At 67.1% G+C, this 50,671-nt stretch carries 55 protein-coding genes (1 of these 55 running past the window's edge); 30 read left to right on the top strand and 25 right to left on the bottom strand.

From position 1 onward, the window contains the following. The 3 genes from RXV88_RS10645 to RXV88_RS10655 form a co-directional block, all read right to left on the bottom strand. Positions 1-755, bottom strand: the 5' end (the start) of a protein-coding gene (locus RXV88_RS10645) for a gamma-glutamyltransferase family protein (protein WP_316292670.1). The gene continues 826 nt to the left of window position 1, outside the view; 755 of the gene's 1,581 nt are visible here — the first part of the coding sequence; the start codon lies at positions 753-755; its stop codon lies off the left edge, out of view. A 244-nt stretch (positions 756-999) separates the two neighbouring features. Beyond that, complete coding sequence (locus RXV88_RS10650) at positions 1,000-1,461, bottom strand: ATP-binding protein (protein WP_316292672.1); 462 nt, start codon at positions 1,459-1,461, stop codon at positions 1,000-1,002. Positions 1,462-1,481: 20 nt separating this feature from the next. Further along, positions 1,482-1,820 carry an STAS domain-containing protein gene (locus RXV88_RS10655; RefSeq protein ID WP_316292674.1) on the bottom strand — a complete coding sequence of 113 codons (339 nt, stop codon included), beginning with the start codon at positions 1,818-1,820 and terminating at the stop codon, positions 1,482-1,484. Between the two features lie 114 nt (positions 1,821-1,934). Here RXV88_RS10655 and RXV88_RS10660 point away from each other — a divergent pair, with 114 nt between their 5' ends. From RXV88_RS10660 to RXV88_RS10705, 10 genes are all read left to right on the top strand, one after another. Continuing rightward, entirely contained in the window at positions 1,935-3,107 is a 1,173-nt protein-coding gene (locus tag RXV88_RS10660) for an acetyl-CoA C-acyltransferase (RefSeq protein WP_316292676.1), read from the top strand. Between the two features lie 75 nt (positions 3,108-3,182). Next, positions 3,183-3,641: a GAF domain-containing protein gene (locus RXV88_RS10665; protein ID WP_316292678.1), complete on the top strand. Its 459-nt coding sequence runs from the start codon at positions 3,183-3,185 to the stop codon at positions 3,639-3,641. A gap of 95 nt (positions 3,642-3,736) precedes the next feature. After that, a complete protein-coding gene (locus RXV88_RS10670) occupies positions 3,737-4,309 on the top strand; it encodes a helix-turn-helix domain-containing protein (RefSeq protein ID WP_316292680.1) in 573 nt (190 codons plus the stop codon). Then, a complete protein-coding gene (locus tag RXV88_RS10675) occupies positions 4,309-4,935 on the top strand; it encodes a LysE family translocator (protein WP_316292682.1) in 627 nt (208 codons plus the stop codon). The genes RXV88_RS10670 and RXV88_RS10675 overlap by 1 nt, the downstream gene beginning before the upstream one ends. Further along, complete coding sequence (locus RXV88_RS10680) at positions 4,932-5,300, top strand: GFA family protein (RefSeq protein ID WP_316292684.1); 369 nt, start codon at positions 4,932-4,934, stop codon at positions 5,298-5,300. Before RXV88_RS10675 ends, RXV88_RS10680 begins: the two co-directional genes overlap by 4 nt. Then, positions 5,297-5,917: a LysE family translocator gene (locus RXV88_RS10685; RefSeq protein WP_316292685.1), complete on the top strand. Its 621-nt coding sequence runs from the start codon at positions 5,297-5,299 to the stop codon at positions 5,915-5,917. The genes RXV88_RS10680 and RXV88_RS10685 overlap by 4 nt, the downstream gene beginning before the upstream one ends. Positions 5,918-5,928: 11 nt before the next feature. Continuing rightward, positions 5,929-8,379, top strand: coding sequence for an FAD-dependent oxidoreductase (locus tag RXV88_RS10690; protein ID WP_316292686.1), 2,451 nt, complete (start codon positions 5,929-5,931; stop codon positions 8,377-8,379). Between the two features lie 88 nt (positions 8,380-8,467). Further along, complete coding sequence (locus tag RXV88_RS10695; protein WP_316292687.1) at positions 8,468-9,361, top strand: homocysteine S-methyltransferase family protein; 894 nt, start codon at positions 8,468-8,470, stop codon at positions 9,359-9,361. A gap of 118 nt (positions 9,362-9,479) precedes the next feature. Further along, positions 9,480-11,921: an FAD-dependent oxidoreductase gene (locus RXV88_RS10700; protein ID WP_316292688.1), complete on the top strand. Its 2,442-nt coding sequence runs from the start codon at positions 9,480-9,482 to the stop codon at positions 11,919-11,921. Positions 11,922-11,996: 75 nt separating this feature from the next. Further along, positions 11,997-12,641, top strand: coding sequence for an RluA family pseudouridine synthase (locus tag RXV88_RS10705; RefSeq protein ID WP_316292690.1), 645 nt, complete (start codon positions 11,997-11,999; stop codon positions 12,639-12,641). A gap of 90 nt (positions 12,642-12,731) precedes the next feature. On the opposite strand, the gene RXV88_RS10710 is transcribed toward RXV88_RS10705, so the two are convergent. Further along, positions 12,732-14,171 (bottom strand): aldehyde dehydrogenase family protein, encoded by a 1,440-nt coding sequence (locus RXV88_RS10710; RefSeq protein WP_316292692.1) that lies wholly within the window; start codon positions 14,169-14,171, stop codon positions 12,732-12,734. A 162-nt stretch (positions 14,172-14,333) separates the two neighbouring features. Here RXV88_RS10710 and RXV88_RS10715 point away from each other — a divergent pair, with 162 nt between their 5' ends. From RXV88_RS10715 to RXV88_RS10725, 3 genes are all read left to right on the top strand, one after another. Beyond that, positions 14,334-14,987: a peroxiredoxin gene (locus RXV88_RS10715; RefSeq protein ID WP_316292695.1), complete on the top strand. Its 654-nt coding sequence runs from the start codon at positions 14,334-14,336 to the stop codon at positions 14,985-14,987. Between the two features lie 88 nt (positions 14,988-15,075). After that, positions 15,076-15,849 (top strand): SDR family oxidoreductase, encoded by a 774-nt coding sequence (locus tag RXV88_RS10720; RefSeq protein ID WP_316292698.1) that lies wholly within the window; start codon positions 15,076-15,078, stop codon positions 15,847-15,849. Between the two features lie 13 nt (positions 15,850-15,862). After that, entirely contained in the window at positions 15,863-16,789 is a 927-nt protein-coding gene (locus tag RXV88_RS10725; RefSeq protein WP_316292700.1) for a 3-keto-5-aminohexanoate cleavage protein, read from the top strand. A 79-nt stretch (positions 16,790-16,868) separates the two neighbouring features. Here the strand turns inward: RXV88_RS10725 and RXV88_RS10730 are convergent, their stop codons facing one another. Then, a complete protein-coding gene (locus RXV88_RS10730) occupies positions 16,869-17,666 on the bottom strand; it encodes a protein-disulfide reductase DsbD domain-containing protein (protein ID WP_316292702.1) in 798 nt (265 codons plus the stop codon). A gap of 117 nt (positions 17,667-17,783) precedes the next feature. On the opposite strand from RXV88_RS10730, the gene RXV88_RS10735 reads away from it, so the two are divergent. After that, a complete protein-coding gene (locus RXV88_RS10735; protein ID WP_316292703.1) occupies positions 17,784-18,368 on the top strand; it encodes a YqgE/AlgH family protein in 585 nt (194 codons plus the stop codon). A 1-nt stretch (position 18,369) separates the two neighbouring features. After that, positions 18,370-19,104 (top strand): NAD(P)H-dependent oxidoreductase, encoded by a 735-nt coding sequence (locus RXV88_RS10740; RefSeq protein WP_316292704.1) that lies wholly within the window; start codon positions 18,370-18,372, stop codon positions 19,102-19,104. Positions 19,105-19,107: 3 nt separating this feature from the next. On the opposite strand, the gene RXV88_RS10745 is transcribed toward RXV88_RS10740, so the two are convergent. Beyond that, complete coding sequence (locus tag RXV88_RS10745) at positions 19,108-19,917, bottom strand: ABC transporter permease (RefSeq protein ID WP_316292705.1); 810 nt, start codon at positions 19,915-19,917, stop codon at positions 19,108-19,110. A gap of 115 nt (positions 19,918-20,032) precedes the next feature. On the opposite strand from RXV88_RS10745, the gene RXV88_RS10750 reads away from it, so the two are divergent. After that, positions 20,033-20,608, top strand: a complete 576-nt coding sequence (locus RXV88_RS10750) for a GcrA family cell cycle regulator (RefSeq protein ID WP_316292707.1) — start codon at positions 20,033-20,035, stop codon at positions 20,606-20,608. A gap of 46 nt (positions 20,609-20,654) precedes the next feature. Here RXV88_RS10750 and RXV88_RS10755 read toward each other — a convergent pair whose 3' ends face one another. Together RXV88_RS10755 and RXV88_RS10760 are read right to left on the bottom strand one after the other, a co-directional pair. Further along, positions 20,655-21,281 (bottom strand): hypothetical protein, encoded by a 627-nt coding sequence (locus tag RXV88_RS10755; protein WP_316292709.1) that lies wholly within the window; start codon positions 21,279-21,281, stop codon positions 20,655-20,657. Next, complete coding sequence (locus RXV88_RS10760) at positions 21,227-22,654, bottom strand: hypothetical protein (protein ID WP_316292710.1); 1,428 nt, start codon at positions 22,652-22,654, stop codon at positions 21,227-21,229. The genes RXV88_RS10755 and RXV88_RS10760 overlap by 55 nt, the downstream gene beginning before the upstream one ends. 17 nt (positions 22,655-22,671) lie before the next feature. On the opposite strand from RXV88_RS10760, the gene rimO reads away from it, so the two are divergent. The 4 genes from rimO (at position 22,672) to RXV88_RS10780 (ending at position 27,178) form a co-directional block, all read left to right on the top strand. Next, positions 22,672-24,030 (top strand): 30S ribosomal protein S12 methylthiotransferase RimO, encoded by a 1,359-nt coding sequence (gene rimO / locus RXV88_RS10765; RefSeq protein WP_316292711.1) that lies wholly within the window; start codon positions 22,672-22,674, stop codon positions 24,028-24,030. Positions 24,031-24,092: 62 nt separating this feature from the next. Next, positions 24,093-25,091: a hypothetical protein gene (locus RXV88_RS10770; RefSeq protein WP_316292712.1), complete on the top strand. Its 999-nt coding sequence runs from the start codon at positions 24,093-24,095 to the stop codon at positions 25,089-25,091. A gap of 55 nt (positions 25,092-25,146) precedes the next feature. Then, positions 25,147-25,728 (top strand): thymidine kinase, encoded by a 582-nt coding sequence (locus RXV88_RS10775; protein WP_316292714.1) that lies wholly within the window; start codon positions 25,147-25,149, stop codon positions 25,726-25,728. A 91-nt stretch (positions 25,729-25,819) separates the two neighbouring features. Beyond that, positions 25,820-27,178, top strand: coding sequence for a YihY family inner membrane protein (locus RXV88_RS10780; protein ID WP_316292716.1), 1,359 nt, complete (start codon positions 25,820-25,822; stop codon positions 27,176-27,178). 10 nt (positions 27,179-27,188) lie between these two features. Here the strand turns inward: RXV88_RS10780 and RXV88_RS10785 are convergent, their stop codons facing one another. The 5 genes from RXV88_RS10785 to pobA form a co-directional block, all read right to left on the bottom strand. Then, positions 27,189-28,307 carry a beta-ketoacyl-ACP synthase III gene (locus RXV88_RS10785; protein WP_316292718.1) on the bottom strand — a complete coding sequence of 373 codons (1,119 nt, stop codon included), beginning with the start codon at positions 28,305-28,307 and terminating at the stop codon, positions 27,189-27,191. A 189-nt stretch (positions 28,308-28,496) separates the two neighbouring features. Then, a complete protein-coding gene (gene pcaG, locus RXV88_RS10790) occupies positions 28,497-29,096 on the bottom strand; it encodes a protocatechuate 3,4-dioxygenase subunit alpha (RefSeq protein ID WP_316292720.1) in 600 nt (199 codons plus the stop codon). Positions 29,097-29,099: 3 nt separating this feature from the next. Further along, entirely contained in the window at positions 29,100-29,828 is a 729-nt protein-coding gene (gene pcaH / locus RXV88_RS10795) for a protocatechuate 3,4-dioxygenase subunit beta (protein ID WP_316292722.1), read from the bottom strand. Further along, on the bottom strand, positions 29,821-30,204 hold the full coding sequence (gene pcaC, locus RXV88_RS10800) for a 4-carboxymuconolactone decarboxylase (protein ID WP_316292723.1): 384 nt from the start codon (positions 30,202-30,204) through the stop codon (positions 29,821-29,823). The genes pcaH and pcaC overlap by 8 nt, the downstream gene beginning before the upstream one ends. A 176-nt stretch (positions 30,205-30,380) precedes the next feature. After that, positions 30,381-31,550, bottom strand: coding sequence for a 4-hydroxybenzoate 3-monooxygenase (pobA, locus tag RXV88_RS10805; RefSeq protein WP_316292725.1), 1,170 nt, complete (start codon positions 31,548-31,550; stop codon positions 30,381-30,383). A gap of 87 nt (positions 31,551-31,637) precedes the next feature. Between pobA and RXV88_RS10810 the strand changes: the two genes are divergently transcribed. After that, a complete protein-coding gene (locus RXV88_RS10810; protein WP_316292726.1) occupies positions 31,638-32,480 on the top strand; it encodes a helix-turn-helix domain-containing protein in 843 nt (280 codons plus the stop codon). Positions 32,481-32,482: 2 nt separating this feature from the next. Here the strand turns inward: RXV88_RS10810 and RXV88_RS10815 are convergent, their stop codons facing one another. From RXV88_RS10815 to RXV88_RS10835, 5 genes are all read right to left on the bottom strand, one after another. Continuing rightward, positions 32,483-33,250, bottom strand: a complete 768-nt coding sequence (locus tag RXV88_RS10815) for an SDR family NAD(P)-dependent oxidoreductase (RefSeq protein ID WP_316292727.1) — start codon at positions 33,248-33,250, stop codon at positions 32,483-32,485. Between the two features lie 55 nt (positions 33,251-33,305). Then, a complete protein-coding gene (locus tag RXV88_RS10820; RefSeq protein ID WP_316292728.1) occupies positions 33,306-34,259 on the bottom strand; it encodes a D-glycerate dehydrogenase in 954 nt (317 codons plus the stop codon). Further along, the gene (locus tag RXV88_RS10825; RefSeq protein WP_316292729.1) at positions 34,256-34,594 is read right to left on the bottom strand and encodes a tRNA-binding protein; all 339 of its coding nucleotides are present in this window, start codon (positions 34,592-34,594) and stop codon (positions 34,256-34,258) included. Before RXV88_RS10825 ends, RXV88_RS10820 begins: the two co-directional genes overlap by 4 nt. Continuing rightward, positions 34,587-35,402 (bottom strand): pyrroline-5-carboxylate reductase, encoded by an 816-nt coding sequence (proC, locus tag RXV88_RS10830; protein ID WP_316292731.1) that lies wholly within the window; start codon positions 35,400-35,402, stop codon positions 34,587-34,589. The genes RXV88_RS10825 and proC overlap by 8 nt, the downstream gene beginning before the upstream one ends. 86 nt (positions 35,403-35,488) lie before the next feature. Then, on the bottom strand, positions 35,489-35,989 hold the full coding sequence (locus tag RXV88_RS10835; RefSeq protein ID WP_316292733.1) for a YbjN domain-containing protein: 501 nt from the start codon (positions 35,987-35,989) through the stop codon (positions 35,489-35,491). Positions 35,990-36,278: 289 nt separating this feature from the next. On the opposite strand from RXV88_RS10835, the gene RXV88_RS10840 reads away from it, so the two are divergent. Beyond that, positions 36,279-37,109: a 3-keto-5-aminohexanoate cleavage protein gene (locus tag RXV88_RS10840; protein ID WP_316292734.1), complete on the top strand. Its 831-nt coding sequence runs from the start codon at positions 36,279-36,281 to the stop codon at positions 37,107-37,109. A 166-nt stretch (positions 37,110-37,275) separates the two neighbouring features. Here the strand turns inward: RXV88_RS10840 and RXV88_RS10845 are convergent, their stop codons facing one another. Next, positions 37,276-38,286 carry a ribose-phosphate pyrophosphokinase gene (locus tag RXV88_RS10845; protein ID WP_316292736.1) on the bottom strand — a complete coding sequence of 337 codons (1,011 nt, stop codon included), beginning with the start codon at positions 38,284-38,286 and terminating at the stop codon, positions 37,276-37,278. A gap of 95 nt (positions 38,287-38,381) precedes the next feature. Between RXV88_RS10845 and RXV88_RS10850 the strand changes: the two genes are divergently transcribed. From RXV88_RS10850 to RXV88_RS10870, 5 genes are all read left to right on the top strand, one after another. Then, positions 38,382-38,981, top strand: a complete 600-nt coding sequence (locus RXV88_RS10850) for a 2-hydroxychromene-2-carboxylate isomerase (RefSeq protein WP_316292738.1) — start codon at positions 38,382-38,384, stop codon at positions 38,979-38,981. Further along, positions 38,982-39,809 (top strand): alpha/beta hydrolase, encoded by an 828-nt coding sequence (locus RXV88_RS10855; protein ID WP_316292740.1) that lies wholly within the window; start codon positions 38,982-38,984, stop codon positions 39,807-39,809. It abuts the gene before it with no gap. Between the two features lie 24 nt (positions 39,810-39,833). Further along, positions 39,834-40,493 carry a histidine phosphatase family protein gene (locus RXV88_RS10860; RefSeq protein WP_316292742.1) on the top strand — a complete coding sequence of 220 codons (660 nt, stop codon included), beginning with the start codon at positions 39,834-39,836 and terminating at the stop codon, positions 40,491-40,493. A 130-nt stretch (positions 40,494-40,623) separates the two neighbouring features. Further along, positions 40,624-41,685, top strand: a complete 1,062-nt coding sequence (locus tag RXV88_RS10865; protein ID WP_316292744.1) for a saccharopine dehydrogenase — start codon at positions 40,624-40,626, stop codon at positions 41,683-41,685. Next, the gene (locus tag RXV88_RS10870; protein ID WP_316292746.1) at positions 41,682-42,812 is read left to right on the top strand and encodes a saccharopine dehydrogenase family protein; all 1,131 of its coding nucleotides are present in this window, start codon (positions 41,682-41,684) and stop codon (positions 42,810-42,812) included. The genes RXV88_RS10865 and RXV88_RS10870 overlap by 4 nt, the downstream gene beginning before the upstream one ends. A gap of 144 nt (positions 42,813-42,956) precedes the next feature. Here RXV88_RS10870 and RXV88_RS10875 read toward each other — a convergent pair whose 3' ends face one another. Genes RXV88_RS10875 through RXV88_RS10885 form a run of 3 tightly spaced genes read right to left on the bottom strand, consistent with a single transcriptional unit; the run spans position 42,957 to position 45,288 of the window. Continuing rightward, positions 42,957-44,084, bottom strand: a complete 1,128-nt coding sequence (locus RXV88_RS10875) for a CaiB/BaiF CoA-transferase family protein (protein WP_316292747.1) — start codon at positions 44,082-44,084, stop codon at positions 42,957-42,959. Next, positions 44,084-44,743: a DsbA family protein gene (locus tag RXV88_RS10880; RefSeq protein ID WP_316292749.1), complete on the bottom strand. Its 660-nt coding sequence runs from the start codon at positions 44,741-44,743 to the stop codon at positions 44,084-44,086. The genes RXV88_RS10875 and RXV88_RS10880 overlap by 1 nt, the downstream gene beginning before the upstream one ends. 32 nt (positions 44,744-44,775) lie before the next feature. After that, positions 44,776-45,288: a DUF721 domain-containing protein gene (locus RXV88_RS10885; RefSeq protein ID WP_316292751.1), complete on the bottom strand. Its 513-nt coding sequence runs from the start codon at positions 45,286-45,288 to the stop codon at positions 44,776-44,778. 91 nt (positions 45,289-45,379) lie between these two features. Here RXV88_RS10885 and mutY point away from each other — a divergent pair, with 91 nt between their 5' ends. Both mutY and RXV88_RS10895 read left to right on the top strand, forming a co-directional pair. Further along, positions 45,380-46,426, top strand: coding sequence for an A/G-specific adenine glycosylase (gene mutY, locus RXV88_RS10890; RefSeq protein WP_316292753.1), 1,047 nt, complete (start codon positions 45,380-45,382; stop codon positions 46,424-46,426). A gap of 65 nt (positions 46,427-46,491) precedes the next feature. Beyond that, positions 46,492-47,619, top strand: a complete 1,128-nt coding sequence (locus RXV88_RS10895; protein ID WP_316292755.1) for an alkane 1-monooxygenase — start codon at positions 46,492-46,494, stop codon at positions 47,617-47,619. 85 nt (positions 47,620-47,704) lie between these two features. Here RXV88_RS10895 and RXV88_RS10900 read toward each other — a convergent pair whose 3' ends face one another. The 3 genes from RXV88_RS10900 to RXV88_RS10910 all read right to left on the bottom strand — a co-directional run bounded on the left by RXV88_RS10900 (position 47,705) and on the right by RXV88_RS10910 (position 49,950). Beyond that, entirely contained in the window at positions 47,705-48,148 is a 444-nt protein-coding gene (locus RXV88_RS10900) for a MaoC family dehydratase (protein WP_316292762.1), read from the bottom strand. A 210-nt stretch (positions 48,149-48,358) separates the two neighbouring features. Further along, complete coding sequence (locus RXV88_RS10905) at positions 48,359-49,231, bottom strand: TIGR01459 family HAD-type hydrolase (RefSeq protein ID WP_316292757.1); 873 nt, start codon at positions 49,229-49,231, stop codon at positions 48,359-48,361. A 68-nt stretch (positions 49,232-49,299) separates the two neighbouring features. Next, positions 49,300-49,950, bottom strand: a complete 651-nt coding sequence (locus RXV88_RS10910) for an NYN domain-containing protein (protein ID WP_316292758.1) — start codon at positions 49,948-49,950, stop codon at positions 49,300-49,302. A gap of 155 nt (positions 49,951-50,105) precedes the next feature. Here RXV88_RS10910 and RXV88_RS10915 point away from each other — a divergent pair, with 155 nt between their 5' ends. Then, positions 50,106-50,540 (top strand): c-type cytochrome, encoded by a 435-nt coding sequence (locus RXV88_RS10915; RefSeq protein WP_316292760.1) that lies wholly within the window; start codon positions 50,106-50,108, stop codon positions 50,538-50,540. Positions 50,541-50,671: the final 131 nt, after the last annotated feature.

A 50,671-nucleotide genomic window follows, 5' to 3' on the forward strand; every position in this document is an offset into this window, starting at 1 on the left:
AGCAGCTCGCGTCCTTTGTAGTGGCCGCCGATGGGATCGCCGATGGTGCAGGCGGTGCTGGCGAAATCATCCTCGGTGTGCACGCCGCCCATCGCGTTGAGCGTGGCCAGCATGTCGTCGGCCACCTCGCCCTTGTAGAACCCGTCGCGCCCCTGCGCGGCGACCCGGCGCAGCACCTCGGCATTGCCCGGCAGCGCGAAGATGTCGCCATATTGCGGGATGGCCCCGCCGGCATGAAGGTAATGCCGACGCCCGTGGCCCTGCAACAGCGGCTCGGCGCGCTGCCAGTCCCAGGCCACGCGCGCGCTGACAGGTATGCCCTCGTCCATATAGCGGATCGCCGGTTGCAGGCTGTCGGCCAGCCCCAGCTTGCCCCATCTCTCGGACATGGTGCAGAACGCGTCGATCGCGCCTGGGATGGTGACGGCCGGCGTATCGCGTTTCGGCACCGTCTCGTGCCCCGCCGCGCGCATGGCGGCGGCGGTTCCGGCGGCGGGCGCGCGGCCCGAACCGTTGACCGCGATCACGTCGTCGGTCCCCGCCGGGGACACCAGCGCAAAGAGATCGCCGCCGATCCCGGTCATCTGCGGCTCGGCCAGCCCGAGGATCACCGCCCCCGCAATCGCCGCGTCCATCGCGTTGCCGCCATCCTGCAGAATACCCACCGCGGCCTGGGCCGCCAGCGGATGCGACGTGGCACAAAGGCCGTTGGTCGCCATGACGGCGGACCGCCCGGGCATATGAAAATCGCGCATATCGTGTCTCCCCTCGCTCGGCCGCGAAGATATACGCAGGGCGGTCGAGGTCAATCGCACAGAGTCGGGCTTTCGGGGAGAGCTGGGAAGTACCTCGGCACCGCGCACTGGGTGGGGGCTGTTAAGACGCGATGCCGAGGGAAGCCATATGCAGCTACAGGATCATGTATGCGCGGGCATTCGGGCCGTATTTTGATCAGATCAAGGCAAGTGTACGGCATCGCGAAAAGCCTTCCTCCCGCCCTTATGCGGGGACGGCGGGGACCCACAGCTCCAGCCGGTTTTCGCCATCGGAGCGGTAATATTCCACCCGGGACGCCAGCGTCTGGATCAAAAGCCAGCCGAAGCCACCCTCCGGCAAGTTTTCGACCGGCGCGAAAAGATCGGCGGGCGCGACCTGCGGAATGGCCTCGTTGGGCAACGGGCCGCCACGGTCGCGCACAACGATATGCACCTCGGCCGCGCTTTCGGCCGCGCGCACGCACACCTCGCCAGGCGCGCGCCCGGCATAGGCGTGTTCCACGACATTGTTCAGCACTTCGGCCAGCAACAGCTGGAGATCGCCCTGGCATTCGGGGCAAAGCGCGGTCCGCCGCAACGCGGTCCGGATGTCCTGAAGCGCCGCGCGCACCCGCAGCGGGCGCGCTTCGAACCTCAGGCAGAAAAGCGCACTGGGTGCCGTCTCCTTTGCAGAGGTCCGCGTCACCCGTACCACCGCATCGCCGCCTAACCCGCCGCCGCGGCGCGCGCCGCGGGCAGGTCGTCATGAATGGCGAAGATCGTGTTCATGCGGGTCAGCCGAAACACCCTGTCCACCATGGGCTGCAGTCCGCAGAGCGCGATGTTCTGCCCGCCGTTCAGCTGCTTCATCGCGGCGACGATCGCGCCCAGCCCGCTGGAATCCACGAAATCGACCTTGCCGAGGTCGAGGATCACCCGCCCCGTTCCACCGCTCGTCAATTCGCGCATCCGGTCCTTGAACTGGATCGCCACCGCCGCATCGATTCGCGTCTCGTCGACCGAAATGACCAGCGTTTCGTCCTCCTGCACCGTCTCGAGCTTCATGATCGGCAGTCCTTTTCGTTCTGAATCGGCTAACAGGTTTTCCTGCTCACCGAGGCTAGACGGCAATCGTTACCATTCTGTATGCAGAATAAGACGAAACCGAGGGAGCGAGACATGCAGGACGTTGTGATCACCGGGGCCGCGCGGACGGCGATGGGCGGCTTTCAGGGCACGCTGGCGCCCGCCGACGCCCCCGCTCTTGGCGGGGCGGCCATCGCCGCCGCCCTGCGCCAGGCGGGAAATCCCGCGGTCGACGAACTTTTGATGGGCTGCGTCCTGCCCGCCGGTCAGGGCCAGGCTCCTGCCCGGCAGGCCGGCTTCGCTGCCGGTCTGGGCGAAGAGGTGCCCGCCACGACGCTCAACAAGATGTGCGGCTCGGGCATGAAAGCCGCGATGATGGCCTGGGACCGGCTGGCGCTGGGTCACGCCGACACCATCGTCGCGGGCGGCATGGAATCCATGACCAACGCGCCCTACCTCTTGCCCAAGATGCGCGGCGGCGCCCGGCTCGGGCATGGGCAGGTGATCGACCACATGTTCCTCGACGGGCTCGAAGACGCCTATGACAAGGGCCGCCTGATGGGCACCTTCGCCGAGGATTGCGCCGAGGCGTTCCAGTTCACGCGCGAGGCGCAGGATCACTACGCGCTGGCCTCGCTGTCGAACGCGCTGGATGCCGAACGCAGCGGGGCGTTTGAGCGCGAGATCGCACCGGTCAGGATCCACGCCCGCACCGGAGAAGAGGTCATCACCCGCGACGAACAGCCCGGCAACGCCCGCCCCGAAAAGATCCCGCATCTGAAACCGGCCTTCCGCAAGAACGGCACGGTGACTCCGGCCAACAGCTCCTCGATCTCCGACGGCGCCGCGGCGCTCACCCTGATGACCCGCGCCGCCGCCGACAGCGCCGGGGTCGCGCCGCGCGCCCGCATCGTCGGCCACGCCAGCCACGCCCAGGCTCCGGGCCTCTTCACCACCGCACCGATCCCGGCGGCGCAAAAGCTGCTCGACCGGATCGGCTGGCGCAAACAGGACGTCGACCTCTGGGAGGTCAACGAGGCCTTCGCCGTGGTCCCCATGGCCTTCATGCGCGAAATGGGCCTGCCCCGCGACATCGTCAACGTCAACGGCGGTGCCTGCGCTCTGGGCCACCCCATCGGCGCCTCCGGCGCGCGAATCATCGTCACGCTGCTGCACGCACTCGAAGCACGCGGCCTGAAACGCGGCGTCGCCGCCATCTGCATCGGCGGCGGCGAAGGCACAACCATCGCAATCGAACTTCCCTGATCCTTCACTGATCCTGAAATATCCCGGGGGTGTGGGGGCTGGCCCCCACTCCGCCGCCCAGCCAAAGAGCCCAAAATGCAGGTCGACTACCCCACCCTGGCCAAAACCATCGCCGCCCTGACCGACGGCGAAACCGACACCGTCGCCTTGATGGCCACCATCGCCTGCGAGGTACACCACTCCGACGACCGCTTCGACTGGACCGGCTTCTACCGCGTCGCAGGGCCAGACCTGCTCAAGATCGGCCCCTACCAGGGCGACCACGGCTGCCTGGTGATCCCGTTTTCGCGCGGCGTCTGCGGCGCCGCCGCGCGCAGCCGCGAAATCCAGCGGGTCGCCGATGTCGACGCCTTTCCCGGCCATATCGCCTGCGCCAGCTCCACCCGCTCCGAACTGGTGCTGCCGGTGGAAAACGGCGCGGGCCGGCTGCTCGGCGTCTTCGACATCGACAGCGACCGGCCGGACGCTTTCAACGAAACCGACGCCGAGGCTCTGGCACGGATCCTGTCAGAGGCATTCCGCGCGGTGCCCTGACAACCCGGGCTGCGTGAAAAAACCGCTTTGAATTTCACGCGACTCGTGCCAGCGTGAAATTCAGACGAAATTTTTCACCACCCACCGGCCCGACCATGCAGCACAGCCTTCCCGCGCCCTCCCGCAACCTCGGGGCCGACCTGCGCGCCCTGCGCAAGACGCGCGGGCTGACACTGGCGGCGATGGCGGACACTCTGGGCCGGTCGGTCGGCTGGCTGAGCCAGGTCGAACGCGACCTGTCGATCCCCTCCGTCGCCGACCTGCGCCACATCGCGGCCACTTTGGACGTACCGCTGTCGATGCTCTTCGGCCACCCGCGCACCCCGGCGGACGAGGCCGGACGCATCGTGCGCAACGGCGCCCGCCGCCCCATCGGCAACCGCATCGCCGGGCTGGTCGAGGAACTCCTCTCGCCCGACCTGACCGACGACTTCGAGATGGTGCACTCCACCTTCCAGCCGCACTCACGCATCACCGGCATCGTCACCCGCCCGACCCAGGAACTGGGCTACATGATCTCGGGCAAGCTCGACCTGGAAATCGGCGGCCGCCGCTTCACCTTGACCCCGGGCGACAGCTTCCGCATCAAAGGCGAGCCGTTCCGCTGGGCCAACCCCTATGACGACCCCGCCGAGGCGATCTGGGTCATCGCGCCGCCGGTCTACTGATGACGTTCCAGGGCTGGACCATATTCGCGCTTTTCTGGGTGGTGTTCGTCACTTCCCCGGGGCCGAACGCGGTGAACTGCATCCTCAACGGCATCAGCTACGGCTTTGCCCGGTCGCTGTGGGGCGTGGCGGCGATCCTGACACAGGCGAGCCTCTTCCTGGCGCTCTCGGCCATCGGCGTGACAGCGCTGCTGACCACCTCGCCCACAGGTTTCCTGATCGCCAAGATCGTGGGCGCGGGGTTCCTGCTTTGGATGGGCATCCGCAACTGGATCCGCGCGAAGACGCCCATCAGGGCGGATGAGCAGCCCTCGGCGAATATTTACACCAGCGCCTTCGCCATCGCCACGATCAACCCGAAATCCGTCGCGGGCTACCTCGCCGCCTTTTCGCAATTCGTCCAGACCGACGTGCCCATCGCCGCGCAGATGTGGGTGATCGTCCCCACCGCCCTGACCATAACCGCCGCCAGCTACGCCACGTACACGGCCCTCGGCGCCGGGCTCGGCCGGGCAGCGCTCGGCGCGGTGGCCAACCGTATCGTGCGGCGCGTTCTTGCGGCCTGCTTCATCCTTTACGGTCTTGCGCTCGGCGCGACCGCCCTGCCCGACTGGAGCCCTGAATGAACGGAAGCTGCGCCTGCGGAACCATCCGCTTCACCGTCACCGGCCAACCGCGTAAGGCCTCGGCCTGCCATTGCACCCAATGCCGCAAGATGAGCGGCTACGCCTGGTCCTCGGCGCAGGTCCCGACCTCCGCCCTGTCGATCACCGGCCCGGTGGCATGGTTCGCCTCCTCCGACAGCGCCAGGCGCGGCCTCTGCCCCACCTGCGGCGCGTTCCTGTTCTGGAAGGCCCATGACGAGGACCTGATCAGTTTTGCCCTCGGCGCCATCGACGGGCCCACCGGGCTGACGCTGGAAAAACATATCTTCACGGCGGACAAGGGTGATTACTACACCATCGCCGACGGGCTGGAGCAGAAACCATGAGCTGGCTCACCCTCGTCGATCCCGCCACGCTGGCGGTTTTCATGGCGGCGGGCATCGCGCTCAACCTGACGCCCGGCGCGGATGTGATGTTCGCCACCGCCTGCGGCGCGGCGCAGGGCTGGCAAAGCGGCGTTGCCGCCGCCGCGGGCATCAGCGCCGGATCCATCGTGCATGTCGCGCTGACCGCCGCCGGTCTGGCCGCGCTGCTTCAGACCTATCCCGCCGCGCTGGAGGCGATCCGCTGGGCCGGCGCGGCCTACCTGGCGTGGCTCGCATGGCGCAGCTGGCAAACCGCCGGGCCAGCCTGCGCGAGCCCCGCCGCAACCCTGCGCGCCGCCGCCCGGCGCGGGCTGCTGACCAACGTGCTGAACCCCAAGGTCGCGCTTTTCGTGCTGGCCTTCCTGCCGCAATTCACCGATCCCTCGCGCGGGCCGGTCTGGGCGCAGATCGTCCTCTTGGGGCTGGTCTTCACCTCTACCGGCTTTGTCATCACCGCCGCCTACGGCGCCACGGCAGGCGCGCTGGCCACACCGCTGCGCCGGCACGCCAGAGCCCTCAACCGCATCACTGCCACGGTCTATGCCGCGCTCGCCGCGCGCCTTGTCCTGACCCCATAAGGAGCCATGCCATGTCCGATTTTCCCACCACCGCACGCGTCGTCATCATAGGCGGCGGGGCCGTCGGCGCCTCGGCGCTCTACCACCTGGCCAAGGCGGGCTGGACCGACAGCGTCCTGCTGGAAAAGAACGAGCTCACCGCCGGCTCCACCTGGCACGCCGCCGGAAACTGCCCGTCCTTCAGCACCTCCTGGGCGATCATGAACATGCAGCGCTATTCGCTGAGCCTCTATGCCCGCCTCGCGGACGAGGTGGATTACCCGATGAACTACCACGTCACCGGGTCGATCCGGCTGGGCCACAGCCGCGAACGCGTGATGGAATTCGAACGCGCGCGGTCGATGGGCCGCTATCAGGGCATGGATCTCGAGATGATGCAGGTGAGCGACATCAAGGACCGCTATCCCTTCGTCGAAACCCACGATCTGGCCGGCGCGCTCTGGGATCCGGACGATGGCGATATCGACCCCGCGCAGCTGACCCAGGCGCTGGCCAAGGGCGCGCGCCAGATGGGCGCGCGGATCGAGCGCTTCTGCCCGGCCACCGGCGTCAGCCGCCGCGGCGACGAATGGATCGTGCACACCGAAAAAGGCGACATCGCCTGCGAAAAGGTCGTGAACGCCGCGGGCTACTACGCCCAGCGCGTCGGCGAATGGTTCAAGCCCTACGGCGGCCGGACCGTGCCCATGGCGGTGATGTCGCACCAGTTCTTCCTGACCGAGGAAATCCCCGAGCTCGCCGCCTGGACCCGCGACAACGGCCGCAAAGTGCCGCTCTTGCGCGACGTCGACAGCTCGTACTACCTTCGCCAGGACAAGAACGGCCTGAACCTCGGCCCCTACGAGCGCAACTGCAAGGCCCACTGGATCACCCCCGACGACCCCATGCCCGAGGATTTCAGCTTTCAGCTTTATCCCGACGATCTGGAGCGGTTGGAATGGTATATCGAGGACGCCATGGCCCGGGTGCCGCTCCTCGGCACCGCCGGGGTGGGCCGGGTGATCAACGGCCCCATCCCCTATGCACCTGACGGCCTGCCCCTGCTGGGCCCCATGCCCGGCGTGCCCAATGCCTATGAGGCCTGCGTCTTTACCTTCGGCATCACCCAGGCGGGCGGCGCGGGCAAGGTGCTGGCCGAATGGGTGACCGAGGGCCAGACCGAATGGGACATGTGGGCCACCGACCCGCGCCGCTATACACATTACACCGACCGCGATTATTGCATCGCCAAGGCCATCGAGGTCTACGGCCACGAATACGGTATGCATTTCCCGCATCACGCATGGCCCGCCGGGCGCGACCGCAAACTGTCGCCGGTGCACGACAAGATCGTCTCACTCGGCGGCCAGATGGGAGCCTACAACGGCTGGGAACGCGCCAACTGGTTCGCCAAACCGGGCGACGACACCTCCGAGGAGGCGACCCAGACCTGGGAGCGCGCCGGCCCCTGGCAGGCCCGCATCCGCGAGGAATGCGAAGCGGTGCGCGACCATTGCGGCATGCTCGACCTGCCGGGCTTTTCGCGTTTCAAGGTTTACGGCCCCGGCGCGGACGACTGGCTGCGCGGGCAGATCACCGGCGCGCTGCCAAAGGTCGGGCGCTGCGGGCTGATCTACTTCGCCGACGACCGCGGCCGCATCCTGACCGAGATGACGGTCGCCCGCGAAGAAGAGGACAGATTCATCCTTGTCACCGCCGCCGCCGCCCAGTGGCACGACGGCGAGATGCTGAAATCCCGCCTGCCCGCCGATGGCAGCCTCTCGTTCGAGGACTGGACCGACCGCATGTCCACCCTCATCGTCACCGGGCCAAAGTCCCGTGACGTGCTCTCCGGCCTGACGCCGGGCGATTTGTCCCTGCCCTGGCTCAGCCTGCAGGACACCACCGTCGCGGGCCGCTGGGCCGCCCTGGTCCGGCTCTCCTTCGCGGGCGAACTGGGCTGGGAAATCCACGCCGAAACCGCCGACATGCCCGCGATCTACGACGCTGTGCTGGCGGCGGGCGCCAAGCCCTTCGGCATGTATGCGCTGAACAGCCTGCGCATCGAAAAGGGCTACCGCGCGTGGAAGGGCGATCTTTCCACCGATTACACCCTCTTCGAAGGCGGCCTCGACCGTTTCGTCAAGCTCGACAAACCGCAGGATTTCCCCGGCAAGGCCGCCCTGCTGGCCGAAAAGCAGCGCGGCAGCGCCAAACGCTTCGCCACGCTGATCGTCGACGCCGCCGAATGCGACGCGCCCTACATGTCGACCGTCTGGCATAACGGGCAGGTGGTGGGCGAAACCACCTCGGGGGCCTGGGGCTACCGCGTCGACGCCTCGGTCGCGCTGGCGATGCTGCGCGCCGACCTGGCAGTCCCCGGCACCGAACTCGAGGTCGAGATCTACGGCGACCGCCGCGCCGCCACCGTCCAGCCCGACACCCCGCTCTGGGATCCGCAAAACGAAAGGCTGCGCGCATGACCCTCCTACCTCACAGAAGCGGGCCGGGAGGCCCCGGCGCAAGGGCCGGGGCTGCGTCGGCGCGATGCACACACCGAAAGGCCATGCGATGACCGACATCACCCTCCTCGACGGCGGCATGGGCCAGGAGCTGACCAAACGCGTCGACACCCCTCCGACCCCGCTTTGGGCGACCCAGGTAATGATCGACCGCCCCGGTCTGGTGCAGCAGATCCACGCCGAATATTTTGCCGCCGGGGCCACCGTGGCCACCACCAACACCTACGCCATCCACCGCGACCGGCTGGTCAAGGCCGGGCTCGAGGACCGCTTCAAGGCGCTGCACGCCGCGGCCCTGACCGAGGCGAAAGCCGCCCGCGACGCCCATGGCGCGGGCCGCATCGCCGGCGCCATCGGCCCTTTGGTGGGCAGCTACCGTCCCGACGCCCACCCGGCCCCCGACATCGCGACACCGCTTTACGCCGAGGTGGCGACCCTGCTCGCCCCGGCCTGCGACATCTTGATCTTCGAAACCGTCGCCTCCTGCGATCAGGCCCGCGCGGTGCTGGACGCGGCGTTCCGGCCGGAAAGACCCGTCTGGCTCGCCTTGACCGTCGATGACGAGGACGGCACGCGCCTGCGCTCGGGCGAGCCGCTGGCAGAGGTGCTGCCCATCGCCCAAGACCGCGCCTCCGCCCTTCTGGTCAATTGCTCGGCGCCCGAGGCGATCCCGCCCGCGCTCGACATTCTCGCGCGCGCGGGCCTGCCCTTCGGCGCCTACGCAAACGCCTTCACCCGCATCACCAAGGACTTCCTCAAGGACAACTCCACCGTCGCCGCCCTGACCGCCCGCCGCGATCTCGGCCCTGACGCCTATGCCGATCACGCCATGACCTGGGTCGCCCAAGGCGCCACGATCGTCGGCGGCTGCTGCGAAACCGGCCCCGCCCATATCGCCGAAATCGCCCGCCGCCTGACGGACGCAGGACACCGGATCGTATGACCCTGCCCCTCCTTCATCTGGTCATAAATATCCCGGGGAGCGCGAGGGGCTGGCCCCTCGCCCCGGTCGGACGCGTCAGCGTCCGAAACCCGATGTCTCACAAACCCACGAGGCCCTCATGACCCTGCCCACCCATGCCCGCGCCGTCATCATCGGCGGCGGCGTCATCGGCTGCTCCGTCGCCTACCACCTGACCAAGCTCGGCTGGACCGATATCGTCCTGCTCGAACGCAAGCGCCTCACCTCCGGCACCACCTGGCACGCCGCCGGGCTGATCGCGCAGCTGCGCGCCACCGCAAACATGACCCGGCTGGCCAAGTACAGCCAGGAGCTTTACGGCGCGCTCGAGGCCGAAACAGGCGTCGCCACCGGCTTCCGCCGCACCGGTTCGATAACCGTCGCGCTCACGGCCGAACGGCACGAGGAACTGCGCCGCTCGGCGGCCATGGCCCGCGCCTTCGGTGTCGAAATCGACGAGATCGGCGTGGCCGAGGTTGCCGCGAAATATCCTCATCTCAACACCGACGGCGTGGTGGGCGGCGTCTACCTGCCCCGCGACGGCCAGGGCGATCCGGCCAATATCGCCCTGGCGCTGGCCAAGGGCGCGCGCAACCGCGGCGCCACCATCGCCGAAAACACCAAGGCCACCGGCGTCGGCCGCGACGGAGACCGCATCACCGCCGTGCATTGGCAGGCGGGCCAGGACCAGGGCCGCATCCAATGCGAGCAGGTGATCAACTGTGCGGGCATGTGGGGCCGCGAGGTCGGCGCGATGCTGGGCGTGAACGTGCCCCTGCAGGCCTGCGAGCATTTCTACATCGTCTCCGAGCCCATCGCCGGGCTGGGCCAACTGCCGGTGCTGCGGGTGCCCGACGAATGCGCCTATTACAAAGAGGACGCCGGCAAGCTGATGCTGGGCGCTTTCGAGCCCCGGGCCAAGCCCTGGGCCACGGGCGGCCTGCCCGAGGATTTCGAATTCGACCAGCTGCCTGAGGATTTCGACCATTTCGAACCCATCCTCGAGGCCGCCGTCACCCGGATGCCCGTGCTGGGCGAGGCCGGCATTCACACGTTTTTCAACGGCCCCGAAAGCTTCACCCCCGATAATGCCTACCACCTGGGCCAGGCCCCTGACATGGCCAATGTCTGGGTCGCGGCGGGGTTCAACTCCATCGGCATCCAGTCGGCCGGCGGCGCGGGCATGGCTTTGGCGCAGTGGATGGTGGCCGAAGAGAAACCCTTCGACCTGGGCGACGTGGACATCGCCCGCGCCCAGCCGTTCCAGCGCAACCGCCGCTATCTGGCCGAGCGGGTCAGCGAAACGCTGGGGCTGCTTTACGCCGATCACTTCCCCTACCGGCAAAAGGCCACCGCCCGGGGCGTGCGCCGCTCGCCCTTCCACGACCGTCTTGCCGCGCGGGGCGCGGTCTTCGGCGAGCTGGCGGGCTGGGAGCGCGCCAACTGGTTTGCCGAAGACGGCCAGGAACGCGAGTATCGCTACAGTTGGTCGCGGCAGAACTGGTTCGACAATACCGCCCGCGAACATCACGCGATCCGCAACGGCGTGGTGATGTACGACATGTCGTCCTTCGGCAAGATCCGCGTCGAGGGCCCCGACGCCTGCGCCTTTCTCAACCGCGTCTGCGGGGCGCAGATGCACGTGGCGGCGGGCCGGATCGTCTATACCCAGTTCCTGAACTCCGCCGCCGGGATCGAGGCGGATGTAACCGTGACGCGGCTGAGCGAGACCGCCTATCTGGTGGTCACCCCGGCCGCCACGCGGCAAGCCGACGAAACCTGGCTGCGCCGCGCGCTGCGCGACGACCGTGTCGTGATCACCGACGTCACCGCCGCCGAGGGCGTTCTGGCCGTCATGGGCCCCCGCGCCCGCGATCTGATGCAGGCGGTGTCGCCGGACGATTTTTCCAACGCCGCCAACCCTTTCGGCACCGCGCAAGAGATCGAGATCGGCCTCGGCATCGCGCGGGCGCACCGTATGTCCTATGTCGGTGAGCTGGGCTGGGAGATCTATGTTGGCGCAGACATGGCCGCCCATGCTTTCGACACTTTGTGGGAGGCGGGTCAGGACGTGGGGCTGAAGCTCTGCGGGATGCACATGATGGACAGCTGCCGGATCGAGAAAGCCTTCCGCCATTTCGGCCACGACATCACCTGCGAGGACCATGTGCTGGAAGCCGGGCTCGGCTTTGCGGTCAAGACCGACAAAGCCCGGTTCACCGGGCGCGAGGCGGTGCTGCGCAAACGCGAGACGGGGCTGGAGAAACGGCTGGTGCAATTCCTGCTCAGCGATCCCGAGCCCTTGCTCTATCACAACGAGCCAATCCTGCGCGACGGGCAGATCGTCGGCTATCTGAGTTCTGGGGCCTATGGCCATCACCTCGGGGCTGCGGTGGGCATGGGCTATGTGCCGTGTGCGGGCGAAAGCGCCGCGCAGGTGCTCGCCTCGGGTTATGAAATCGACGTGGCGGGGGTGCGGGTGAAAGCCACGGCATCGCTGCGGCCGCTCTATGATCCGAACTCGGAGCGGCCAAAAAGCTAGCGAGGACGCCCGCAAGGGCGGAGGAGCAGCTCCTCGGTCCCTTGCGGGCCCTCGTCGCTTTTGTCAGGAAGGCGCATGACCGATTACGCGCCGCCGCAAGGCGACATTCCCATTCTGCATGTCGATCACGAGATCCTCGTGGTCGACAAACCGGCTGGACTGCTGTCCGTCCCCGGAAAGGGGCCCGAGCTGGCCGATTGCCTGATCGCCCGGCTGCAAACCGCCTTTCCCACCGTTCTTCTGGTGCACCGGCTGGATCGCGACACCTCGGGCGTCATGGTCTTTGCCCTCACACCGCATGCGCAGCGCCACCTTGGGTTGCAATTCGAAAAACGGCAGGTCAAAAAGACCTATCTCGCGCGCTTGGCCGGGCGGTTGGAGCCGCGCACCGGCACGGTTGATCTGCCGCTCATCGTCGACTGGCCCAACAGACCCTTGCAGAAGGTTTGCCACGAGACCGGTAAACCGGCGCAGACCGGCTGGCGTGTCCAGAGAGCCTCGGACACCGAAAGCCGCGTGCAGCTGATGCCGCGGACGGGGCGCAGCCACCAGCTGCGTGTGCATATGCTGGCGCTGGGGCATCCTATCCTGGGCGATCCGCTTTATGCGCCGGACACGGCGGCCGCGTATCCGCGCATGATGCTGCATGCACAGGAATTGCGGCTGCGGCATCCCGATGGCGGCGAGGGTGTTCGATTTCGCGCGCCCGCGCCGTTCTGATGCCTGCGCGGCGGGGCTGGCGCGGAGGGGGCGCTGCCCCCGCTGCTGCGCAGCCCCCCGGGATATTTGGGGATCAGTGAATAGGGCGGATCAGTCGGTGGCCCAGCCCGAGACCGCCTTGACCTCGAGGAAATCCGTCAGGCCCCAGGTGCCGCCTTCGCGCCCGTTGCCGGACATTTTCATGCCGCCGAAGGGCGAGCCCGCGGCGCGGCCTTGCCCGTTCATCTCGACCATGCCCGAGCGCAGCTGGCGCGCCAGCCGGTTGCGGCGCGCGCCGTCCTGGCTCTGGACATAGTTGGTCAGGCCGTAGGGCGTGTCGTTGGCGATGGCCAATGCCTCTTCCTCGGTGTCGAATTTCATGATCGACAGGACGGGTCCGAAGATCTCTTCGCGCGCGATGGTCATGTCGTTGGTCACATCCGCGAAGACCGTGGGGCGCACGTAGAAGCCCTTGTTGAAGCCTTCGGGCCGGCCGGGGCCGCCCGCCACAAGGCGCGCGCCCTCGTCGATGCCTTTCTGGATCAGGTCCTGGATCTTGCCCCATTGCACCGCGTTGACCACCGGGCCGATGTGGCGGCCCTCTTCGGAGGCGGGGCCTACGGTGACCTTGCCGGCGACCTCTGCCGCCGTCTCGACCGCCTTGTCGTAGACCGAGGCCTCGACCAGCATCCGGCTGGGCGCGTTGCAGCTTTGGCCAGTGTTGTTCATCATGTGCAGCACGCCGCGTTTCACGGCCTTGTCGTCGGCATCGGCGAAGATCAGGTTCGCGCCCTTGCCGCCCAATTCCAGGTGCACGCGTTTCAGCGTGTCCGCGGCGGCCTTCGAGATCAGCCGGCCCGCGCGGGTCGAGCCGGTAAAGCTGACCATGTCCACATCCGGATGCGCCGAAAGCTGCGAACCCACGCCCGCGCCGTCGCCGTTCACCAGGTTGAAGACGCCCTCGGGGAAGCCCGCCTCGTGCATCATCTCGGCAAAGACGATCGCGTCGAGCGGGCTTTCCTCGGAGGGTTTCAGCACCATCGTGCAGCCCGCGATGGCGGCGGCGCCGACCTTGAGCGTGATCTGGTTCATCGGCCAGTTCCACGGCGTGATAAGCGCCGCGACGCCCACCGCCTCGTGGATGATCCGGTCGTTGGGGGCGTGATCGCCCAGCGGGGCCTCGAAATCGAAGCCCTTGGCGGCGCGGACGAAATTCTTCAGATGCCAGGTGCCCGCGCCGACCTGCTGGCTGCGGGCCATGTCGATGGGCGCGCCCATCTCGAGGCTCATGGCCTGTGCCAGATCCTCGCCGCGGGTCTTGTAGACCTCGATCAGCCGTTCGACCGCCGCGATGCGCTCGGCGACCGGGGTCGCCATCCAGCCCGGCAGCGCGGCCTTCGCCGCGGCGACGGCGGCATCCGTATCGGCCTGCCCGCCCAGCGAGATGACCGCGCAGGGCTCTTCTGTCGAGGGGTCGATGACCGGGTGGTCGCAGCCCTCCTGGGGGTCTACCCAGGAGCCGTTAATAAAAAACTGACGTTTCTCGATCATCGTATCCTCTGACACTTTGTTCTGATTGTTCCGGCGCGGCTGGACGTTCGTCTTTTTCGTCCGGCCAAGGGGTTCGCGGCACTCTGTCACTCCATAGATCGCGTGGCAAGGGCAGCGCGCGGCGCTGCATCGACAACGCCTTTTTGGCAGGAGGGAACCCGCATGGCATTGCGTATCAACGACGAAATTCCGAACCTCACCGTCACCACCGATCAGGGCATGATCGATCTGCACGACTGGATCGGCGACAGCTGGGCGATCCTGTTTTCGCATCCAAAGGATTTCACCCCGGTCTGCACCACCGAATTCGGCGCCGTCGCGCAGTTGAGCGACGAATGGGAGAAACGCGGCACCAAGGTGATGGGCCTTTCGGTCGACCGGGTCGAGACCCACAGGGAATGGAAGACCGATATCGAAAAGACCGCCCATGCGAGCGCCGACTTTCCGATCATCGCCGACGAGGATCTGACCGTCGCCAAGGCCTTTGACATGCTGCCCGCGGAATACGTGCTGCCCGACGGGCGCACGCCCGCCGACAGCGCCACCGTGCGCGTGGTCTTCATCATCGGGCCGGACAAAAAGCTGAAGCTGTCGATGACCTATCCAATGACCATTGGCCGCAACTTTGCCGAGGTGCTGCGCGCGCTCGATGCGCTGCAGCTTTCGGCGCACGAGAATGTGGCGACCCCGGCCAACTGGCTGGCCGGACAGGATGTGATCGTCCCGTTGGCCGTGTCGGACGAAGAGGCGATCGCCAAATACGGCGAGATCGAAACCGTCCTGCCCTATCTGCGCACGGCTAGGCTCCCGACCTGAGCCACCGGCAGGCCCCGGCAGGCGAGGCCGCCCTTGCCAAACCGCCCGGTTCCGCGCTTGGATAGCGCGGACCGTGGCGGAGGGGCGCATGAGTAAGGAAATTTCCGACCAGATCGTCGCTATCACCGCAGGGGCGGGGGGCATCGGGCTGACCATCGCGCGACATCTGGCAGCGCGGGGCGCGGCGCTGGCGCTCTGCGACACCGACGCCGGGGCGTTGGCGCGCGTGGCGGCCGAGCTGCCGGGGGCGCTGACGATGCAGGCCGACGTTTCGGACGATGCGGCGGTGGCCGCGTTCTTTGCCCGCATAGCCGACACCCACGGCCGCCTCGACGCGCTGATCGCCAATGCCGGGATCGCCGGGCCGACCGGCGGGGTCGATGCGATTTCGCCCGCCGAATTCCGCCGTTGCGTGGATGTTGGGCTGAGCGGGCAGTTCGCCTCGGCCCATCACGCCGTGCCGCTGCTCCGCAAGGCGGGGGGCGGGGCGATCCTCTGCATGTCCTCGGTGGCTGGGAAATACGGCTATGCCTTCCGCACGCCCTATGCCGCGACCAAGTTCGGTGTCATCGGGCTGGCGCAGTCGCTAGCGAAAGAGCTGGGCCCCGACGACATCCGCGTGAACGCGCTGCTGCCGGGGTTCGTGGACGGGCCGCGGATGCGGGGCGTCATCGCCGACCGGGCCGCGGAACAGGACCTGTCGGTCGAGGACATGACGGCGCAGTACCTGTCCAAGGTGTCGCTCCGCCGCATGGTGACCGAGGACGACGTCGCCGAAATGGCCGCTTTCCTGCTGTCGCCCGCCGCGCGGAACATCTCTGGCCAGAGCATTGCCGTGGACGGCAATGTCGAAACCCTCTGAAAGGGCCTTTCCCATGACCGACCCCGTGATCATCACCTGCGCCGTGACCGGTGCGATCCATACGCCGTCGATGTCGCCGCACCTGCCGGTCACGCCCGACGAGATCGCGCAATCGGCGATCGCGGCGGCCGAGGCGGGCGCGGCGATCCTGCACCTGCACGCGCGCGATCCCGAAACCGGCCGGCCCGACCAGACGCCAGAGGCCTTCGCGCCGTTCCTGCCGCGGATCAAGCAGGCGACCGGCGCCGTGGTGAACCTGACGACCGGCGGCTCGCCCTACATGAACGTCGAGGAACGCGCGCGCCCGGCCACCGATTACGCGCCCGAGGTGGCCTCGCTCAACATGGGATCGATGAATTTCGGGCTTTACGGGATGCTCGACCGCTACAAGACGTTCCAGCACGACTGGGAGCGGGACTTCCTCGAAGGCTCGCGCGATCTCGTTTTCCGCAATTCGTTCAAGGATATAGAATACGTGCTGGCCGCCTGTCAGGCCAACGGCACCCGGTTCGAGTTCGAATGCTACGACACCTCGCATCTCTACAACCTGCACCATTTCGTCCAGCGCGGGCTGGTGAAGCCGCCCTTCTTCGTGCAGTCGGTATTCGGCCTGCTGGGCGGGATCGGGTCGCACCCCGAGGACGTGATGCACATGAAGCGCACCGCCGACCGTCTGTTCGGCGCGGACCTGCGCTGGTCGGTGCTGGGCGCAGGCGCGGCGCAGTTCCGGATCGCGGCGCAGTCGGTGGCGCTTGGCGGCAATCTGCGCGTGGGGCTCGAGGATTCGCTCTGGATCGGCAAGGGCAAGCTGGCCACCAGCAACGCCCAGCAGGTCGAACGCGCCCGGGCGCTGGTGGAATCGCTGGGCCGGACGGTGGCCACCCCGGATGAGGCGCGCGAGATCCTGTCGCTCAAGGGCGGCGATCAGGTGCGGTTCTGAGACAAGGCCCCGGCCCGGGCACAACACGGCCCCGGACCCGATCCGGGGCCTCGGGTCCGGAGCAGCCGCGCGACCGGGGTCAGCGGCAGCCCTGGATGTCCACGGCGGTCTTGGCGCCCAGCACGGTGATCCGCAGGCGCGACCGGTCCAATGCGAAGGCGGTCTGGGACAGGTGCATCATGTCCGCCTCGGCCACCAGCGTGCCGCCGCTGCGACGGGTCGACGGTTCGGCCACCCAGATCATCGGATCGCCCGCCTCGACCACAACCTCTTCGCGCCCGCCGGTTCCGGGCATGTCGATCTCGGCCCGCAGCCTCAGACCGTCCGGCGTAGGCGAGACGATGCATCGGACCGCGCGAACCGCAGCCTCGTCCGCCGTGAACGGCACATCCGCCATCGCCGCGGCGATCATCGGATCGGGCCGGGCGCCGCTGCCGGGCAGCGCCATGTCGAAGCGGATCGTGTGGGGCAGGCAGACGTCCTTGCAGACGCCGATCTCGACAACCCCCTTGAGCCGGATCTCCGCCGCGCCGTCCTCGGTCGCGATGCGCAGGGGCAGCAACAGTTCGTTCTTGTAGCCGACCGACCGCATCCCGCTTTGATAAAAGACGTGCGGCGTCGGGAAGATCACCGCCACGCGGTCGACATTGCGCGACCCCTGCCAGTCGAAGGCCGGAGGAATGCCGGCATCGCCGGGCGCGCGCCAATAGGTCTTCCACCCCGGCGCCAGTTTCATATGCAGCGCCGCGATATGGTCGCCGTTCGGCAACCGCCAGCCCGGGCGCAGCTGCGCCTCGATGGCCCCGTCGAATTCGGCCCGCGCGGGCAAGGCGAGCAACAGCGCGGCAAGCGCCGCCAGCAGGAAACGTATCGTCATGTCCTTCACATGGCGGCAAACGGCTGAAATGAAAAGTCACGTTCCGGCGATGTGACCCTTGCGCGCGGGCGGCGCAGCCCCCTTGCGCCGGCGCGGCCCCGGTTCCATGTTACCCTAATGGAACATGCTGACGGCATTACCCAGACCACAGACCTGACCGGCAAGATGCTGATCGCGATGCCGGGCATGGGCGACCCGCGCTTTGACCAGAGCCTGGTGTTCATGTGCGCCCACGGCTCGGACGGGGCGATGGGGCTGATCGTCAACAAACCCGCGTCGGATGTCAGCCTGTCGATGCTTCTCAAGCAGCTCGATATCGAGACGACCGGCGATCCGGGCGACCAGAAGGTGCATTACGGCGGCCCGGTGGAAACCGCGCGCGGCTTTGTGCTGCACTCGCCGGAATATGCCTCGGCGGTGACCACGCTCGAGGCGCATCCACGCATCCACATGACCGCCACGCTGGACATTCTCGAGGACATCGCCGTCGGCAAGGGGCCGGACAAGCGGCTGATGATGCTGGGCTATGCCGGATGGGGTCCGGGCCAGCTGGAAAGCGAGATCGCGCAGAACGGATGGCTGGTCTGCGACGCGAGCCCCGCGCTGGTCTTCGACGTGCCCGCCGATCAGAAATGGACCGCCGCGCTGGAATCGCTCGGGGTCGCGGCGCTGGCGCTTTCGTCCGAGGGCGGGCGCGCCTGAGGTGCCTCGAACGCTGATCGTCAGCGCCCCGCCGGGTCCGGACAGTTTCACCGCCGCCTGGGCAGAGGCCAGCGTTGCCGCCGCCGCAGGCCTAGGGCACGATGTCACCCATCTGGACCTGATGGCGGAGGGGTTCGATGCGGTCGAGAGGGCATCGCATTACGGGCTCGATGGCCCGTTCGATCCGCTGAAAGTGCAGGAAAGCCATGAACCTCCGGCGGATGTGGCCGGGCATGTGGATGCGGTGCGCGCGGCCGATCTTGTGATCCTGCATTTCCCGATCTGGTGGTTCGGCCCACCCGCGCTGATCAAGGGCTGGTGCGAGCGGGTGCTGATGCACGGGCATCTGCACGATGTCGACAACCGCTTCGACCGGGGCCTCTGCCGCGGCAAGACCGCGCTTTTCTGTGTCAGCACCGGTGCGGGCGCCGCCGAGGTCGGGCCGCGCGGCAAGGAAGGGCGTTTGGACCTGTTGCTCTGGCCCCTGGCTTATACACTGCGCTATTGCGGGTTCGACGTCGCCGCGCCCGAGGCCGCGCACGGGGTGCACGGCTATTGGACAGGCGACGAGAAGGCCGAGCTCGAACAAAGGCTCGGCGCGGTCCTGTCAGGCCAGAAAGCGCTGATCGATGGGCTGCCCGACCGGCCCCGTCTGCGGTTTCACGCCGACAGCGATTTTGACGACGACGGCCGGCTGCGCGCCGGGATCACGCCGCTCTGGCCGTTCCACGGCTGAGCGTCACGCCTTGAGCCGGTAGCCCGTCCGGAACATCCACCACGCCAGCGCCAGCACCACCAGCGTCGCACCAAAGGCGATGGCGAAGCCCATCAGCGGCGGCGCGTCCGACACGCCGATCATGCCCCAGCGCACCCCGTCGATCAGGTAGAAGACCGGGTTGACGTGGGTGATCTGGTAGAGCACCGGCGGCAGCGCCTGCACCGAGTAGAACGTGCCCGACAGGAACGCCAGCGGCGTGACGATGAAATTGGTGATCGCCGCCATCTGGTCGAACTTGTTGGCGAAGACGCCCGCGATCATGCCCAGCCCCGACAGGAACGCCGCCGCCAGGGTGACGAAAACCAGCATCCACAGCGGATGCGCCGGGACGATCCCCAGCGTCAGCCAGAAGCCTGCCGCAATGGCCAGCGCCACGAAGACCCCCCGCGCCACACCGCCCGCCAGATAGCCCAGCACCAGCTCGCCGCCCGACAAGGGCGGCATGAGCGTGTCGACGATGTTGCCCTGCACCTTGGAAATCATGATCGACGAGGACGTATTGGCGAAGGCGTTCTGGATCACCGTCATCGTCAGGATCCCCGGCGCGATGAAGGTGGTGAAATCCACCCCCATCACGTCGCCCCGGCGCGGCCCTATGGCGATGGTGAAAATCACCATGAAAAGCCCCGCCGTCACCAGCGGCGCCAGCAGCGTCTGTGTCCAGACGTTGGCGAAGCGCATGATCTCGCGCAGCGCCAGGGTTTGCAGCCCCAGCCAGTTGACCCGCCCAAAGCGGCGGTCTCCGGGGGCGTAGCTTTGCGTATCGCTCATGACGGTCCTTCCCTTTGCGGCGGCTTGTATCTCAAGGCGCAATGACTAGAATAGGGGGCAGTCGAATTTTTCCAGGCGGCCCGCAACGGGGGCCGCTTTTTCAGTAAGGAACGCCATGTCCTGGACAGATGAACGCGTCGAACTGCTCAAGAAGATGTGGGGCGAGGGCCAATCCGCCAGCCAGATCGCGAAAGAGCTGGGCGGCGTCACCCGCAACGCGGTGATCGGCAAGGTGCACCGCCTGGGCCTGTCGAACCGCTCTGGCGCGGCCCCGACGGGCACCGACCAGGCCGCCGATCCGAAAGAGAAAAGCGCGGCCAAGGCCGAACCGAAGGCCAAGCCGCAGCCCAAGACCGAACCCGCGCGCCCGGTCGAGATGGAGACGAAATCCGCCACCCCCGCGCCCACACGCAAGCAGATCATTCCCGCCGGCCAGCCGCTGCCGCCGCAGCCCTCGGCCAACGAAATCAGCCCCGAGGCGCTGGCCAAGGTCAACGAGGTCGAGAAGAAGGCCAAGAAGCTGACGCTGATGGAGCTGACCGAGCGGACCTGCAAATGGCCTGTCGGCGACCCGGCGACGCCGGATTTCTGGTTCTGCGGCCTGCCGGTGCAGCAGGGCAAACCCTATTGCGAGGCGCATGTGGGCGTGGCCTTCCAGCCGATGAGCGCCCGCCGCGACCGCCGCCGCTGAGCGCGGTGCGCCGTAAAGGCGCACCCTACGGCCGGGGTTCTTCGGTTCAATCCTTGCGCCCCACCAACCCGGCCAGCGCCGCCGCGCCGATGGCGGTGATCACCCAGCCCAGCAGCTGCATCACCCAGCCCGACCAATAGGCGGCCGTGCCCCACACGCCGCGCGCGGGCGAGGGCGACCAGGCGGCCTCTTGCCCCAAAGCATCGAGCGGGATGAAGAGGTCGAGCGCGTAGATGAGCGGGTGGAAGGTCTCGTAATCCTTGTACTCCGGCGACTCCTGCCAGACCTTCAATGGCAACGGCGCGGAGGGGTCTTCTTCATGCGCCGTGTTCGCGTCGGTCCATGTCTTCGAGGTCAGCACGATATCGCTGTCCGGGGCCATCTGGTGGTTTTCATAGGTGTGGAAATAGAGCCACCAGTTGATCAGCACGATGCCGACCACCCAAAGCAGCGCCCGCGCCGGGCGGTGACCGTAGCCGAAGACCCAGCCGAAGGGCGCGTCGACCAGCCGGTGGCGCAGGCTGGCGGTGAAGGATGGCCAGCCGGTGGCGAGGGTGCCGTCCATCGCGGCCTTGCGCCGGTCGTAGGTCGCGCGCAACACGCGCCGGTCGCGTTCCGTCAGCACCCGCGCGGCGCCCTGCGGCGCGCCGCTGTCGCGCAGGACCTTGGCCAACTGGGTGTAGGGCTGCGGGTTGAAATCGGGCCGGTAGGCCGAGGTGAGCCAGCGCGGTGTGGGGCTGGGTTCCAACTGCCATCATCTTGCTTGCCAATGACGGGCAGGATCTCGCGTTCCCGCTTGCCCGCCAGCCAATCCAGACGCTGGCTGACGCTCAACGTACCGCCCAGCCGGTCATAGCGGAACCCGTTGAGACGCAGCGGATCGGCCCCGGCCCAGCTTTCCGCATCATCCTCCAGCCGCCCCACATGCGTGTCGGTCAGGTCGAGCGCGCCGGAGAAGGCCGTGACATCCTGCCAGAAGAAACCGCCGCCAATCGTCGCCCCTTCCAAGTTGAGACCGCGTTCGAAGGTGGCTTCTGGGCATTGCAAATTCCCGTCGATCCGCGCTCGGACCAATACAACGGACCCCTTGGCCGTGAACCCCCTTCGCATGAAAAGGCTCGCGCCGATGGTGATGGCGTTTGCATTCAGCGCGGGATGGCCCTGACCGTCGAATGTGCCGCCCACGCAAGCGACCTGCCCGCCGACATTCGCGCCGATCAGGTCGACCGTGCCTTTGGCGGAGAACCCCTCTCGCAGGAAAAGGTCCGCGCCAATGGTGATGGCGTTTGCATTGAGCGCGACCTTACCCTTTCCGTCGAATGTGCCATCGGAACAATCAACCTGCCCGCCGATAGTCGCGCGCGTCAGGTCAACCATGCCTTTGGCCGTAAACCCCTTGGACAGTGAAAGGCTCGCGCCGATGGTGATGGCGTTCGCATTCAGTGCGGGATGGCCCTGACCGTCGAATGTGCCATCGACGCACGCCAGAGATTGTCCGATCCTTGCACCTTTTAGATCGATCGGACCATCTGATTTGAATTTCCGGTTCAACAGAACGCTGCGCGTGACGCGCAGGCGGTGGGCGTCGAGGCCGGGCAGGTGGCAGCCGGGCAGGAGGACTGCGCCGAGGCGGGCGTCCATGAGCATGGGTTGGGTGTCGAAGCGGCAGTTGGACAGGTAGAGGTCCAGCGGGCTTTCGCAGCCTTCGAGATCGAGCTCGCCTGTGACGAAGGCCCCTTGCACGCTGGTGCCCTTGTCCGGCACGCGGCAGGTTTCGCATCCGCCCAGGGTGATGTGGCGAATGAGGTCGGCGCGGATTTCGACGGTGTCGGTCGCGGCGTCGGGGCGGGTTTCGGAGAGGATGACATAACCCGTATGCGCCTTGTCCAACAGGGTGCGCTCGGCCTCGGTCCAGGGGCGCTCGGCCTCCATTTCGGCCAGTGTCTTGCGGTGAAACGCGATACTCATGACGACTCCTTCAACCGATACGGTAGTGGGCGCGGCGCGGGTTGGGAAGGGGATTGGGGCTTTCGCGGGCGGGGGCACGGCGCTATAGCGGGCGCATGACGCAGAACCCGCCCGATCTTCGCCCCGACCTTGCCCGCGCGCGCGTGACCGACACGGCGCGCGACGGGCAGCCGACCATCGGCATGGTCAGCCTCGGCTGTCCCAAGGCGCTGGTGGACAGCGAGCGGATCCTGACGCGGCTGCGCGCCGAGGGTTATGGCATCAGCCCCGATTACAGCGGCGCGGACGCGGTGATCGTGAACACCTGCGGGTTTCTCGATTCCGCCAAGGCCGAAAGCCTTGACGCCATCGGCGAGGCGCTGAACGAAAACGGGCGGGTGATCGTGACGGGGTGCCTGGGGGCCGAGCCCGAATATATCACCGGCGCGCATCCCAAGGTGCTGGCCGTCACCGGCCCGCATCAATACGAACAGGTGCTGGATGCGGTGCATGCCGCGGTGCCGCCCGCCCCCGATCCCTTCGTCGATCTGCTGCCCGCCAGCGGCGTCCGGCTGACGCCCCGGCATTTCAGCTATCTGAAGATCTCGGAAGGCTGCAATCACAAGTGCAAGTTCTGCATCATCCCCGACATGCGCGGACGGCTTGCGTCGCGCCCGCACCGGGCGGTCATGCGCGAGGCGGAAAAGCTGGTCGAGGCCGGGGTGCGCGAGCTGCTGGTGATCAGCCAGGACACCAGCGCCTATGGCACCGACTGGAAGGACCGGGACGACAAGTTCCCGATCACCGCGCTGGCCCGCGATCTGGGCAGCCTCGGGGCCTGGGTGCGGATGCATTACGTCTACCCCTACCCGCATGTGCGCGAGATGATCCCGCTGATGGCCGAGGGCGGGGTGCTGCCCTATCTGGACATTCCGTTCCAGCATGCCCATCCCGACACGCTGCGCCGCATGGCGCGGCCCGCGGCGGCGGAGCGCACGCTGGACGAGATCGCCGCCTGGCGCGCGGAATGCCCCGACATCACCCTGCGCTCGACCTTCATCGTCGGCTATCCCGGCGAGACCGAGGCGGAGTTCCAGCATCTGCTCGACTGGATGGACGAGGCGCAGCTGGATCGGGTCGGCTGTTTTCAGTACGAGAACGTCGCAGGCGCGCGGTCGAACGGCCTGCCCGATCACGTTGCGGATGAGGTCAAGCAGGACCGGTGGGAGCGGTTCATGGCCAAGGCACAAGAGATCTCCGAGGCCAAGCTGGCCGCCAAGGTCGGCACCCGGCAAGAGGTGATCGTCGATCTGGTCGAGGACGACGCCGCCACCTGCCGCACCAAGGCCGACGCACCCGAGATCGACGGCAATCTCTTTATCGACGAGGGCCACGAGGCGCTGAGCCCTGGCGATATCGTCACGGTCGAGGTCGACGAGGCGGGCGAGTACGACCTCTGGGGCCGGCTGGTCTGAGAGGATGGGGGCGTTCGGCTCGCAGCGCGGCGCCCGCCGATCCCTGACATGACCCACAGGGCATGACGCGGGGTCTGCATCTCCATGTCGGGCTGCCGAAATGCGGTTCGACCGCGATCCAGCGGGTGCTGGCGGAGCGGCGCAGGGCGCTGCGGGACCGCGGGGTCGATTATCCGCGCCTCATCGACCGCCCCATCGGCAATCTGACGCCCTATGTCCTGGCGCAGCGCCCCGCCGAGACGCAAAGCCTCTTTCGCATGAACAACCCGCGCGTCGACCTTGCGGCCACAGGCGACGCCTTGCGCGCCGCGCTGGACGGGTCCGGTGCGCCACAGATGATCCTCTCGTCCGAGGCCCTGTCGCATCCGCTTTATCCGGTACGCCTCGACTGGATGTTCGCGCGGTTCGACGAGGTGCAGGTGCACCTCTTCCTGCGTCCCCGTCCCGATTGGGTTCTGTCGCATTTCAGCCAGCGCATCCGCACCGGCGGGTTTCAGGGCGATCTGGACGCGTTGGTCAACGCCGAAGATACCAGCGACGGGCTGCGGCGGATGCTGCGTTACTCGGACCATGTGGCATTCTGGGAGCGCTGCGCAGGCCCCGGCACCGTGCGGCTGCATTTCCTGGGCGAGCGGTTCGGCCCGCCCGCCCGGCAATTTCTGGACGCCATCGGCTGTGCGGATCTGGCCGGAGAGACCGGGCAGCTTCGCGCCAACGAAGGCCTGACCGCGTTCGAGCTTTGCGTGCTGTCGCATCTGCCCCGCCGCGATCAGCGCGGCTTTCTTGCCAAAAGCCACAAGGTGCGCGCCATCGCCGCCCGGTTCGATCCCGCACCCGGCGCAGCCCTTTTGACTGACGCCCTGCGGCAACGGATCGAGGACATGACCGGGGACGACACCGCCCGCCTCTTGGCGATGCAGGACAGGATCACCGCCGGGGATATGGCCCCCGCCACGCCCGACGCGCGCCCGCAGACCTCGTTCGGCGATCTGACGGCCAGCGCGGCCTTTGCCGATTGCGTTGCGGCGCTGAAGGCCGAAGGTCTGTGGCAACCCCCCTGACGGGCTGCGCAGCGGCTCTTGCAACGGGGCCGGGGCTGCGGCATGACGCCATTCCATGGCCAAGCTCTATTTCAACTACTCCACCATGAACGCCGGGAAATCGACGCTGCTGCTGCAGGCGGCGCACAACTACGGCGAGCGCGGGATGGAGACCTTTCTGCTGACCGCCGCGCTGGACGACCGCGCGGGCGAAGGCAAGATCGGGTCGCGCATCGGGCTGTCGCGCCCGGCCGAGACGTTTCGCGCGGGCGACGATCTTTTCATCCGGATCGAGGCGCGGCTGGCCAAAGGCCCCGTGGCCTGCGTGCTTGTCGACGAGGCGCAGTTCCTGACCAAGGACCAGGTCTGGCAGCTGGCCCGCGCGGTGGACGATCTGGGCGTGCCGGTCATGGCCTACGGTCTGCGGGTGGATTTCCGGGGCGAGCTCTTCCCCGGCTCGGCGGCCCTGCTGGCGCTGGCCGACAGCCTGCGCGAGGTGCGTACGATCTGCCATTGCGGGCGCAAGGCGACGATGGTGGTGCGCCAGGACGATCAGGGCCACGTGCTGACCGGCGGCGCGCAGGTGCAGATCGGCGGCAACGAGACCTATGTCAGCCTTTGCCGCCGGCACTGGCGCGAGGCTGTGTCCGGGTCCTGACCCACCCGCGACCGGGCGGCCCGAAAGCCGGGAAAATCGCGCAGACCTGACCTTGGGCGACAAATGCCCTATACTCAACGGGATGAAGAGTTTGGACACACAGATCGACCGGCTGCAACGGACGCGCGGCGCGGGCATCGTCGCCGAAGTGGCGAATTTCGTCATCTTCGCGGTGCGCCGTTTTTTCGCCGACCGCCTGAACAACGCCGCCGCCTCGCTGACCTATTCGACGCTGCTGGCGCTGGTGCCGCTTCTGGTCATCGCCTTTGCGATCCTGTCCAGCTTTCGTGCCTTCGACGCGGTCAAGGACCGGATGCGGCAGCTCTTCCTCGATGCGGTGGTGCCCGAGGCGGGGGCCGCGATCACGAACTACCTGTCATCCTTCACCGAAAACGCCAGCAACCTGACGGCGGTGGGCGTCGTCGCGCTGGCGGTGGCGGCGGTACTGCTGCTGTCGACCATCGAGGACACGCTGAACCGCATCTGGCATGTGGAACGGCCCCGCCCGATCCTGGTGCGGTTCCTGATCTTCTGGGCGATCCTCACGCTGGGGCCGATGCTGATCGCCGCCAGCATCGCGCTGACCTCGGACGTCATGCATTACGCCCGAAACTCGGCCCTCTTCGACCTTGGCGTGCCCGCAGAGGTCGGCCGGCGCGGGTCCTGGATCATCGACAATCTGGTCAGCGTCGGCATCAACCTCATCGGCTTTACCGCGCTCTTCGTGCTGGTCCCCGCGCGCCGCGTGCGCGTGCGCGACGCGCTGATCGGCGCGGGGTTCGCGGCGGTGTCGTTCGAGCTGCTGTCCTGGGGGTTCAACACCTTCCTCACCTCCGGTTCCAGCTATGAGACGATCTACGGCGCCGTCGCCGTCGTGCCGGTGTTCCTGGTCTGGGTCTACACAAGCTGGATGGTGATCATCCTGGGCGCGGTTCTGGCCGCCGCCTTTCCCGACTGGTGGCAGGCCCGTTCGGCAGAGCTGGGCGTCAAGGTCGGCCCGGTCGAACGGCTTGAGCTCGCCGTGGAACTGCTGTCGCGGCTGCACCAGCGCGCGCAGACCGGTGGCACGCTGGACGAGGAAACGCTGATGGAAGCGACCCCGTTCGAGGCGCGGGACGACATCCTCGATGCGCTCAACGCCGCCGGTTACGTTGTCGAGACCGAAAACGGGCGCGTGGCGCTGGCGCGCGACATGCACAGCACGACCCTGCAGGATCTGGCGCGCGACCTTGGGATGGCGCTGGGGCTTGCCCCCGGCGCCGAGGATGCGCTGCCCGAGGGGATGACCGACGACTACGTCGCGGACCTGACGGCGCTTCGCGCGGCACTCGGCCGGCTGCACGAGGCCGAGGGCGAGATCCTTGGCACCCCGATCGCCGAACTGGCCTCTGCCGGGACGGCCCGGCGCGGCGCGTCGGTCGAGGTTCTGGCGCAGCGCTCGCAGACCTGAGCGCGGCCGCTCAGGCGCGTTCGACCAGGACCGACCCCACCGAATAGCCCGCGCCGAAGGAACAGATCACCCCTTTGTCGCCCGGCGCCATGTCGGCGGAATGCTTGGCGAAGGCGATGATCGACCCGGCGGACGAGGTGTTGGCGTAATCCTGCAGGATGTTGGGCTGCTCGGCCGGTTCGGGCACCCGGCCCAGCACCTTGCGGCCGATGAAATCGTTCATCGTCTTGTTGGCCTGATGCAGCCACAGCCGTTTCAAATCGTCCGCCGTCCAGCCCTCGGCCTCCATATGCGCGGCGATATGGGCGCTGACCATGGGCAGCACCTCTTTGAACACCTTGCGCCCGTTCTGCATGAACTGCATGTCGCGGCGGTCTTCCATCTGGTCGTGGGTGCGGCGCAGGAAACCGTCATTGTTGCGGATGTTGTTGGAGAACTGCGTCGCGCATCTGGTCGAATGGATGACGAAGTGATCGCCCGCCGCGTCCTCGGCCCGTTCGATCACCACCGCGGTGGCCACGTCGCCGAAGATGAAATGACAATCGCGGTCGCGCCATTCCAGATGCGCCGAACAGATCTCGGGGTTGACGACGATGGCGCAGCGCACCGATCCGCTGCGCACCATGTCTGCGGCGGCCTGAATGCCGAAGGTGGCCGACGAACACGCGACGTTCATGTCGAAGGCAAAGCCCTTTGCGCCCAGCAAATCCTGGATTTCAATGGCTACCGCCGGATAGGCGCGTTCGTGGTTCGACGCGGCGCAGATCACCAGATCGACATCCGCCCCCTGGCGCCCGGCCATGGCCAGCGCCTTGCCACAGGCGTCCAGCGCCATTTCCGCCATGATCCCGGGCTGGTCGTCGGGGCGCGCGGTCAGCTTGGGGAACATGCGCGCGGGGTCCAGGACGCCCTCCTTGTCCATGACAAAGCGCTGCTCGATACCACTGGCGGACTCGATGAAACCCGCGCTGGAATGTTGCATCGGCTCGGCCTCGCCCGCCGCGATGGCCTCGGCGTGTTCGGCGTTCCAGCGGTCGGCATAGGCGTTGAAGGCGACGACAAGCTCGTCGTTGGTGATGATCTGCGACGGGGTAAAAAGCCCGCATCCGGTAATGGCAGGTTGGTACATGGCGCGTCTCCACAGGTTGCGGGACAACACAGGATCGCGCGCGCCGGGTCAAGCCGGACGTCGCGGCGCGTCAGCCACGGTCAGGATAGCAAGAACGGTGTGGGGTCAGCGCCAGAGTCGGACCGCCGATGCCGCCACGGCAACCGTCAATCTTTCTCGGGTCATCCCCGTCCCCCGCCCGTCGCGGCTTCAGAGATCGAGAAACACCGTCTCGCCCGGCCCCTGCAGCCGGATATCGAAGCGGTACGCCCCTTTGCCAGTCTTCCTGGCGATCAGCGTCTCGGCCCGCGGGCGCTGTTCGATGCGGTTCAGCAGAGGGTCGGCGGTGTTGTCCTCGTCCTCAAAGTAAATCCGGGTCGCGAGGCCGATGTTGATCCCGCGCGCCACGATCCAGAGGCTGATGTGCGGCGCCTGAAGCGCGCCGTTGCACAGGCGCACCGCGCCAGGCTTGACCGTGCGGAGGGTGAATTCGCCGCTGTCCTTGTCGGCGGCAAAGCGGCAAAAGCCGCTGACCGCCGGATCGGCCCCCTCGGCCCCCGGGAAAAGCCCCGCCGCGTCCGGTTGCCAGCTTTCCAGCATCGCGTCGCGCATCGCCCAGCCGGTGCCGTCATAGACCGACCCGGTGATGGTGACCGCCTGGCCCTTGGCCCCGGGCTGAACGGCGCTAAGCCCCAGATCCTCGGGGTAGACGCCCTCTATCCCGGCAAAGCTGGGGATACAGCCGATATGGACATAAGGCCCCGCCGTCTGGCTGGGCGTTTCGGTCAGCAGGTCCAGAGCTTGGGTCACGGCTCACATTCCTTCCGGCTTGTTTTCGAACATGGTCTGGCGGCGGCCGCGCAGGACGATGTCGAACTTGTAGGCAAGGTAATCCATCGGCCGCGCGTTCTGCATATCCAGCGGCGCGACCAGCCGGTCGAGCTGGCTGCGCGACTTGATCGTCGCGGCGATCGGGCAAAGGTCGATCAGCGGGTCGCCCTCGAAATACATCTGGCTGATGAGCCGCTGACCGAAGGCATGGCCGAAGACCGAGAAATGGATATGCATGGGCCGCCAGTCGTTGGCGCGGTTGGGCCAGGGATAGGCGCCGGGGCGGATGGTCAGGAATTCATAATAGCCGTTGTCGTCGGTGATCGTGCGCCCGCAACCGCCGAAATTGGGATCGAGCGGGGCGAAATACGTGTCCTTGACGTGGCGATAGCGGCCTCCGGCATTGGCCTGCCAGATCTCGACCAGTGTCTGCGGCACCGGGCGGCCGGTCTCGTCCAGCACCCTGCCATGAACCCTGATCCGCTCGCCCACGGCGGGCGCGGCCCCTTGGGTGAAGTTCAGGATCAGGTTGTTGTCGAGCTTTCCCAGCAGGTTATGACCAAAGCGCGGGCCGGTTTCCTCGGCCGGGGTTGAGTCCATCGACAAGAGCGGCAGCGACGGCGACCGCGTGACCGAGGTCTTGTAATCCGGGTCGAACGGCACCGGGTGCATGTCGCGCCGGCGCGGCATCAGCGGAGCGGTGTCAGTCATTTTCGGTCTCCATCTCCAGATAGGTCTGCTTGGCCAGCTTGATGGCGTGGTTGGCGCGCGGCACACCGGCATAGATGGCGACGTGCTGGAACGCCTCCATCACGTCGCGCTTGCTGGCTCCGGTCCGGGCGGTGGCGCGGATGTGCATGGGGATTTCCTCGAAATTGCCGGTGGCGGCGAGCAGCGCCAGCGTCAGCATAGAGCGTTCCCGCCGGCTGATCGCGTCCGACGCCCAGACCGTGCCCCAGGCGCTTTCGGTGATCAGATCCTGGAACGGCCGGTCGAGATCGGTCTTGGCGGCCTCGGCGCGGTCGACATGAGCATCGCCCAGCACCTCGCGGCGGGTTTTCATGCCGGCGGCATGGCGATCAGACATTCCGTGTCCTTTCCTGAAAGGCCCCAATCGGGGCGGCTGCGGCCCGCGCAGAGACGAAAGCCACAGACTTGGCCGAGTGTCGCAAGCGTCCGCTTCCCCCAAGGGAAATGCCACATCTTGCGGCGCGGGAAAATAAAATACGGCGCATCATCATTTAGCCGCTCCCCTCCGCCCGGTCAGAACGGCAGGCCGATGTAATTCTCCGCCAGATCGCGCCGCGCGGTTTCGGATTGCGCCAGATGCAGCATCGTGGCCTTGCGCATCTGCGGCGCGAAATCATCCTCACCCTCGAAGCGGTGGAGCATGGCCGTCATCTGCCAGCTGAAACGCATCGCCTTCCAGATCCGCGCCAGCGCGCGGTCGGAATAGGCCTCGACCCCGGACATATCGTTCCGCTTCAACGCGTCGATCAGCGCCTGGTGCAGATAGAAGACATCCGACACCGCCAGGTTCAGCCCCTTGGCGCCGGTCGGCGGCACGATATGCGCCGCGTCGCCCACCAGGAACAGCGATCCCCAGCGCAACGGCTCGCTGACGAAGGACCGCAGCGGGGCGATGGATTTTTCGATCGACGGGCCGGTGACCATGTCCTGCGCCACTTGCTGCGGCAGACGGCGCGACAGTTCCTCCCAAAAGCGGTCGTCGCTCCAGTCCTCGACCTTGTCGGTCAGCGGGACCTGCACGTAATAGCGGCTGAGGCTGGGGCTGCGCATCGACACCAGCGCAAAGCCGTGTGTCGAATTGGCATAGACGATCTCGTCGCTGGCCGGGGGCGTGCGCGACAGAAGGCCAAGCCAGCCGAACGGATAGACCCGTTCGAATTCGCGCCGCTTGTCCGCCGGGATGGTCTGGCGGCTGACGCCGTGGAACCCGTCGCAACCGGCGACATAGGCGCAGTCGATCCGCTGGCGCGCACCGCCTTGGGTGAACTCGACATAGGGCGCGGACGAGGTCACATCGTGGATCGCCACATCCTCGACCCCATGCAGGATCGTCGTGCCCATCGCGTCCTGCGCGGCATAAAGATCGGCCGTGACCTCGGTCTGGCCATAGATCATCACAGACTTGCCGGTCAGCTCGTGAAAGTTGATGCGCACCATCAGGTCGTCGTCGGTAAGGTAGCAGCCTTCATGCTCCATGCCGTCGCGTTCCATGCGCGCGCCGACGCCAGCGGCGCGCAGCATCTCGACCGTGCCGGATTCGAGCACCCCGGCGCGGATGCGCGACAGCACATGATCGCGGCTGGCGCGTTCCAGGACGATCGTGTCGACACCGGCCCTGTTCAGCAATTGCGACAGCAACAGCCCCGACGGCCCGCCCCCGACGATGACAACCTCGGTCTTCATGCGCTCCTCCCCTGCAGACGGTCAGTCTAGCCGCGCGGGCGCGTCGCCGGAATGGACGGCATGGGCCACAAATGGTAAGATTCGTGCATGTCCACCCCCAGCGCCATCCCCGTCTTCACCCTTTTTGGCGAGACCGGGCACTTCCCGGACGTGGTGCATTGCGAGCGGATTTCAGACCGTGCGCGTTCGCACGACTGGGCCATCGCCGCGCATCGCCATGCGCAGATCGCGCAGCTTTTCTGCATCGAGGACGGCCGGATGGAGGCCAAGGTCGACGGCCGCGAATGGTGCCTGCAGAGCACCGAATTCCTCTATATCCCGGCGCAATCCGTGCATCAATTCCGGTTTGCGCCCGACACGTCGGGGCAGGTGATCTCTTTCCCGCTGGCCCTTGTGAACGGCATCGGGCCCGATGTCGCCCAGGCTCTGGCGCGGCCCTTTGCCGGGCGGACCGCGCCCGGACTGAGCGCGCTGGTGGCGCTGCTGTCAGCGACCTTTGCCGGCAACGGCACTTTTCGGACACAGGCGGCCATCGCGCTGGCCCATGCGGTTCTGGCCTCCCTCGCCCAAGAGGCCGCCGCCGCCGACCCTGGCCCCGGACCGCAGGCCAGCACGCGGCTGGCCCAGCTCGACGCGTTGATCGCCCGGCACCTCGGCGATGGCTGGGGGGCGGCGGATTATGCCCGGGCCCTGTCGGTCAGCACCGGCCATCTCAGCCGGCTTTGCCGCGCCGCGACCGGCGTCGGCGCTGCGGCCTATATCGAACAGAGCCTGATGGAAGAGGCCAGCCGCCTTCTGGCCTTCACGCAACTGTCTGTGGCCGAGGTGGGTTACCGGCTTGGGTTCAACGACCCCTCGTATTTCTCGAAACGGTTCCGGCGGGTGCGCGGAGAGACCCCTACCGCCTACCGCCAAAAGTTCGTCAGCTGACCTTAACGCGGGGCCATGCGGATCGCGCCGTCCAGCCGGATGACCTCGCCGTTGAGCATGGGGTTGGCCAGGATATGCGCGACCATGGCCGCGTATTCCTCGGGCTTGCCCAGGCGCGAGGGGAAGGGCACCTGCATTCCCAGCGACTCCTGCACCTCTTGCGGCAGGCCTTGCAGCAGCGGCGTCAGGAACAGCCCCGGCGCGATGGAACAGACGCGCACGCCCTTGTCCGCCAGATCGCGGGCCATGGGCAGGGTCATGCCGACGATCCCGCCTTTCGAGGCGGCATAGGCCACCTGGCCGATCTGCCCCTCGTAGGCTGCGACCGAGGCGGTGTTTACGATCACGCCGCGCGCGCCGTCCTCGTCCACAGGGTCTGCCGCGACCATCCGTGCCGCCGCCTGGCTCGCGCAGTTGAACGACCCGATCAGGTTAACGCCGATGGTTTTGGCGAACATGTCGGGATCATGCGCCGCCCCGCGCGACACGGTCTTTGCCGCCGGGCCGATGCCGGCGCAATTGACCAGCACCCGCGGCGCGCCAAGCGCGTCTTCGACCGCGTCCATGCCAGAGGCGACCGACGCAGGATCCGCGACGTCGACCTTGACGAAGAGCGCCGAGAGGCGCTCGGCTTGGGCGTGGCCTTCGACCTCGTTGAGGTCGAAAAGCGCCACGCGCAGGCCTTGCGCCGCCAGCTTTTCCGCCGTCGCAGCCCCCAACCCCGAGGCCCCGCCCGTCACGATGGCCGTATGTCCTTGCCAGTTCTGCATCGCTGATCCTCTTCCTTGTGGCGGATTTCTTCGGAATGGTGAGGCGGGCGCGCCGCTACACCGGGTTGGGCACGTCCTCGCCCGCAAAGAACGCCTTGAGGTTGGCCACCGCCATCCGCCCCATGTCCTCGCGCACCTCCAGCGCGGCGGTGCCCAGATGCGGCAGAAGAACCGCGTTTTCCAGACCGATCAACGCCTCGGGCACGCGGGGTTCGTGTTCGTAGACATCAAGCCCCGCACCCGCGATCGCCCCAGTTTCCAGCGCCGCGATCAGCGCCGCCTCGTCCACCACGTCGCCGCGCGAGATGTTGACGAAATGCGCCGTCGGCTTCATCGCCGCAAAGACCGCTGCGCCGATCAGGTGGTGCGTCTCGGCCCCGCCCGGCACGGCGGCGACCAGCACGTCGACCGCAGCCGCCAGCGCCTCGGGGCTGCCGTAGCGCGTTGCGGGGAAATCGAGCGTCTTTTCCGACCGGCTGGCATAGCCCACCGACATGCCGAACCCAAAATGGCAGCGCCGCGCGATGGCCTGCCCGATGCGGCCCATGCCGAGGATGCCGACGGTCTTGCCGGTCAGGTGAAGACCCAGCATCTGCACCGGATGCCAGCCCTGCCAGTCGCCGCGCCGCACCAGCCGCTCGCCCTCGCCCGCGCGGCGGGCGGACATCAGCATCAGCGTCATGGCGATATCGGCGGTGGCGTCGGTGACGGCGCCCGGCGTGTTGGTCACGGCGATCCCGGCGGCACGGGCGGCCGCAACGTCGATGTGGTTATAGCCCACCCCGAAATTGGCGAGGATCCGGCAGCGTGGCTGACCCACCGCCGCAAAGATCTCGGCGCTGTAGGCATCGCCCAGCGTCGGCAGCACGCCGTCGTAGTCGCGCAGCGACGCGATCAGCGCGTCGCGGTCCATCGGGTCGGGCCGGTCACGATAGGTGAGGTCGAAAAGGCCGCGCGCGGTCTCGACCACGCTGTCGGGCAGGTTGCGGGCGATCAGAACCTTGGTCAACACATCCTCCCACCGTCGGGAACGGGTTTGTCGGGCGCGATCAGCACGACCGCGCCGGCGTCGTCATAGACGCCCAATACCAGCACCTCGGACATGACAGGCCCGATCTGGCGCGGCGGGAAGTTCACCACCGCCATCACCTGCCGGCCCACGAGCGTCTCGGGGTCGTAATGCTCGGTGATCTGGGCCGAGCTTTTGCGCTGCCCGATCTCGGGCCCGAAATCCACCCAGAGCTTGATCGCGGGTTTGCGCGCCTCGGGGAAGGGTTCGGCCCGGACGATCGTTCCGGCGCGGATATCGACGGCCTGAAAGTCGTCATAGGCGATCTCAGCCATTGGCCAGCTCCCGCGAGCGGTCCGCGGCGGCCTTGACCGTCGCGCGTATCAGCGGCGGCAGGCCCGCGTCGGCATCCATCAGCACCTCGAGCCCCGCCTGCGTGGTGCCGTTGGGCGAGGTGACGTTGACGCGCAGCTGTTCGGGCGTCTCGGCGGCCTGCATCGCCAGTTGCCCCGCCCCGGCCACGGTGGCCTTGGCCAGCTGCATGGCCAGGTCGGGCGCCAGCCCCTGCGCCTCGCCCGCCGCGGCCAGGCATTCGATCATGTGAAAGACATAGGCCGGGCCCGAGCCGCTGACCCCGGTCACCGCATCCATCTGGTCTTCGCTGTCCAGGCGGACAACCTCGCCCACGGCGCTCAGCAGTTCCTCGGCCAGGTCGAGGTCGGCGGCGCTGGTGCGGTCGTTGCCGATGATCGCTGTGATCCCCGCGCCGACGGCGGCGGGGGTGTTGGGCATGGCGCGGATGATCGGGGTCCGGTCGCCCAGCGTGGCGGCGAAGGTCGCCAGCGGCGTGCCCGCCGCGACCGAGATGAACAAGGTGGACCCATTGCCAAGCGCCTGCATCCCGGGCAGCGCGTCGCCCATCATCTGCGGTTTGACCGCCACCAGCACCACCGCCGGGTCGGGCGGCAGGTCTCTGTTCAGATGTACGTTCCGGTCGCGCAGCCATTGCGAGGGGTTGGGGTCGATGACCCAGACGGACGAAGGCGGCAACCCGCGCTGCAGCCAGCCCTGCAACATCGCCGATCCCATCTTGCCGCAGCCCAAAAGCACGAGCCCCCGGCGGGCGAGGTCGGAATTCTGCATGGTCTGGCCCTCCTGTCGTGTTGGGCCAGAGTGTTACGTGCGGGCGCTACCGGGCGCAACCCGGCAGCGCCTGTCAAATCGCGTTGTCAGGCGCGGCCGTAGGCCTCGGCCATGGCGACCTGCAGCGCCTGCTGCGGCGTCTGATCGGACCAGACCATCAGCTGGAAGGCCGGGTAATAGCGTTCGGCCGACAGCACCGCCGCGGTGATCAGCGTGTCGATCTGTTCCGGGCTGGCGATCTGCCCGCCCGACAGGACCAGCCCGTAGCGATAGACCATCAGCTGCTGTTCCGCCCAATAGCTGAAGGCCCCGGCCCAGCATTGATCGTTGACCGCGTTAAGCCCTTCGTAGAGCGCCGGAAGCCGGTCGGCCTGCGGCTCCATCTCGAAGGTGCAGATCATGCGCAGGGTTTCGTCATATGCCGACCAGGCCAGCGTGATCGAATAGGTGCGCCACTGGCCTTCGACGGCCATCGCGATCTGATCGTCGTGGATGCGGTCGAAATCCCAGTCGTGGGATTCAGCCAGATGTTCGACGATGTCGATCGGATGAATCTCGTCTGACAGAAACTGTTCGGACAATGCCATGGCGCCACCTCATTGTTGTCATAGCGTCAGGGGCTGGCAGCGCCTCTACCGCTAGGTGCCTGCTCTAGGGCGTGGGGCGTTTCCCCGCGCCCTTACCAGATATGGTGCATGTGCCGGACACCTCATGTAAAGCGATATTTTCGCGGATACCGCGATAAGTTGTGGATGAATGCCATTTGGGCGCAAGATCGGGCGTTTTCTGCGACAGGCCCCTCCGGGTGTTCTGGCATCGGCCGGACGGGGGGGCTATGTTGACGCCACGCAACCAGCAGCCCGGGGACATATCCAGATGACCAAACCCTGTATCCTATGCGTCGCGATCACCGGCTCGGTGCCGCGCAAGGCCGACAATCCCGCCGTTCCGATCAGCATCGAAGAGCAGGTGGAAAGCACCCATGAGGCCTTTGAGGAAGGGGCAAGCATCTGCCACGCCCATGTCCGCAATCCCGACGAGACGCCGACCTCGGACCCCGAGCGCTTTGCCCGGCTGATGGAAGGCGTGCGCAAGCATTGCCCGGGAATGATCGTGCAGCTTTCGACCGGGGGCCGGTCTGGCGCCGGGCGCGAACGCGGCGGTATGCTATCGCTTGCGCCGGATATGGCGTCGCTGTCGGTGGGGTCGAACAACTTTCCCACCCGGGTCTACGAGAACCCGCCCGATCTGGTGGACTGGCTGGCGAGCGAGATGCGGACCTATGGCGTGAAGCCCGAGATCGAGGCTTTCGACCTGAGCCACATCCACAAGGCCGCCGAAATGAACCGCGACGGGCGCATTCCCGGCAAGCTTTACGTGCAGTTCGTGATGGGCGTGAAGAACGCCATGCCCTGCGACCGCGACGTGTTCGACTATTACATCAAGACGGTCGAACGGCTGGCCCCCGACGCCGAGTGGTGCGCGGCCGGGATAGGCCGGCATCAGATCGAGGTCAACGAATGGTGCATCGCCGCGGGCGGCCACACCCGCACCGGGCTCGAGGACAACGTCCGGCTCGACCGCGACAGGCTGGCCCCGTCGAATGCGGCTCTGGTCAAGCGCGCGGCAGAGCTCTGCGCGAAATATGACCGCCCCGTCGCCACGCCCGCCCAGGCGCGCGAGATTCTGGAGCTGCGCCCGGCCTGAACGCGGGACGGCGAGGCACCCGGCGGCTTCCCGGTTCTAGCCGGATCGGTGCCGGTGGCTGGTCACAGGACCGGGGCGCTGCCCCGGTCCCCGGAGTATTTTTGCCAAGAAGAAGCAGGGGGCCGGTTCGAGAGGTTAGGACCGGAACGGGAGCTTCACCGGGGCCCTAGAGGATGCCTTCGTAGATCGGGCCGAGCGTTTCGGTCTCGAAGAGCGACGACACCGACGTGCCGTTCCAGATGTTGAGGATCGCCTGGGCGAACATCGGGGCGGTCGGCACGACGCGGATGTTGGGCGCGGCCGCGACCGCCTCGGTGGCGGCGATGCTGTCGGTGATCACCAGCGACTTCATCACCGAATTTGTGATGCGCTCGACCGCGGGGCCCGACAGGACGCCGTGGGTGATATAGCTGTGCACCTCGGTCGCGCCGTGATCCATCAGCACCTCGGCCGCCTTGCAGAGCGTGCCGGCGGTGTCGCAGATGTCGTCCACGATGAAGCATTTCTTGCCGGTGACGTCGCCGATCACGGTCATCTCGGCCACTTCGCCGGGCTTTTCGCGGCGCTTGTCGACGATGCTGAGCGGGGCGTTGATCCGCTTGGCCAGTTCGCGCGCGCGGGCCACGCCGCCCACGTCCGGCGACACCACCATGACGTCCTCGAGCCCGCCTTTGAAGTGCTTGAGAATGTCCAGCGCGAAGACCGGCGAGGCATAGAGGTTGTCGACCGGCATGTCGAAGAAGCCCTGGATCTGCGTCGCGTGCAGATCCATCGTCAGCACCCGCTCGATCCCGGCCCCGGCGATCATGTTGGCCACCAGCTTGGCGGTGATCGGCGTGCGCGCCTTGGTCCGCCGGTCCTGCCGTGCATAGCCGAAATAGGGGATCACCGCGGTGATGCGCGCCGCCGAGGACCGGCGCAGCGCGTCAGCCATGATCAGCAGTTCCATCAGGTTGTCGTTGGCCGGGTTCGACGTCGACTGCAGGATGAACATGTCCTCGCCGCGGACGTTCTCGAACACCTCGACAAAGATTTCCTGATCGTTGAACCGCTCGACCCGCGCATCCACCAGGCCGACCGACATGCCCCGGTAAAGCGACATCCGCCGCGCGATGGCCTGCGCCAGCGGCCGGTTGGCATTGCCCGCAATCAGTTTGGGTTCCATGAGAGTGGGCATCGGGCAGCTCCGGCAGATGACAGATTCGTGACGTTGCGCACCGCTTAGCATGGGGGTAGCGTGCCGCAAACCCATGCCAAGCGGCGGAGACCACCATGCCCCATATCGACTATTTTTTTGCAACAATCTCGCCGTTCACCTACCTCGCCGGGACCCGGCTCGAGGAGATCGCGGCGAAACACGGCGCGACCGTCACCTACAAGCCGATCGACATCATGGCGCTTTTCCCGCGCACCGGCGGGACCAATCCCAAGGATCGCCACCCCAACCGGATGGAGCTGCGCGCGCAGGAACTGCAGCGCCAGTCGAAAAAGCTCGGGATGCCGCTGAACCTCAAGCCCGCCCATTGGCCCACCAATGCCGCGCCCTCTGCCTATGCGATCATCGCCGCGCAGAACGCCGGGGGCGGCGATCTGGGCGCGCTGGTGCACGGGGTGCTGCGCGCCTGCTGGGCCGAGGAAAAGGACATCGCTGAGGATGCGGTGATCCGCGACTGCCTGGCCCGGGCGGGCTTCGATCCGGCGCTGGCGGATTCGGGTCTGCTGGTCGGGGCCGAGACCTATGCCGCCAATCTCGAAAAGGCGGTCGAGCGCGGCGTCTTCGGCGCGCCTTTCTACATCACCGACAGTGGTCAGCGGTTCTGGGGTCAGGACAAGCTGGAGGATCTCGATCTGCATCTGGCCGGCACGCTCTGAATGCCGCGTGACAGCCGCGCCGGGCTGACGGTTCACTGGCAGAGCCTGAGCGAGGGGCGCGCGCCCGCACTTTTGCTGCATTGCGCGCTGGCCTATTCGGGAGCCTACCGCGCGCTGGCCGAGGCGCTGACGCCCGATCTTGGGATCGTCGCGCCGGACATGCCGGGGCACGGGCGGTCTGACGACTGGGACGGGCAGACCGACATGCACGATCTGGTCACCGCCGTCGCCGCCAGCTTCCTTGTGCCCGGCACGCATCTGATAGGCCACAGCTTCGGGGCCACCGTGGCGCTGCGGCTGGCGCAGGAGCATCCCGGCCAGGTCGCCAGCCTGACCCTGATCGAGCCGGTGCTTTTTGCCGCTGCAAGGGACGAGGACCCGGCTCTGCATGCCGACCACATGAGGCGCAGCGCGTCTTATGTCGAGGCGATGAAGGCCCATGACTGGGAGACGGCGGCAGAGCGCTTTACCGCCAACTGGGGCGACGGGCGCAACTGGGAGGCGCTGCAGCAACGCCAGAGCGAGGGGTTCATCCGCCGGATCCCGCTGGTCGCCGCCACGCAGGACTGTCTCAACGAAGACACCGCCGGCCTGCTGGCCCCAGGCCGGATCGAGGCGGTGCGCGCGCCGACGTTGCTGTTGCGCGGGGCCAGGACGATGCCGGTGATCGCCCCCGTCCAGGCCGCGATCGCGCGCCGCCTTCCGGACGCGCGCGAAGAGGTGATCGCGGGGGCGGGGCATATGCTTCCGCTCAGCCACCCCGAGGCCGTCGCCGCCGCCATCCGGGCCCGTCTCGGGGCGCTTTCCCCCGGCGCTCAAAGCGGGTAAGGCGCGGGCAAAGGGGGGCGTCTTATGTCACATGTCACGCTTGTTCGCCACGGGCAGGCCAATTCGCATAACCGCACCGAAGGCGGCTACGACCGGCTGAGCGATCTCGGCTGGCAGCAATCGCGCTGGCTGGGCGCGCATTTCCGCGACAGCGGCGAGGTCTTCGCCCGCGTCTATTGCGGCACGCTGCGCCGCCACCGCGAAACCGCCGAAGGCATTGCGGCGCAAACGCCGGGCGAGACGGTCGTCGACCCACGGCTGAACGAGCTGGAATACTTCAACATGAGCCAGGCGCTGGCCGAGCAGCATGGCATCGCCATCCCGACCGACCGCGAGGAATTCGTGAGGCATCTGCCGCAGCTCTTCACCCATTGGCGCGACGGTCGGCTGGAGGGCGTCACCGAAAGCTTCGATGCATTCGAGGCGCGTGTGCGCGAGGTGGTGCACGACATCGCGGGCGGCGCGGGCCGCGCGCTGGTGGTGACCTCGGGCGGGCTGATCGGGATGGCGATGCGGGTGACGATGGGGCTGGATATCCCGGCGCTCTGCCATGTCTGCCTGTCGATCATGAACACATCCGTTCATCGCTGGCAGCCGTTCCCGACCGGGCTGGCGCTGACCCAGTTCAACGCCGTGCCGCATCTGGAAACCGTCGAGCGACAGCTGGCGCAGACGCATATCTGACGCAGGCGGCATTGGGTTGGGGAAGGCGCTGCATGTCCACGGGACGGGTCGCGGCGACATGCCGTCCATCGCCCCTTTAAGCCCGGCACCGGCTGCGGTAGCGTTGCGCCAAACCACGGGGGGACAGATCATGACACATCTCTGGGTGCGCGCCGAACAGCGTCCGAACGAGGACCGCGTCGGCATCCTGCCCGAAGGCGTGGCGGCGCTGATCGCCCAGGGCTTTCGCGTCACGGTCGAGGAAAGTCCCGCGCGCGTGATCCCGCTGGAGGGCTACAGCGCCGCCGGCGCCGAGATCGCGCCCGAGGCCAGCTGGCCCGAAGCCCCCGAAGACGCCATCGTATTCGGCCTGAAGGAACTGCCGGAAAGCGACCTGCCGCTGCGCCACCGCCACATCATGTTCGGCCACGCCTACAAAGGCCAGCCCGCCGGGCAGCGCCTGTTGCGGCGCTTCGCGGCGGGGGGCGGCACGCTCTACGATCTTGAATACCTGACCGACGCCGACGGCCGCCGCGTCGCCGCCTTTGGCTATTGGGCGGGTTATGCCGGGGCCGCGGTGTCGCTGAAATGCTGGGCGGCGCAGCAGCGCGGCGGGATCTGCGGGCCGGTGTCGTCCTACGACAACGCCGCCGCCCTGCTGGCCGACCTGCAATCCGAACTCGTCGCGCTTAACTCCGGCCGCCCCACGGCGCTGGTCATCGGCGCTCTGGGGCGTGTGGGCACCGGGGCAAGCGACCTCTGCCGCGCGATGGGGGTGCCGGTCACCGGCTGGGACATGGCCGAAACCGCCCACGGCGGCCCCTTCCCCGAGGTGCTGGCGCATGAGCTTTTCTTCAACTGCATCCTCGCGCGCCCGGGCACCCCGGTCTTCGTGCCCGCCTCGGCCAAAACGGCCGAGCGGCGTCTGCGGGTGATCGGTGACATCGCCTGCGACCCCGACAGCGACTTTTCCCCGATCAAGGTCTATGACCGGACGACCTCGTGGGACGCGCCGGCGCTGCGGGTGCATGACGACCCGCCGCTCGACGTGATGGCGATCGACAACCTGCCCTCGCTGCTGCCGCGCGAATCCTCCGAGGATTTCGCGGACCAGCTCTTGCCTCATCTGAAAACCCTCGGCGATCTGGCGGGCGGCGTCTGGGGCCGCGCCAGAGGCCATTTCGACACGCATATTCAGGAGCTTTCCACATGACGATCCACTGGTGCGGCACGGGCCTCTCGTCGATCCCCGGCCTGCGGCGGCTGATCCAAGCGGGCCATTCCGTGACCGTCTGGAACCGTACCATCGCCAAGGCCCGCGACGCGGTCGGCGATCTAACCGACGACATCCGCGCCTTTTCGCCCGAAGCGCTGGAGGGCGCCCTGGGGCCAAGCGACGTGGTCGTGTCGATGCTGCCGGGCGACTGGCATGTCGTGCTGGCGGAGCTCGCCATCGAGAAAGGCGCGCATTTCGTGTCGTCGAGCTATATAGCGCCCGAGATGCGGGCGCTCGACACCAAGGCCAAGATGGCCGGGGTCTGCCTGGTGAATGAGGTCGGGCTCGACCCTGGCATCGACCACCTGATGGCGCATGATCTGGTCCGCGCCTACCGCGCCTCGCCCGCCTACGACCCCGAAAACGTGGTCAGCTTCACCAGCTATTGCGGCGGCGTGCCCAAGGTGCCCAACGCCTTCCGCTACAAGTTCAGCTGGGCGCCGGTGGGCGTGTTGAAGGCTTTGCGCTCGCCCTCGCGCTCGATCCGGCACTTTGCCGAGCTCGAGGTGAAGCGTCCCTGGGACGCGCTGTCGCGCTATGATGCGCCGCTGCCCGACCCCGAGACGTTCGAGGTCTACCCCAACCGCGACTCGCTGCCCTTCATGGCCGACTACGGCTTCGACCCGCGTTGGAAGGTCAAGGATTTCGTCCGCGGCACCTTGCGCCTCAACGGCTGGGCCGAGGCCTGGGCGGACATCTTCGCCGAAGCCGGCACCGCGACCGACGAACGGCTGGCCGAGTTGGCCGATGAGCTGCTGGCCAAGAACGCCTATGCCGAGGGCGAGGCGGACCGCGTGGTGCTCTGCGTGTCGCTGATGGTCGAACGGGACGGCCGGACGGTCTGGCACAAGACCTGGGTGATGGACGCCTGGGGCGACGCGCGCGGCACCGCCATGGCGCGGCTGGTGTCGGTGCCGGTGTCGCTGGCCGTCGAGGCGGTCCTGCAGCGCGAAATCGCGCCGGGTGTCAGCGCCGCCCCCTCCGATCCCAAACTGGTGGGCCGCTTCATGGACGAGGTGGGCACCCTGGCGCAGCATCTGATGCTGGTTGACCACACCGACTGAGCGTTCTTAAGACCGCCGTCGGAGCGAGAGGCCAGCCCCTCGCGCTCCCCGGGATATTTTTGGATCAGTGAAAACAAGGGCGCGCGCCCCCGTTTCATCGATCCATAAATATCCCCGCCGGAGGCATCTCTCTCTTTGGGTGCGTCAGCTGTCATGCTCGCCCAGTTTCGGTGAAGGGCGGTCGGTGACGAGGTCGGCGTCCGAGAACCGGAACGGGGCGCGGATGCCGGGGATGCCGCCTGGTGCGATCTGCATGCCGCGCGCCTGCACCTGCGGGTCGGCCATGACCTCGGCCATGTCGTTGATCGGGCCAGCGGGGACGCCTTCGGCCTCGCAGGCGGCCAGAAGATCGGCCTTGTTCATGCGCAGGGTCGCCTCGGTCAGGCGGCGGGTCATGTCTTCGCGGTTGGCGATACGGTCGGCGTTGGTCAGGAATTCCGGCGCCTCGGCCATGTCGGCCAGACCGAGCAGGCGGCAGAGGCGCTGGTATTGCGCATCGTTGCCGGTGGCGATGATGATGAAGCCGTCGGAGCAGTCGAAGACCTGGTAGGGCGTGAGGTTGGGGTGGTAATTGCCCGTCCGCCCCGGCGGCGTGCCGGTGGCGAGGTAGTTCAGCGCCTGGTTCGCGGTCGCCGACACCGCGCAATCCAGAAGCGCCATGTCGATATGCTGGCCCTTGCCGGTGCGGGCGCGCTGGTGCAGCGCGGCAAGGATGCCGGTGACCGAGTAAAGCCCGGTGAAGAGATCGGTGATCGCCACGCCGGCGCGCTGCGGCTGGCCGTCGGGATCGCCGGTGATCGACATCAGCCCGGACATGCCCTGAATGATGTAGTCATAGCCCGCGCGGTGGGCATAGGGGCCGTCCTGGCCGAACCCGGTGATCGAGCAGTAGATCAGGCCCGGATTGACGGCAGCGGCGCTTGCGTAGTCCAGCCCGTATTTCGCCAGCCCGCCGACCTTGAAATTCTCGATCAGGATGTCGGCCTCGGCGATCAGGCCGCGCATGGTCTCTTGCCCCTCGGCCGAGGCGAGATCGACGGTGATCGACCGCTTACCCCGGTTGCAGGAGTGGAAATAGGCGGCCGAGCGGTCGCCGTCGCGGTCGATGAAGGGCGGGCCCCACTGGCGGGTGTCGTCGCCGCGCGGGGCCTCGACCTTGATCACCTCGGCGCCCAGGTCCGCAAGCGTCTGACCGGCCCAGGGGCCGGCCAGAATGCGTGCCAGTTCGATGACCTTCAGGCCTTCGAGCGGCCCGTTCGGAGCGGATGTCATCAGCCGAGTTCGTCGTCCAGGATGGATTTGAACTCGTCATAGGGCATGTTGCTGTACTTGGTGCCGTTGATGACGAAGGAGGGCGTCGAGGTGATGCCGTGTTCCTCGGCGTTGGCCTGGTACCATTCGACCAGCGCCCGCAGCTTGGTCCCGTCGGAGAGGCAGCTTTCCAGCTTGTCCTTGTCGACCCCGGCCAGCAGGCCGATCTTGCGCAACTCGCCTGCGATGGCGGCATCCGATCCGGCGCGGGCCCAGTCCTGCTGGCCCTTGTAGACCAGATCGGTGATGCCGAAGAATTTCGACGGCTCGCAGCGCGCGATCAGCGAGGCCCACATGCCGTATTTGTCGAAATACACCTCGCGGTAGGTAAACTTGATCTTGCCGGTGTCGATATAGTCGGCTTTCAGCTGCTTGTAGGTGTTGGCGTGGAAATTGGCGCAATGCGGGCAGGTGTAGCTGGCGTATTCGATCACTTCGACGGCGGCGTCGGCATTGCCCTGCACCATCTCGACGATCTCGACATCGGCGGCGGTCTGGGCGCTGGCGGCGCCGGGCAGCACGATCTCGGCGCCCTTGGGCGCGGCCTGCTGGGAAATCCACCAGCCGCCGCCGGCCAGCAGGCCGATGGCAAGAAGTGCGGAGGTTGCGATACGTTTCATATGAATGCCTCTTCTGATGTCGCCGCGACCGGCTATTTGCGGCCTTCGACCTTGGATATGACGTTTGTGGCCAGACGTTCAAGCGCCGCGCGCAGCCCATCGTCGCGCACATCGCCGGCGGTCTGCCGGGCGCGCTCGACGATTTCCGGGGCGGGGTCTGCGGGTTTGGCCTTAGGCGCGTGGTCAAAGGCGACGCGGCCTTCGGCAAAGCCCGTGGCGGCGGTCTGGGTGATGCGCACGCGCTGGACGGCGTTGTAGCCGTAGACGGCGTTGACCCGCTCGCGCAGCGCGTCCTTCTGCATCTCGAGCAACGGGGCCTGCGCGCCGGTGGTCAGGATCGTCAGGGTCGCGCCCATGCCGCCACGGCCATAGCTGATCTCGACCGGGCGCGCGATGGCGGCGATGTCGGCGCCCGCGATCTCGGCCCAATGCGTCAAGAGCCGCGCCTGCGCAAAGCCGCGCGATTCGCTGGCGCGCCGGATCCGGCCTTGCAACAGGCTGGCGGTGCGGGCGAAACCCTTGGTGGTCGAGGGGCGGTAGGCCATGATTGACTCCGTCGTTCGGGCGCTATTCTAGTGACGCAGCCGCCCGGCGCCAGCCTTGAATTCACCCTTGCTTGTCACAGGATTGTCAGACGTGCGTGACCCCGCCGACCCCCTCGTTCTGCTGGAGTGGTACGACCGCCACGCCCGCGCCATGCCCTGGCGCGTGGGCCCCGCTGCGCGGGCCCGGGGCGAACGGCCCGACCCCTACCGTGTCTGGCTGTCCGAAATCATGCTGCAACAGACCACCGTGGCGGCGGTGAAATCCTATTTCGAGAAATTCACCACGCTCTGGCCCCGCGTCACTGATCTGGCGGCCGCCGAAGATGCCGACGTCATGGCCGCATGGGCCGGTCTTGGGTACTACGCCAGGGCGCGCAACCTGCTGAAATGCGCCCGCGTGGTGACCGCCGAGCATGGCGGCAGCTTTCCCGCCGATCACGCGACCCTGCTGACGCTGCCCGGCGTCGGCCCCTACACGGCGGCGGCGATCGCCGCCATCGCCTTCGACCGGCCCGAGGTTGTGGTGGACGGCAATGTCGAACGGGTGATGGCGCGGCTGCATGACCACCACACGCCCCTGCCCACCGCCAAGCCGCGCCTGACCGACATGGCCGCGGCGCTGACGCCCGAAGCACGGCCGGGCTGTTATGCCCAGGCGGTGATGGATCTGGGCGCCACGATCTGCACCCCGCGCAACCCGGCCTGCGGGCTCTGCCCCTGGCGCGGCTCCTGCGCGGCCTGGGCCAACGGCACGGCGGCCGAACTGCCCAAGAAGCTGCCCAAGAAGCGCAAGCCGACGCGGCTGGGCATCGCCTATCTGGTACGGCGCGTGGATGGCGCCTGGCTGCTGGAGCGCCGTCCGGACAAGGGGCTCTTGGGCGGGATGCTGGGCTGGCCCGGGTCTGACTGGGGCGACGACCCCAAGGACAGCCCGCCCATCCGCGCCGAATGGAAGACGCTTGGCGAAGAGGCGCGCCACACCTTCACACATTTCCACCTGCGCCTGACCGTCAAGACCGCGCTGGTGCCCATGGACCGCAGGCCGGATCGCGGCGATTTCATCGAATTGCCCGACTTTCGCCCATCCGATCTGCCAACGGTGATGCGCAAGGCCTTTGATCTGGCACAAGGCGCGTGACGTCAGGCTTGGCCAGACTACGCGGCAGAGGCTAATCTGGCATCCAAAAGACCCGGAGCAGAAACATGGACAAAAGCATCGGCCGCCTGAGCACGGCACTGCCGTTCTGGATGTCGCTGGGGCTGGTGCCGCTGGTGTGGTTCGGCGCGGCGCAGGGCGGCTGGTGGGTGCTGTTGCCGATCGTGGCGACATGGTATCTCTTTTCAGCGCTCGACGCGGCGCTTGGGGTGAACCTCGACAATGTGGATCCCGAGACCGGGGAGGAGCACCTCTTCTGGTACAAGCTGGTCACGCAGGTCTGGGTGCCGCTGCAATTCCTCAGCCTCTTTGGTCTGATCTGGTACGTGGGCCAGGCCACGCATCTGAACGGATGGGAGACATTCGGCGTCTTCTTCGGGGTCGGCGTGATGACCGGGACCATCGGCATCAACTATGCGCACGAGCTGATGCACCAGAAGAACCGGCTGGAGCGGACACTGGGCGATCTGCTGCTGGCGATGGTGCTTTATTCGCATTTCAGGTCGGAACACCTGCTGGTGCATCACCGCTACGTGGGCACGCCGCGCGATCCGGTGACGGCGCGGTATAACGAGGGGTTCCACCGCTTCTATCCCCGCGTCCTGCGCGAAAGCCTGGTGTCGGCCTTCCGCGCCGAACGGGCGATGCTGGCGCGCAAGGGGCTGCCCTGGCATCACCCAAACAATCCGTTCTGGCGGTACTGGGCCCTGCAGGCGGCGATGCTGGCGCTGGCCTTTGCGCTGGCGGGCTGGGGCGGGATCTTGCTTTTTGCGGTTCAGGCAGGCGTGGCCGTCTGGCAGCTGGAGCTGGTGAATTACGTCGAGCATTACGGGCTGACGCGGAAACATCTGGGGGACGGAAGGTACGAACACGTGATGCCCCGGCATTCTTGGAACGCGGCGCACAAGGCCTCGAACTGGCTGCTGATCAATCTGCAACGGCATTCGGACCACCATTACAAGCCCGACCGGCGCTTCCCGCTTTTGCAGAACCACACCGAGGCGGATGCGCCGCAACTGCCCTACGGCTATCCGGTCATGACCATGGCTGCGATGCTGCCGCCGCTGTGGCGGCGAGTGATGAACCCCCGCGTGCGGCGCTGGCGCGAGACATATTATCCCGAGATCACGGATTGGACCCACTACAACCACGCCGACCTCCCCCTGCCCCGTTAGGCCCGGGAAGCGGTGCGCAATAAATGCGCACCCTACGGGCGTCGCGCTGTGGTGTAGGGTGCGCATTCACTGCGCACCGTGCCCGTCAGTCGAACTTGCGCGAGGGGGCCAGCACCTTGGCCTCGCCGATCAGCACCTTCTTGCCATCGACCGAACAATGGCACTCCAGCGTCACCCGGCGCTTGGCGTGGTCGATCTCGATGACCTTCACCTCGGCATAGACCATGTCCCCGGGCCGCACCGGCGCCAGAAACTTCAGCGTCTGGCCCATGTAGACCGTCCCGTGCCCCGGCAGCTGTTCGCCGATCACCGCCGAGATCAGCCCCGCCGTCAGCATCCCATGCGCGATGCGTCCCGCAAAGATCGTGTCACGGGCGTAGTCGTCGTCCAGATGCACCGGGTTGCGGTCGGTGGACACCTCGGCAAAGAGCTCGATATCGCGGTCGGTCACCTCTTTGCGCAGGTACCGCGTCATCCCCATCTCGATATCCTCGATGCAGATCGTCCCGCGGGGCAGGTTGTCGAACATCTTCGCCTCCATGATCATCCGGATCGCAACAAATATACCCATCAACTGGGGTTTCAAGTAATTTTATTACTTCGCAGTCGCAGAAAATCAAGGGAATTCGCGTCAAATCGCAGATCGTGCTGCATCAAAGCACCACACGTCCAGCCGCGCGCGGGCGGGGGCGACGCGACCCGGAGGCCGAGACTCAACGCTTTGACGGCAAAAGCCCTGTCAGCGCAGGAAGCCGATGCTGTAGGTCGGGGCGACCTCTTCGCGGCGCAGATAAGCCTCCAGCGCCTTCGGCTCGGGCTGCTCGCGCGTCGCGGTCTCCTCCGCCGCCAGCCCGCCCGAGATGAAGAGCGAATCGATATCCTCGCCCATCGCGCCCCGGATGTCGGTCACCACCCCGTCGCCGATGGCCAAAATCCGGTCGTTGGGCACGTCATGCCCCAGCTCCGCCAGCCGCCGCCGCGCCAGATCGTAGATCGGCGGATGCGGCTTGCCGAAATAGAGGCTCTCGCCCCCCATCTCGGTGTAAAGCCGCGCCAGCGCCCCGGCGCACCATTCCCGCCGCTCGCCCCGATCCACCACGATGTCGGGGTTGGCGCAGAGCAGTTTCATGCCTTTCTGCTTGGCATAGAGAAACTGCGGCCGGTTCACATCCGGGTCCGCATGGGGATCGAAGGGGCCGCAGCAGACGATACCTTCGGCCTCTTCCAGCGGGACCTGCTCCACCTCGACCGGATCCTCGATCAGATGGAGCGGCTCGAAGAACGGCAGATCGTGCTTTTGCCCCATGAACCAGACCTTGCGCCCGACCGCGCCGCGGAACATCGCGGCGCGCGCGGAGTCGCCGCTGGTGGCGATGCTGTCCCAGCAATCCGTCGGCACTTCGAACCGATCAAGCTGCTTGGCCACCTCGTGGCGCGACCTTGGCGCGTTGGTCACCAGCACCACCTTGCCGCCGCGCGCGCGGTATCCGCGCAGCGCGTCCACCGCCGAGGGGAACGCCTTGACCCCGTTGTGCACGCAGCCCCAGAGATCGACGAAAGCCGCGTCGTAGATGTCGGATATGTCGGCCAGGGTTTCGATGATCCGGGTCATGGGGCTGCTCCTGTCCTGCACGCGGGGTCGTGGGACATATGGCAGGCGGGGACGGCGGACACCAGACGTTAGGACAGCAGATGCACCCGCGCCTCGGGCCCCTTGTCGTCGCAGCGATAAAGGTCGTGGCGGCTTTCGAGGTAGCGGCGCCAGTTGCGGTGCTCCATCTCGCTGATCTTGAAGCCCGCCTTGCCCATCTGCTGGCCCAGAACGCCGATGCGCAGGCTGCTGCCATCCTCGCTGGCGCGGATCAGGTCGTGGATCCTGCGATCTATCGGCTTGAGGTTATCCGACACCGGCCTCGCGATCTCGACGAACCGGCTGCAGGCCTTGCGGAACCGCTCGGGCGCCTTGTCCTCGCCGATGCCCAACACGTCAAACCCGCGTTCGCGCAGATGATAGGCCAGGTGGCCGAAATCGCCATCGCTCGAGGCCAGCACGAAGGTGTCGACCGCCCGGCTGTGGCTGATATGGACGGCATCGATGGCCAGAAGCACATCCGCCGCGTTCCGCCCCGCCCCGCTGTCCACCGGACGAAAGCCCGGCGCGTCGCGCCAGGCGCCCAGGCGCGTGGCATTGCCGTAGACACGCTGGATCGTGATGCGCCCGTGCTTGACCGCCCCACTGATGATGCGCCCTGCCAGCGCCACGGGAATGTTCTCGCCATCCACCAGCAGCGCGAGCGTTCTTTCCCCGGTCCGCACGGATGTCTGGCTCATGATGTCTCTCACTCGTCAAAGGGCGCCCACGCGCGCCAGTCATCCCCATTCCCTTGAGCCTGTCAACGCCGCGCGCCTCCGGTTGATATATGTCAACCAGGCCGCCGGCCGCGCCGCTAGGCTGGAGGGCATTTCAGCAAGATGGGGGGTGTGACATGAGATTCACGATTTCAGCCGGTGTCGCGGGGGCTGTGGCCCTGACCTTTTTCGGTTTTGCCGCGCAGGCCCAAAGCATGCCGCAGGATCTGGGCAAGTTCGAATACGACAACAGCTGCGCCACCTGCCACGGCGCGGGCGGCAAGGGCGACGGTCCGATGCTCGAACATCTGATGCAGCGCCCCTCCGACCTGACAATGCTCAGCAAGAACAACGGCGGGGTCTTTCCAGTCTCGACAGTCTACGAGACGATTTCCGGCGACAACGAGATCGGCGCGCATGGGTCGCGCGACATGCCGGCCTGGGGCCGGACCTTCCGGATGCGGGCCGAGGGCGATCCGGATTTCTTCCCCGGCGCGGCCGACCGCGCGGCCTACGCCAACATCCGCATCCTCGCGCTGATCGAATTCCTGGCGTCGATCCAGGAAGAGTAAGCGCGGCATTTCGGCGAAAATGAACGGGCCGGACAAAGCTGCCGCATCCCGTTTCTAGAGCGTCGTCCATTTAATCTGCAACATATCCGGCAGCCTTGAAGAGGTTTCTGCACTCGTTTGGCGGGAAGAGA

The sequence above is a fragment of the Aestuariicoccus sp. MJ-SS9 genome (genome assembly GCF_032586235.1).
In the GTDB taxonomy this organism is placed as follows: Bacteria; Pseudomonadota; Alphaproteobacteria; order Rhodobacterales; family Rhodobacteraceae; genus Aestuariicoccus.

What these genes read in the sequence shown, in the direction of transcription:
- RXV88_RS10655 (WP_316292674.1), bottom strand. Translation starts at nt 1,820, where the DNA reads ATGAAGCTCGAGACGGTGCAGGAGGACGAAACGCTGGTCATTTCGGTC.
- RXV88_RS10660 (WP_316292676.1), top strand. Translation starts at nt 1,935, where the DNA reads ATGCAGGACGTTGTGATCACCGGGGCCGCGCGGACGGCGATGGGCGGC.
- RXV88_RS10665 (WP_316292678.1), top strand. Translation starts at nt 3,183, where the DNA reads ATGCAGGTCGACTACCCCACCCTGGCCAAAACCATCGCCGCCCTGACC.
- RXV88_RS10670 (WP_316292680.1), top strand. Translation starts at nt 3,737, where the DNA reads ATGCAGCACAGCCTTCCCGCGCCCTCCCGCAACCTCGGGGCCGACCTG.
- RXV88_RS10675 (WP_316292682.1), top strand. Translation starts at nt 4,309, where the DNA reads ATGACGTTCCAGGGCTGGACCATATTCGCGCTTTTCTGGGTGGTGTTC.
- RXV88_RS10680 (WP_316292684.1), top strand. Translation starts at nt 4,932, where the DNA reads ATGAACGGAAGCTGCGCCTGCGGAACCATCCGCTTCACCGTCACCGGC.
- RXV88_RS10685 (WP_316292685.1), top strand. Translation starts at nt 5,297, where the DNA reads ATGAGCTGGCTCACCCTCGTCGATCCCGCCACGCTGGCGGTTTTCATG.
- RXV88_RS10690 (WP_316292686.1), top strand. Translation starts at nt 5,929, where the DNA reads ATGTCCGATTTTCCCACCACCGCACGCGTCGTCATCATAGGCGGCGGG.
- RXV88_RS10695 (WP_316292687.1), top strand. Translation starts at nt 8,468, where the DNA reads ATGACCGACATCACCCTCCTCGACGGCGGCATGGGCCAGGAGCTGACC.
- RXV88_RS10700 (WP_316292688.1), top strand. Translation starts at nt 9,480, where the DNA reads ATGACCCTGCCCACCCATGCCCGCGCCGTCATCATCGGCGGCGGCGTC.
- RXV88_RS10705 (WP_316292690.1), top strand. Translation starts at nt 11,997, where the DNA reads ATGACCGATTACGCGCCGCCGCAAGGCGACATTCCCATTCTGCATGTC.
- RXV88_RS10710 (WP_316292692.1), bottom strand. Translation starts at nt 14,171, where the DNA reads ATGATCGAGAAACGTCAGTTTTTTATTAACGGCTCCTGGGTAGACCCC.
- RXV88_RS10715 (WP_316292695.1), top strand. Translation starts at nt 14,334, where the DNA reads ATGGCATTGCGTATCAACGACGAAATTCCGAACCTCACCGTCACCACC.
- RXV88_RS10720 (WP_316292698.1), top strand. Translation starts at nt 15,076, where the DNA reads ATGAGTAAGGAAATTTCCGACCAGATCGTCGCTATCACCGCAGGGGCG.
- RXV88_RS10725 (WP_316292700.1), top strand. Translation starts at nt 15,863, where the DNA reads ATGACCGACCCCGTGATCATCACCTGCGCCGTGACCGGTGCGATCCAT.
- RXV88_RS10730 (WP_316292702.1), bottom strand. Translation starts at nt 17,666, where the DNA reads ATGACGATACGTTTCCTGCTGGCGGCGCTTGCCGCGCTGTTGCTCGCC.
- RXV88_RS10735 (WP_316292703.1), top strand. Translation starts at nt 17,784, where the DNA reads ATGGAACATGCTGACGGCATTACCCAGACCACAGACCTGACCGGCAAG.
- RXV88_RS10745 (WP_316292705.1), bottom strand. Translation starts at nt 19,917, where the DNA reads ATGAGCGATACGCAAAGCTACGCCCCCGGAGACCGCCGCTTTGGGCGG.
- RXV88_RS10750 (WP_316292707.1), top strand. Translation starts at nt 20,033, where the DNA reads ATGTCCTGGACAGATGAACGCGTCGAACTGCTCAAGAAGATGTGGGGC.
- rimO (WP_316292711.1), top strand. Translation starts at nt 22,672, where the DNA reads ATGACGCAGAACCCGCCCGATCTTCGCCCCGACCTTGCCCGCGCGCGC.
- RXV88_RS10770 (WP_316292712.1), top strand. Translation starts at nt 24,093, where the DNA reads ATGACGCGGGGTCTGCATCTCCATGTCGGGCTGCCGAAATGCGGTTCG.
- RXV88_RS10775 (WP_316292714.1), top strand. Translation starts at nt 25,147, where the DNA reads ATGGCCAAGCTCTATTTCAACTACTCCACCATGAACGCCGGGAAATCG.
- RXV88_RS10785 (WP_316292718.1), bottom strand. Translation starts at nt 28,307, where the DNA reads ATGTACCAACCTGCCATTACCGGATGCGGGCTTTTTACCCCGTCGCAG.
- pcaH (WP_316292722.1), bottom strand. Translation starts at nt 29,828, where the DNA reads ATGACTGACACCGCTCCGCTGATGCCGCGCCGGCGCGACATGCACCCG.
- pcaC (WP_316292723.1), bottom strand. Translation starts at nt 30,204, where the DNA reads ATGTCTGATCGCCATGCCGCCGGCATGAAAACCCGCCGCGAGGTGCTG.
- pobA (WP_316292725.1), bottom strand. Translation starts at nt 31,550, where the DNA reads ATGAAGACCGAGGTTGTCATCGTCGGGGGCGGGCCGTCGGGGCTGTTG.
- RXV88_RS10810 (WP_316292726.1), top strand. Translation starts at nt 31,638, where the DNA reads ATGTCCACCCCCAGCGCCATCCCCGTCTTCACCCTTTTTGGCGAGACC.
- RXV88_RS10815 (WP_316292727.1), bottom strand. Translation starts at nt 33,250, where the DNA reads ATGCAGAACTGGCAAGGACATACGGCCATCGTGACGGGCGGGGCCTCG.
- RXV88_RS10825 (WP_316292729.1), bottom strand. Translation starts at nt 34,594, where the DNA reads ATGGCTGAGATCGCCTATGACGACTTTCAGGCCGTCGATATCCGCGCC.
- proC (WP_316292731.1), bottom strand. Translation starts at nt 35,402, where the DNA reads ATGCAGAATTCCGACCTCGCCCGCCGGGGGCTCGTGCTTTTGGGCTGC.
- RXV88_RS10835 (WP_316292733.1), bottom strand. Translation starts at nt 35,989, where the DNA reads ATGGCATTGTCCGAACAGTTTCTGTCAGACGAGATTCATCCGATCGAC.
- RXV88_RS10840 (WP_316292734.1), top strand. Translation starts at nt 36,279, where the DNA reads ATGACCAAACCCTGTATCCTATGCGTCGCGATCACCGGCTCGGTGCCG.
- RXV88_RS10845 (WP_316292736.1), bottom strand. Translation starts at nt 38,286, where the DNA reads ATGCCCACTCTCATGGAACCCAAACTGATTGCGGGCAATGCCAACCGG.
- RXV88_RS10850 (WP_316292738.1), top strand. Translation starts at nt 38,382, where the DNA reads ATGCCCCATATCGACTATTTTTTTGCAACAATCTCGCCGTTCACCTAC.
- RXV88_RS10855 (WP_316292740.1), top strand. Translation starts at nt 38,982, where the DNA reads ATGCCGCGTGACAGCCGCGCCGGGCTGACGGTTCACTGGCAGAGCCTG.
- RXV88_RS10860 (WP_316292742.1), top strand. Translation starts at nt 39,834, where the DNA reads ATGTCACATGTCACGCTTGTTCGCCACGGGCAGGCCAATTCGCATAAC.
- RXV88_RS10865 (WP_316292744.1), top strand. Translation starts at nt 40,624, where the DNA reads ATGACACATCTCTGGGTGCGCGCCGAACAGCGTCCGAACGAGGACCGC.
- RXV88_RS10870 (WP_316292746.1), top strand. Translation starts at nt 41,682, where the DNA reads ATGACGATCCACTGGTGCGGCACGGGCCTCTCGTCGATCCCCGGCCTG.
- RXV88_RS10875 (WP_316292747.1), bottom strand. Translation starts at nt 44,084, where the DNA reads ATGACATCCGCTCCGAACGGGCCGCTCGAAGGCCTGAAGGTCATCGAA.
- RXV88_RS10880 (WP_316292749.1), bottom strand. Translation starts at nt 44,743, where the DNA reads ATGAAACGTATCGCAACCTCCGCACTTCTTGCCATCGGCCTGCTGGCC.
- RXV88_RS10885 (WP_316292751.1), bottom strand. Translation starts at nt 45,288, where the DNA reads ATGGCCTACCGCCCCTCGACCACCAAGGGTTTCGCCCGCACCGCCAGC.
- RXV88_RS10895 (WP_316292755.1), top strand. Translation starts at nt 46,492, where the DNA reads ATGGACAAAAGCATCGGCCGCCTGAGCACGGCACTGCCGTTCTGGATG.
- RXV88_RS10900 (WP_316292762.1), bottom strand. Translation starts at nt 48,148, where the DNA reads ATGTTCGACAACCTGCCCCGCGGGACGATCTGCATCGAGGATATCGAG.
- RXV88_RS10905 (WP_316292757.1), bottom strand. Translation starts at nt 49,231, where the DNA reads ATGACCCGGATCATCGAAACCCTGGCCGACATATCCGACATCTACGAC.
- RXV88_RS10910 (WP_316292758.1), bottom strand. Translation starts at nt 49,950, where the DNA reads ATGAGCCAGACATCCGTGCGGACCGGGGAAAGAACGCTCGCGCTGCTG.
- RXV88_RS10915 (WP_316292760.1), top strand. Translation starts at nt 50,106, where the DNA reads ATGAGATTCACGATTTCAGCCGGTGTCGCGGGGGCTGTGGCCCTGACC.